This is a genomic window from Synechococcus sp. ATX 2A4 (assembly GCF_024346375.1).
Taxonomy (GTDB): Bacteria; Cyanobacteriota; Cyanobacteriia; order PCC-6307; family Cyanobiaceae; genus MW101C3.
Window position 1 is genome coordinate 1 of the sequence record NZ_JAGQCV010000009.1, and the last position, 57,447, is coordinate 57,447.

Here is a 57,447-nt window from a genome sequence, read left to right on the forward strand (position 1 = left end):
CAGCCGCAGGTTCGCTGCCACCATCCGCTCCTTTGCCCGGCGGCCGCTCGCCAGCTTGCGGCGCAGCACCGGCACCGGCAGCTCCAGCGACGCCGCCAGCACCTCCAACGTGGGCTTCACCCCACCGACGCGCATCTCCAGCTCCAGCTCCGTTTCCTCCAAGCGCATCAGCTCCTGCACCTGGCGGCCCAGCGTGATCTCCTGCTCATGGCTCAACAACGGCACTCGGCCGATGTCGCGCAGGTACGAGCGCACCAGATCGCCGTCCACAGGGGGCAGGGAACGGGGCAGAACGGCGGGCCTGGGGTCGGCGGCGGCCAGCGACTCGACGGGCCGGGACGGGGAGAGAGCGACAATCACGGCGTGGTGTTTTGACAGTGTGTAAAGCCTAACCTGAAGAAGTGTGAAGTCCCTCTCATCTGAGGCCCATCGGGGCGAAATTCCCCTACCTGTCGCGCCGGTGCTTCCGCCGGCCACAGCCGCCCGCTGCTCCCAGCCCTCTGCCTTCCCTGACGCCCCGCGCCCAGCTAGAGGGGCATCCCGAGCCAGTTGAGCAGCCAGGTGGCGGTTTGGAGGTAGATGAACACCCCTGCCACGTCGGTGGCGGTGGTGATGAAGGGGGCAGACATCAGGGCCGGATCCAGCTTGAGGCGATCGAAGAGCAGGGGCAGCGCGGCCCCTGCCGTCGCCGCCAGGGTGGTGATCGCCAGCAGGCTGATCCCCACCGAGAGGCCCACCAAGGGGCCTTCGCCGCGCCACCACGCCCAGGGCACCACGACCACCAGCATCAGGAGACCCAGCAGCGCGCCGGCCACCGCCTCCCGCACGATCGTGCGCCAGGGCCCAAGGGCCTGGATCCGCTGGGTGCTGAGGCCGCGGATCACCACGGTGGAACTTTGGGCACCGACGTTGCCCCCCGTACCGATCAGCAGCGGGATGAAGGCCGCCAATACCACCACCTGACTGAGCACCTCGCCATGGAGGGCAATCACCTCGGAGGTGAAACCGTTGGCCACCACCAGCACCGAGAGCCACACCACCCGGCGGCGGGCCACGGTGAACAGGTTGCTGCGGAAGTAGTCGTCCTCATCACCCGCCTGGACGGCGCCAGCCGCGTAGAGATCACGGGTGGCCTCCTGCTGGATCACGTCGATCACGTCGTCGACGGTGACGATCCCCACCAGCCGCTCCTCGCGATCCACCACCGGCACCGCCAGGAAGTCGTAGCGCTGGATCACGCGGGCCACCTCCTCCTGATCGGTGGCGGTGGTGACGTTCACCACCTCCCGGGTCATCACATCGCCGATGCGGTCCTCCGGGTCGGCCATCACCAGATCCCGCAGCGACAGGATGCCGGTGAGATGGCGCGAAGCGTCTGTCACATAGAGGCTGTAGACGGTTTCGGTGTCCCGGGCCCGCCGCCGCACGATGTCAAGCGCCTGAGCGGCGCTATGGAACTCCTTGAGGTCAATGAACTCAGTCGTCATCAACCGGCCGGCCGTTTCCGCCTCATAGCCCAGCAACTGGGCGGTGACCCGGCGCTCGGCTGGGCTCAGCTCCACCAGCAGGCGGCGCACCACCTTGGCGGGCAGTTCATCGAACAGCCGCACCCGGTCGTCCGGCGACATCTCCTCCACCAGCTCCAGCACCTCACCGGAGCGCAGCCGCTCCACCAGGCTCTGCTGCACATCGCCATCGAGGTATTCGTACACCTCGATCGCCTTGTCCTTGGGCAGCAGGCGGAAAGCCAGGGCCTGCAGCGTGCGCGGCAGGGTGCCGATCGCCTCGGCGCAGTCCACCGGCTGCACCGGCTCCAGCAGCAGTTTCACACCGCCGTAATTGCTGGCCTTGAGCAGGGCCTCCAGCTGGCGGGCCACCACCTCGGCCACCTGCAAGCCGCCGCCGAGCACGATCGTGGAGCCGCTGATGCTGCCCATTGCGCCACTGCCGTGTTCAGCGCCGCCGGACTGGCCCCTGCCGGCGGGATCCTGGCGGCCAGGGCGGGCACCGCCGCTGTCGAGCTCGCTCATCGGCCCCGAAGTGGCGGCCCCATGAGTGTATGGGGATGGTTCCTGCTGCGGCCTCCCCACTGCAGCGGTCCGCTTCTAGGGTCTGCCGGCAGCAACAACAACAACCATGAGCGTGAGCGTTTCCAATGTGGTGGTGCGCAGCGCCACAGGCGCGGAGACACCGCTGGCTGATTACGCCGGCACGGTGCTGCTGATCGTGAACGTGGCCAGCCGCTGTGGCTTCACCCGCCAGTACACGGGCCTGCAGAGCCTGCAGGACACCTACGGAGCACGCGGCTTCAAGGTGCTCGGCTTCCCCTGCAACGACTTCGGCGCGCAGGAGCCCGGCACCCTGCCGGAAATTCAGCAGTTCTGCTCCACCACCTACGGCGCCAGCTTCGAGCTGTTCGACAAGGTGCAGGCCAAGGGCCCCAAGAGCGCTCCCTATGACGTGCTCACCCAGGCCGAACCCGCCGGCGATGTGGAGTGGAACTTTGAGAAGTTCCTGGTGGGCAAGGACGGCACCGTACTGGCGCGCTTCAAGAGCGCCGTGGATCCCACCAGCGCGGAACTGACAGCAGCGATCGAAGCGGCCCTCGCCGCCTGATCCCACCACCGTGCCGCTGCTGGGCCTGGCCGAACTGGTGATCCTGGGCCTGCTGGCGGATGGTCTGTTCCGCCGGCTGGGGCTGCCGGGCCTGATCGGCATGCTGCTGGTGGGGGTGGCGCTCGGCAGCTCGGGGCTGGGCCTGCTTGACCCCAGGCTGCTCGCCCTCAGCGGCGACCTGCGCCAGATGGCGCTCATTGTGATCCTGCTGCGGGTGGGCTTCAGCCTTCCCTTGGCCACGCTGCGGCAGGTGGGTGGACGGGTGCTGCTGCTGGCGTTGATCCCGGCCAGCTGCGAGGGAGTGATGATCACGGTCGTGGCGCAGCCGCTGCTGGGGCTCAGCCTGCTGGAGGCCGCCCTGCTGGGGTCGGTGCTGGCGGCCGTCTCTCCGGCGGTGGTGGTGCCACTGATGTTGCGGCTGACCGAGGAACGCCGCGGCACCGCCAAGGGCATCCCGGCGATGGTGATGGCCGCCGCCTCCCTCGACGACATCGCCGTGATCGTGGTGAATGGGCTGCTGCTGGGCCTGCTGGTGCAGCGCCAGGGTGACGTTGCCGGGCAACTGGTGGGGCTGCCACTGGGGTTGCTGCTGGGAGCGGCCGCCGGCGCGGCGCTCGGCTGGGGTCTGATCCGCTGGTTCGAGCGGTTTCGTCCCAATACCAACCGCCAGGTGCTGATCGTGCTGGCCTTGGCCCTGCTGTTGCTGCGCCTGCAGGACCACATCAGTGGCATGGTGCCGTTCACCGGGTTGGTGGCGGCGATCGCCCTTGGGGTGGTGATCCTGGAGCTGCGCGAGGAGATCGCCCATCCAATCGCCGCCAAACTGGGATCGATCTGGGTGTTTGCCGAACTGGTGCTGTTCACCCTGGTGGGAGCCCAGCTCAATCTCGCCGTGGCCTGGAGCACTGGACTGGCGGGCCTGGCCGTGCTGGCGCTCGGGCTGATCGCCCGCTCGGCCGGCACACTGGCCTGCCTGGCCCGCAGCCCGCTCACGCCGGGCGAACGACTGTTCGTGGTCGCGGCTTACCTGCCCAAAGCCACCGTGCAGGCAGCGATCGGCGCCCTGCCGTTGATGGTGATGCGGGCCGCAGGTGGGCCCACTGCAGCCGGCGACGTGATCCTGGCGGTGGCGGTGCTCAGCATCGTGACCACCGCTCCCCTGGGGGCCTGGCTCAGCGCCTATCTGGCCGATCGGGTGCTGGAGCCTGCCGCCGCCTGATTGCCCAGGGGCAGCACCCGTTCAAGCGCCGTGGCGGCGCCGCCTTGCCAGCAGCCAGTGGCTGGCGGCAGACCCGGCAGCCACCGCCAGCAGACCAAGACCCAGGCTCAGGGCCAGCAGGCCCAGCCCCTCGGCCAGCTGCTGGCGTTCAGCCAGGCGCACCAGGTTCAGCATCCAGGTGCAGAAGGTGGTGAGCGCCCCACAGAAGCCGATGCCCAGGCAGAGCACCAGCGGCGTGCGCCAGGGGATCGGCCCCGCCAGCAGTCCCAGCAGCAGGCAGCCCAGCAGGTTCACCAGCAGGTCGGCCCGGGAGCTGCCTCCCAGCACGGGGCCGAGCCGCAGCTCCGCCTGCCAGCGCAGGAGGGCGCCAGGCACAGCCCCGGCGGCCACCAGCAGCAGCTCCCTGAGCTCGAAACGCAGCAGACGGCGCTCCTGGGCGGTGCCGTCAGGCACGGGCCACCGCCTGCCCCAGCAGCACGGCCAGAGCGCCCAGCACCACCGAAGCCGACAACAGCGCCAACGTTTCGCGCCGCCTGCCGGCCTGCCAGGCCACAAAGGCTTCGAGCATGAAGGTGGAGAAGGTGCTGAAGCTGCCGAGGAAACCGGTGGCGATCAGCAGCAGCAGCGGGCTGGCGGTAGCGCGGCAGGGATCGAGCGAAGCGACCAGCCCGAGCATGAAGCTGGCGGACACGTTGACCGCAAGGGTGGCCCAGTGGCGGCGGGCCAACAGGGGCTCGAAATGGTTGACCAGGCGCAGCCGCAACCAACTGCCGGGAACCGCACCAACGGCCACCAGCAGAGCCTCATTCACCCGACCAGCCAGCCACGCCGCGCCGATCCGGCGTCGGTCGCTGCCTCGACATGCAGCCAGCGCTCCCCATCCGGCTGCTGCCACACGCGCAGAAGCCGCAGGGGCGCTCCTGCGCTCAATGGCCGCAGGCAGGGGGCGCGGTGGTGGGGAGAGGTGCGCAGAACCCCATCGCAGGAACCCTCTGAGAGGAGCGGATCCCCGCTCTGACGGCGGCGCAACTCGGGGGTGCGCCAATCGGCGCCGCCGGCGGGCAAGGCGGCCGGCGCGATCAGAGCGAAGCCCAGCACCCAGATCCAACGCCAGGCCATCAGATGTCGAGCTGAGCGAAATCGAGCTCGGCGCTGTGGGTTTCGATGAATTCGCGGCGGGGTGCGACTTTGTCGCCCATCAAGATAGTGAAAATCCGATCTGCCTCGAGGGCATCTTCAATCTCCACCCGCTTCATCTTGCGGGTGGAGGGATCCATCGTGGTTTCCCACAGCTGCTTGGGCATCATTTCGCCCAGACCCTTGAAGCGCTGCAGGGTGTAATTGGCCTTTTCACCAAAGCCGTCGAGTGTTTTCCTGAGGTCTTTCTCGTCGTAGCAGTAGGTGTGGTTCTTGCCGCGCTCCACCTTGTACAGAGGCGGGCAGGCGATGTAGATATAGCCACCTTCAAGCAACATCTTCTGGTAGCGATAGAAGAAGGTCAGCAGCAGGGTGCGGATATGGGCGCCGTCCACATCCGCGTCGGTCATGATCACGATGCGGTGGTAGCGCAGGGTGGATTCGTTGAACTCTTCTCCCTTGATGCCCAGGCCCAGGCCAGTGATCAGCGCCTGGATCTCGGTGTTCTTGTAGATCTTGGCGTCGTCGGTTTTCTCGATGTTGAGAATTTTGCCGCGCAGGGGCAGGATCGCCTGGAAACGGCGGTCCCGTCCCTGCTTGGCGGAGCCGCCAGCGGAGTCGCCTTCCACGATGTAGATCTCTGATTCGGAAGGATCGCGGGAGCTGCAATCGGCCAGTTTGCCCGGCAGGGTGGAACTCTCCAGCACCGATTTGCGGCGCACCAGTTCGCGGGCACGGCGGGCCGCTTCGGCGGCATTGAAAGCCTGGATCGCCTTTTCCAGGATCAGATCGATCACCTGGGGGTGGAACTCAAGGAATTCGCTGAGCGATTCCCCCACCACGGTGTCCACGATGCCGCGCACCTCGGTGTTGCCGAGCTTGGTTTTGGTCTGGCCCTCGAATTCCGGCTCCGGCACCTTCACCGACAGCACCGCAGTGAGCCCCTCGCGGATGTTTTCGCCCGCCAGGTTGGAATCACCGTCTTTGCGCTTGCCACGCTTTCTGGCGAAGGTGTTGAGCGTGCGGGTGAGGACTGTTTTCAGGCCCTCGATGTGCGTGCCGCCATCCACGGTGCGGATGTTGTTGGCGAAGCCAAGAATGCTGTCGGAGTAGGCATCCACGCACCACTGCAGGGCCGCCTCCACCTGGACACCATCCTTCTCCGCATTCACATAGATGATGTCGGGATGGAGCGGATCCTTGCCGTCGTTCATGTAGGCGACGTACTCGCGGATGCCGCCTTCGTAGTGATAGATCTCCTCATGGGCGCTGCCGTCAGCGCCGAGAGCCTCGCTGCGTTCATCGCGGAAAACGATCCGCACGCCGCCGTTGAGATAGGCCAGCTCCCGCAACCGGCCAGAGAGCGTGGTGTAGTCGAAGCGGATGCCGCCGGCGAAGATTTCGATGTCGGGCTTGAAGCGCAACGCGGTGCCGGTGCGGCCGCTGGGGTCAGCTTCCGAGCGCAAGGTTCCGATCGGGGCGCCGCGTTCGAAACGCTGGCGGTGCACCTGATCCTGGCGGTGCACCGTCACTTCCACCCACTCGCTGAGGGCGTTCACCACCGAAACGCCCACGCCATGCAGGCCGCCGGACACCTTGTAGCCGCCACTGCCGAACTTGCCGCCGGCGTGCAGCACCGTGAGCACGGTTTCCAGAGCCGACCGACCAGTGCGCGGGTGCACATCGGTGGGGATGCCACGGCCATTGTCAGTGACCTCCGCGGAGCCGTCCTCGCAGAGGCGCACCAGGATCTCGGAGCAGTGGCCGGCAAGGGCCTCGTCCACCGAGTTGTCCACCACCTCATACACAAGGTGATGCAGGCCCCGCGGCCCGGTGGTGCCGATGTACATGCCGGGGCGCTTGCGCACCGGCTCCAGGCCTTCGAGCACCTGAATCTGTTCGGCGCCGTAGGCGTGCTGAACTTTGGAGGAGTCGCTCATTCCGAAAGGCTCAGGAGGCGGGTTGCGGCGTGCGCCGGTAGCCGGGTGAAGCGGTGCAGCAGCGGCACAGGACGCTCAAAAGGCCAATCGTGGCATCGATCTTACCACTGCTGCTTCAGAGGGGCCCCCAGGGGGCGCTCAGCGCCCGTTTGCGGCGGGGATGCACCCCCAGTCGCATCCCCGCCCCGTCCGTCCCGCGGCTGGACCACCCGCCGGCCTCCCGGTCGCCGCACCGCGATGGCCCTCAGCGAGGCTCAAGCGAGATCGCCCGCTCTGCGTAGACGCCCCTCGGATGCCCGCTTCGCTTCCTCTTGTCCTCGTGCTGCTCGGCCCCACCGCCAGCGGCAAATCCGCCCTGGCCCTGGAGCTGGCCAGCCGCTTCGACCTCACAGTGCTGTCGGTGGATTCCCGACAGCTCTATACGGGCATGGACATCGGCACCGCCAAACCCAGCGCCGCCGAGCGGGCCCGCGTGCCCCACGGCCTGCTTGACCTGCGCTCGCCTGACCAGCCGCTCAACCTGCAGGAGTTCCGCCAGGCGGCCGAGGCCGCCATCGCCGCCGAACACCAGCGCCGCGGCGTGGCCTTTCTCGTGGGGGGCAGCGGGCTCTACCTGCAGGCCCTGACCCAGGGTCTGCAGCCGCCGGCGGTGCCCCCCCAACCGGCCTTGCGCGCCCAGCTGGCTGCACTGGGGCAATCCACCTGTCACCAGTTGCTGCATCAGGCCGATCCGCAGGCGGCAGGGCGCATCGATGGCGCCGACACGGTGCGCACCCAGCGGGCTCTGGAGGTGCTGTATGCCACCGGCCGGTCTCTGTCCAGCCAGCAGAGCCGGCAGCCACCTGGCTGGCGGGTGCTGGAACTGGGGCTTGACCCCGGCGACCTCAGGCAGCGGATCGCCAGCCGCACCCGTTCGCTCTACGCCGGTGGCCTGGTGGAGGAAACCCAGCAGTTGGCCCGGCGCTACGGCCGCGACCTGCCCCTGCTGCAGACGATCGGCTACGGCGAAGCGCTGCAACTGCTGGCAGGGGAGCTGAGCGAAGCGCAGGCGATCAGCCGCACCGACCAGCGCACACGGCAGTACGCCAAGCGCCAGCGCACCTGGTTCCGGCGGCGTCATGCCCCGTTGTGGCTGGATCCAGCCGCTGGCGGCGCTGATCTGCTACGGGGTGCCGTAGGGGCGGTCGAAGGGGTTCTAGGGTAAGGATGAGTCCCCGACGGCTGTTCCCCGTGCCGGCCTCCGCTACGCCCCTCGCTTCTTTGAATGCCTCCTCGTCCTCGGTTTGATCGTCGTGCTCCCGTGCGGGAGCTCCCCAACATCAACGAACGCATCAGTTACCCCCAGCTGCGGGTGGTCGATGCCGACGGCAGTCAGCTCGGCGTGATCACCAGAGAGGAAGCCCTCGAGGTCGCCAAGGACCGTGAGCTTGACCTCGTGCTTGTGAGCGAGAAGGCAGATCCGCCTGTGTGCCGGATCATGGACTACGGCAAGTTCAAGTTTGAACAGGAAAAAAAGGCCAAAGAAGCCAAGAAGAAGTCGCATCAAACCGAAGTCAAGGAGGTGAAGATGCGCTACAAGATTGATTCGCACGACTACCAAGTGCGCATCGGTCAGGCCATCCGCTTTCTCAAGGACGGCGACAAGGTGAAGTGCACGGTGATCTTCCGCGGCCGGGAGATTCAGCACACGGCACTGGCCGAGCAGTTGCTCTACCGGATGGCGAAAGACCTCGAAGAAAGCGCCGAGATCCAGCAGGACCCCAAGCGGGAGGGCCGCAACATGATCATGTTCCTCACGCCGCGCAAAACACCGCTCACCAAGGAAAAAGATGCCGCCGCTCTGGCGGCCAAGGCGGTGCGCACCATTCCCTCACCCCAGCGCCAGACCAGCGCCGCCGCTGCCGCCGAAAGCGCTGAGGGCTGAGGACCAGCGGCAGGGTCGACGGCCGGCGCCGCCACAGCCGCTGCTGGCCGTAGGTACGCGCCCGCTCAGAGCGTGGTGGCGAACAGCTCCAGCATTCCCTGCCAGCCAGCGGCGGCAGCTTCGGGGTCATGGTCGGGCCTGGCCTCGCACATGAACCCATGGCCCGCCTCCAGCTCGATCAGCCGGTGGCGCGCGCCCTCCGGATCGGCCTGGCGCAACGCGGCCCCGATTGCCGCCTGCTCGGCCGCCGGCATCAGCGGATCGCGCCGCCCGCAGAAACACCAGCGCCTTCCGGTGACTTCTGGTAACACGTCCAGCGTGGGGGGACCGCCCCCGGGTCTGCCGCTGGCGACCCCAGCCCCGTAAAAGTCTGCGGTGGCAGCGATCTGGGGCAAGCTGGCCGCCAGCAGAGAGGCGTGTCCGCCGAAACAGAAGCCCACGCAGCCCAGCAGTCCGGCGCCGGTGCGTTGCTGCAACCAGCGGCAGGCCCCGTCCAGATCGGCCAGCAGCTCGGCGCTGCTGGTGCGGTCCTTGTGGCGGCGTCCTTCGGCCAGATCATCGGCGCCGTAGCCCAGCTCCAGCGCCGGTGCCGTGCGGGCGAACAACGGCACGGCCAGCGCCGCATACCCCTCCAGAGCTAGCCGGTCTGCGACCGAACGCACCCAGGCGTTGATGCCGAAAACCTCTGGCAGCACAAGGATGGCGCCTCGCCCAGGCGACGTAGGAGCGGCCCACCAGCAGCGCAACGGCACGGAAACCACACCGCTGCCATCCGCTTGCTCGCCTGCCTGCGCGCCGGTCGGCCGCCCCTCTGTGGCGCCGCCCGGAGCCGCCCGACCGGGGGCCGCAGGAAGGGTGATCCACTCGGCCACGGGCGCTGTCGCAGGGGTCGAGCAACAGGATGCCACTGCGGTGGCTGGACCAAGCGCAGGACAACCGGCACAGGCTCTTATGACAAACAGGGAATTGTCACCGGGGCCGAAGCTCCGTAGGGTGTCCCCAGACGTTGAGGTCCGGGCCGGCGTGCGATTTCACATCCAGCAGGAAAGCGACATCCCGGCGTCGACCCAGCTGTACAACCAGATCTGCTTCGCGATCGCGGCCCGTCACTACCCGCCGGGCCATCGCCTGCCGAGCACGCGGCAGCTGGCCATGCAGACCGGCCTGCACCGCAACACGATCAGCAAGGTCTACCGCCAGCTGGAGAACGACGGCGTCGTGGAGGCGATGGCGGGCTCCGGCATCTATGTGCGTGACCAGCAGAAGCCACGGGAGCTGAAGGCGCCACCTGGCCTGCGCAACCGCCTGCGGCCCGACATCGACCGCGAGGTGCGCCAGTGCGTCGATGGCCTGCTCAACGCCGGCTGCACGCTGCAACAGGCGCGGGAGCTGCTCACCCGCGAAATCGACTGGCGCCTGCGTTGCGGTGCCCGCGTGCTGGTGAGCACGCCGCGCGAAGACATCGGCGCCTCGCTGCTGATCGCCGAAGAACTGGTGCCCGTGCTGGAGGTGCCCGTTGAAGTGGTGCCAATGGAGGAGCTCGAGGCCGTGCTGGAGAGTTCGAGCAACGGCACGGTGGTCACCAGCCGTTACTTCCTCCAGCCCGTGGAGGAGCTGGCGCAGCGTTTCGGCGTGCGCGCCGTTGCCGTGGATCTCAACGACTTCCGCCACGAGCTCGATCTGCTCAAGGAGCTGCGCACCGGCAGTTGCGTGGGCCTGGTGAGCATCAGCCCTGGCATCCTGCGGGCCGCAGAGGTGATCCTGCACAGCATGCGCGGCAACGAGCTCCTGGTGATGACCGCCAATCCCGACGTGGGCAGCCGTCTGCTGGCCCTGCTGCGGGCCGCCAGCCACGTGCTCTGCGACCGGCCCAGCCTGCCCTTGGTGGAGCAGACCCTGCGCCAGAACCGCGCCCAGCTGATGCGGCTGCCGCAGGTGCACTGCGCCCAGAGCTACCTGGGGGCCTCCACCATCGATCTGCTGCGGAAGGAAATCGGCCTCAGCGGCCAGCGCGAGGGCTACGCCGACCCTGAAACCATGCAGGTGGGATGAGCAGCGCAACGCCCTCCTCACCCGGCTCGATCGGGCGGTTGCTGCGTGCGATCGGCGCCGATCTGCGCATGATCAAGGAGCGCGACCCGGCCGCGCGCGGCACAGTGGAGATCCTGCTCTGCTATCCGGGCTTCCACGCCCTGGTGCTGCACCGCTTCAGCCACCGCCTGTGGCGGCTGGGCCTGCCGCTGCTGCCACGGCTGCTCTCCCAGGTGGGGCGCACCCTCACCGGCGTGGAGATCCACCCGGGCGCGCAGATCGGCCATGGGGTCTTCATCGACCACGGCATGGGCGTGGTGATCGGGGAAACGGCCGTGATCGGCCACCGTTGCCTGCTGTTTCAGGGGGTCACCCTCGGCGGCACGGGCAAGGAACACGGCAAGCGCCACCCCACGCTCGGCGAGAACGTGGTGGTGGGGGCAGGAGCGCAGGTGCTCGGCGCCATTGTGGTGGGATCGAATACCCGCATCGGCGCAGGCTCGGTGGTGCTCCGCGATGTGGCGCCCGACAGCACGGTGGTGGGCGTTCCCGGCCGGGTGGTGCATCAATCGGGCGTGCGAATCGATCCCCTCGCCCACTCGCAGCTGCCGGATGCGGAAGCCAGGGTGATTCGCAACCTGATGGAGCGCATCGACTCGCTCGAAGGTGAGGTGGGGCGCCTGCAGAACTGCCTGCGGGAAGTGGCCGCCGGCCGCCCCCTGCAGGACACTTGCAGCGGCAAGGCGCAGAACCTCAGGGACCGCGAGATCCTTGAGTTTCTGGGCGACGGCCCCGGGGATGGGCCTGCCGGCGGGCTATTGACGACGTCGGCAGAGGACTGAACGGCGGCCAGCGCCGACCGACCACTGGACCGCCGGCCATGCGCTGAGGAACCGAGATACGGCCCTGGGGTTCAGCCTGTGACCACTGTTTCAGCCGTTTCCATACGGGGTTGGAACATGAACATGGAATAGATCACGTTGCGGCGCATGGAGGTCATCATCTCCAGGAACATGTCGTAGCCCTCGTTCTTGTATTCGATCAGGGGGTCCTTCTGCCCGTAGCCGCGCAGGCCCACCGATTCACGCAGGGCATCCATGGCCTGCAGGTGCTCGCGCCAGAGGGTGTCGATCTGCTGGAGGATGAAGAAGCGCTCCGCCTCCCGCATCAGCCCCGGACGCACCTGCTCGATCTGGCTCTCCTTGAGGTCGTAGGCGTTGCGCAGCTGCTCCCGCAGGAACGCCTTGAGCTCTTCGGTGGAGAGGCCCTGAAGCTGCTCGGGCGTGAGATCGGCCAGCAGGTACACGAACTCCTGGACCTTGGCGACCAGCCGGCCCAGATCCCATTCCTCGGGCGGCAGATCAGGGTTCACATAGGCATCCACGATGTCGGACATGGTGCGTTCGCCATAGCCGATCACCTGCAGCTTGAGCTCCCGGCCTTCAAGCACGCGACGCCGTTCTGCATACACCGCTCGCCGCTGGTTATTCATCACTTCGTCGTACTCGAACACCTGCTTGCGGATGTCGTAGTAGTAGGTTTCCACCTTCTTCTGCGCCCCCTCAAGCGAGCGGGTGAGCATGCCCGATTCGATCGGCATGTCTTCTTCCACCCGGAAGGCATTCATCAATCCGGCCACACGTTCACCGCCGAAGATGCGCAGGAGGTTGTCTTCCAGCGAAAGGAAGAAGCGGGTGCTGCCGGGATCGCCTTGGCGCCCGGCCCGGCCCCGCAGCTGGTTATCAACCCGGCGCGATTCGTGCCGTTCGGTGCCGATCACGTGCAGACCACCGGCCTGCCGCACCCGCTCTTCCTCCTCCTTCACCACCACGTCGTATTCGGCGCGAACCCGAGCGATCAGGCTGCGCAGGGCCTGAATCTGGAGGTCATCGGTGGGGGCCTTCTCCGCCGCCTGGGCGATCCGGTCTTCCAGTTGCAGCACGGTGAGAGCCCGATCGCCCCAGGCTTTCACCAGCTCACGGGCCAACTCCACCAGCGATTGATCGGTGGCAGGGGTGAGCGCGCAGGGGTAAAGATCGCCGATGGCCCGCGCCTCGCTCGGCGCGGTGGCCGGCAGTGCGGCCCCAGGAGCAAAACCGGATCGGGAGGCCTCGCGGGGCAGAGGGATCGGGGGCTTGTGGCCCTCTTCCGGCCTCACCAACAGAGGCAGCAGCACCTCCCTGAGCTTCAGCCGTGCCATGTAATCGGTGTTGCCGCCCAGGATGATGTCCGTACCGCGGCCGGCCATGTTGGTGGCGATCGTGACGGCTCCGGCGCGGCCGGCCTGGGCCACGATCTCCGCCTCACGCTCCACGTTTTCGGGCTTGGCATTCAGCAGGTTGTGGGGAATGCCTTGCTCAGCCAGCAGGGAGGAAAGCAGCTCCGACTTCTCAACGCTGGTGGTGCCCACCAGGATGGGGCGGCCGGCGTGGTGGATGGTGGCGGCCTCAAGAGCCACCGCCCGCCATTTGGCAACTTCATTTTTGTACACCTGATCCACCAGATCGGTGCGCGAGCGCTGCCGGTTGGTGGGCACCACGGTCACTTCGAGTTTGTAGGTTTTCTCGAATTCCACTTCTTCGGTCTTGGCGGTGCCGGTCATGCCGGCCAGGCGCGGATAGAGCAGAAAGAAGTTCTGGTAGGTGATGCTGGCGAGGGTCTGCGTTTCCGGCTGAATCGGCAGATTTTCCTTGGCCTCAATCGCTTGGTGCTGCCCATCGCTCCAACGACGGCCGGGCATCACCCTGCCGGTGAACTCATCAACAATCACCGCGTCCTCGGCGCGCACGATATAATTCACATCTTTGATAAACAGCTCCTTGGCCTTGAGTGCATTGGTGATGTAGTGAGCCCAGGGATCGGCAGGGTCGAACAGATCCTCCACCCCCAGCAGCTGTTCTGCCTTGGCATATCCCTCGTCAGTGAGGGTCACGTTGCGTTGCTTCTCATCCACCTCATAATCCCCTTCGGGATCCACACCATCTTTCGAGCTGCCTTCAGCGCGAAGCAACTCATTGGCGATATCAGCGGCGCGGCGGTATTTCTCCTGCGGCCGCTCCACCTGTCCGGAGATGATCAAGGGCGTGCGCGCTTCATCCACCAGGATGGAATCGACCTCGTCGATCACGCAGTAATTGAATTCACGCTGCACCACTTCTTCAATATCATTCGCCATATTATCGCGAAGATAATCAAAGCCCAGCTCGCTATTGGTGGCGTAGGTGATGTCACAGCCATAGTTGCGGCGCCGCTCGCTCGGGGGCATGTCCTGCTGGATCAGCCCCACCGAAAGCCCCAGGAAGCGATGCACCTGGCCCATCCACTCGGCATCACGACGCGCCAGGTAGTCGTTCACCGTGACCACATGAACGCCCTTGCCGCTGAGCGCATTGAGGTAAGCGGGCAAGGTGGCCACAAGGGTTTTGCCTTCGCCCGTTTTCATTTCGGCAATCTGCCCCTCGTGCAGCACCATGCCGCCGATCAACTGCACATCAAAGTGCCGCATCCCCAGCACCCGCTTGCCCGCTTCGCGCACCACGGCAAAAGCTTCAGGCAGCAGCTCATCGAGAACCTGACGCTGCCGGGCCGGAGTTTCCGCCTTGGCCAGGCGCTCACGAAAATCGGCGGTCTTGCGCCGCAGGTCATCGTCGGCGAGGGGAGCCACCTCCTCCTCGTACAGATTGATGTCGGAAACAAGCGGTTGGTAGCGCTTCAGCTTCCGAGCATTGGGATCTCCCAGCAGGAGCTTGAGCATGGAAACGGCCACCTGATTGGAAGAACCCTATCACCGCCAACAGGCGGTCGTTGGCCAAGAAACGTGCCAGGGCAAGGGGTTTGGCCGATCAAAGAGCACGGGGGTAGGGTTGGGGCAAGGCCAGTCACGGCCCGCAGCAGGCCAGCGCCGATGGGCCTCCATCTCAAGGCTCTGCTGGTCCGCAGCACGGCAGCCAGCCCATCGCCAGCCCTTGAAACGGTCGTTCACCAAGCAGGCGCCCAGCCCATCTCCGGCAAGGCCACCCGCACCACTCCTTCCGGGCTGTGGTGCCCCATACCCATCCGGCCGCTCTCAGGGACAAGGGCCAGCATGAGCGCTCCGGTGCGGATCGAATGCCACCGGCCGGGCGCTCCCGGTCTGCGCCGGCTGCGGCTGGATCAGGTGAAGCAACTGCTCGACCAGCACAGCTTCTGGGCGCAGGGGCGCGAGCGGGCGGAGCTGAAGCGCATGCTGAGCGGCAGCCAGGCGGTGGTCACGGCCTGGCGGGCTCGCCAGCTGGTGGGCATCGGCCGGGCCACCAGCGATGGCGCTTATCGCGCGGTGCTCTGGGATGTGGTGGTGTCGAGCGACCACCAGGGCCAGGGGATCGGCAGAAGGATCGTGGAGACGCTGCTCTCCAGTCCAGCGCTGGCCGGTGTGGAGCGGGTGTATCTGATGACCACCAACAGCTCCGGCTTCTACCGGCAGCTGGGCTTCAACGCAGCTGACAGCCAGGAACTGCTGTTGTGGCAGCCGTTCTCGGGTTCTGAAAGCGGATGAAGAGATTCGAACTCTCGACCCTCTCCTTGGCAAGGAGATGCTCTACCACTGAGCTACATCCGCGCTTCGGCACCGGGCCGACTCGGACAGCATGGACCACAGGGCTGCCCTTGGTCAAACCGCAGCCGCCAGGGACACGGGTCGAGGGACGTGGAGACAGCACTCCGAAGCTGACGGGGCCGGTACCTACGGCTGGCACCCCTCCCAATGCTGCCCCCCCTTCCGGGCGACCACCACTGGCCTGGCCAAAACCGCACAGCCTAACTGTCGACCGCAGGAACAAGAACGTGTGATTGAGCGCTGATGAAACGGAGCAGCAATTCGCTGGGAACGAAGGTGGATGCCATACCACCAGGCCTGGGCACCGACCACTGACAAACGCCGTGCTGGGCACCGGAGCCATGGCACACAACGCTCATCTGGATCTGACCAACGCGAACAATCCCATGCAAACGGAATGCAGCAATGAGTCGGCCGGGTCTACACGGCAGGACTGGACGCATCCACAGGCGAGAAGGAAAGCGTGGATGCAGCCGTCACCACAACAAGCCGCCAATGGGTACCCCATCGATCGGTCACAGCTGCAAATGGAGAGAATCGGCGAACGGCACACCTGGAACACTGACCGCAGTTGCGAACGCAACGTTGGCATGAGAGCCGCAAAGACATCCGTACCGATACCTCAGAAGTTGCAAGTAGAGGCTTGGAGATACACCGCATCAATCCAATCTGGTCTTGCAAGGAAAGCGGCAAGCGAAATGCGGTCCATCACATCTTCATCAGGCCCCTGTCGAGTTCCCTTAGCCGGCCAGCCGGTGCCACCTTGAGTACTGAACACAGCGAGGCATCATCTCCGAAGCGACACAGATGAACCAAGAACAAGCACGACGAGAAACGGGTGCAGAATAGGAACTGGAGCCGAGACTGCATTAAACTAAATGCGATGACGATCCGTTTCCCACGCGCCCTATGGCAAAACCGCGAGCTTTGCTGGCGCCTCGCCGAGCGGGAAGTCCTCGGTCGCTACAGGGGATCCTTGCTTGGCCTGGCTTGGAGCTTCCTCACGCCGCTGGCCATGCTGGCAGTTTATACATTCGTCTTTTCCCAGGTTTTCAAGGCACGTTGGGGCACGTTGGAGAACCAAGGCCCACTGGGTTTTGCCGTGAATCTCTTCGCAGGATTGATTGTATTTAACCTGTTTGCCGAATGTGCCAATCGGGCGCCCACGCTGGTGCTAGCCAATCCCAGCTATGTGAAAAAGATCGTATTCCCACTCGAGATTCTTGCCGGAGTAAGCGTAGGCAGTGCCGGTTTCCACGCCCTCACCAGCCTGGTTGTACTGGCAATCTTTGAGTTGATCGCCTTTCGTGGCCTACCCTATACCTTCATTTGGCTACCACTTGTTTGGGTGCCACTCATCCTAGGATGTCTTGCATTCACCTGGGTGATTGCCGCCTTGGGAGTGTTCCTACGCGACATTGGCCAGCTTGTAGGCGTGATCGTAAGCATGCTGATGTTTCTCAGTCCGGTATTTTTTCCGGTATCGGCACTTCCCCTTCAGTGGCAACCGATCCTCACATTAAATCCACTGGCCCAAGTAATTGAACAAACTCGCATGGTGGTGATCGCGGGAGAGCATCCTCAGGCCAGCTATTTGATTGCAGGCACTCTCATTGCGGGCTTGGCTTGCGAATTGTCCTTTCGTCTGTTTCAAAAAACAAAACGAGCCTTTGCAGATGTCATGTAAGCGTCTCTCGAAAGCGTCTTTAGTTCTCCCAATGACTGCAGGCAAACAGACTGGAAGCCATTATCAGTACTGACCTATGCTTATCCAGCCGAACACTCTGATCTTCAAGACATTGCAAAGCTCCTCACGGTCTAGTGTCTCAAGCTCAGATCAACGGGAGCACGAGCAAACATACTCATCACGTCCTTGATCCACGTATGAGCGCACCACGCCAAGTCGAGCAGAACGATCCGAAGCCGCATGCGGGGCCAAAATCTCCGCCGGCATGATGGCTTCAACCGCTGCGGTAGAATCGGGAGACCACCAACATCCGCACTTGTGCAGATGGAGTTTTGATCACCGGCAACCCTCAGCTTGGTGAACTCCTTTCCACCAGTTTTTTGGTGCTCCCCACTTTTCAAGTCAGTCTTGAATCCCCAGTTCTCCACTCTCACCAAGTGATCGTCCCCAAGGAGGCGAACCCCATGCCTTTCATTGGTGTCGTCTTCCTTGGCCGGAGGAGATCACTTTTTATAGCGGACGCTTCTTCAAGCATTCGCACAAGCCGTCACGCAGAAAAGCACTTTACGGGTCGCTTGCTGACTCCAAATAGTCCTCTATCACACCACTCATATCAAATCAGCTGGCCTTGCCTCCGGCAGCCAGCACAGCCGTACCATCACTCAGCTGTCAAATGGGCAGACGGAATGGCCTTCAGCCATACCGATCAAGCCCATGGAGGAAGCATGCAGGTCGTGCAGGGGGAAGTGAAGTGATCCGCCACACTGACAGCGGCAAGATCAGTGGATCAACGGCCATCAGGGTGAACGAGCTCGGCAAGTGCTATCACATGTATGACGAGCCCATTGATCGGCTGAAACAAGCTGTCTTTCGAGGGCGGAGAACATACTATGGGGAATTCTGGGCGCTCAGAAATGTTTCATTTGAGATTCTCCAAGGCGAAGCCTTCGGGATCGTCGGGCGCAATGGAAGCGGCAAAAGCACGCTCCTCCAGTTGATCTGCGGAACGCTCACACCAACCGAAGGAGAGGTTGAAGTGAATGGAAGAGTTGCTGCCCTGCTCGAGCTTGGGAGCGGCTTCAATCCTGACTTCACCGGCCTGGAAAACATCTATCTGAATGCGTCCCTCTTCGGGCTTTCAAGAGATGATGTGAATGCACGCCTTGATGCAATTATCGGCTTCGCGGATATCGGTGAATTTCTAGGTCAACCCGTAAAGACTTACTCCAGTGGAATGGTAGTCAGGCTTGCTTTCAGCGTGCTGGCTCATGTGAATCCAAGCATCCTCATCGTGGATGAGGCTCTCTCCGTTGGAGATATCTTTTTTCAGCAGAAATGCTACAGGAAGATCAGGGAAGGCCTGGATTCAGGCCTCACGTTGCTTTTCGTAAGTCACGATGAAGCAACACTGAAATCCTTCTGTGGAAGTGGCTTGCTGTTACGCAAAGGGTGTTGTGATTATGTTGGAGAGATCGAAGAATGCACACGTCGTTATCTAAGTTCTGCTCGCTCAGGAGCTTCTGATCAGGAGATGGACGTCCTCCCATCACAGGCAGCACCGTCGCCGCGATTGGGCAGCACCCTCAAGCAAGCTTGCTCAATCACAGTCTCTGGTGCTAGGCGAACAAACCTAGACCTCGGCACTGGCAAGGTGACTATCACAGACTTCTGGTATGAGAGTGAAGATAGCGTCCAACGCTTGAGCTGCCTAGATGCCCAAGATCCGATCATTTTTCACGTAAAGATGAAGGCCAATACATCAATCCAGAATCCGTGCTTCGGGTATATGCTGAAAAACAGCAACGGTCTGTGCGTGTTTTCGATCGAAAGCGATTCCCTGCTTCACTCACTTGAAAGCTTGCCCCCACTTGAGGCGGAAACCCACTATCTGCTGAGGATGACGTTCCAACTACCTCCTCTGAAAAGCGGGGAGTACACCATTGACTTGGCGTTGGCCGATGGACTGGGAGTCAACCACCAGCAATGCCATTGGACGTACGATAGTCACTTGTTCTCTGTCGTTAATCCCAACCTCTCCAATGGGTGCGTCGGTTCGAATGCAACCATTTTTTCTCTAGCTTCCATCCCTGCATCCAGCCCCACGACTTCGTCATGACGCGGCAAGAATCCACCGACTGGCTCCATGGCTCCATCAATACGTATGGGGCTGGTGACCTGATCAGCGATTGCCTTGTTGCGTACGGGGAGTGGGCGCGAACAGAGGTTGAGTTCATCTGCAACCATCTTCTGCCCCCACAAGGAACCTTCATTGATGTGGGTGCCTTCATTGGCACCCACTCCATTCCATTCGCACTGCACGTAGGCAACGGTGGAAAGGGGATCGCCTTTGAACCCAATAGCCCCTCATTCTCCTTGCTAACTGCCAATCTTCAGAAGGCAGGATTGCAGAACGTGACGGCCTACAACATGGCGGCCAGCCATTCCTCAGGCATCGCGTTCAGTTTATTCTCTGATCCGGTAAACCTCGGACACACCGCTCTTCATCAAGTCATTAATACTTCAACGCCAGCAAATGGAGAGCAATCTTTTTGCCTAGGGCAGGCCATTGATGATCTCCATCTGGATCATGTCGATCTTATCAAGGTGGATGCAGAAGGCATGGAGAGAAGCGTTCTCAGTGGATGCTTGGGGTTAATCAAAAATTGCAAGCCCAACATTTTTCTGGAACTCAACAGCCTTGAAGAGCACGCTTTTGTCTTTGAATTGGCAAAGACGTTTAACTATGCAGTGCATGGAGTTCGTACGCTTGCTTTCAGCCCTTCAAATCACAAACACAACCTGATCAACGATCTATTGGGAGGTGGCGCAGAGCTAGGCATTGTCCTGTCGACCCAAAGTCTGCCACGGATCGGCAGTGCCCCTGAGGATGCTTTAATTGTTCAGCCCCTCAAGGATCTTGATGAGCTAGGCATCTTTCTTTTATCCAAGCCTCAATACAGATCCAAGCTACTGACAGGCGCGCTGCCAGAATTTCTCGGAACAACAGATTACTTGTCTACCTCATCCACTTTTCTTGAAACCCAAGCACTCACCGACCGCTCTCATCGGCTGGATGCAGAGAGGATTCAAGCCGTCGAAAGTGCCTCTCAGCTGACAGAGGAGCTGAATAGGACCCGAGAAAGTGCTGGTCTGCTGACGGAAGAACTGAGTAGGATCAGAGAAAATGCCTCTCTGCTAAAGGAGAAGCTGAGCAAAGCCCTTGAAGATGCTCGCCAGGCCCAGAATGAAATGAGGATGGCTCAATCAATTGAGAAGGACACGGCAAGGATGTTGGCTGAAGTGCGAGCAGAGCTTGAAGATCTGGCACACATCAGTGGCCAACAACTGCTAGAACTCAATGAGATCAGATCCAGCCGCTCATGGGCATTGACAAGTCCATATCGGAAGATCGCAACACTCATCCGAGGCTTGATCCGGTGACTGCAGCAAAGCTTGAGCATCACTGGAGCATTGATTCAATCAGACTGAATAGCAAGTCATTCTATGTCTGTGGGTGGTTTTACAGTCCACGTCAGCCATGCACTGATATCTCGCTGGAATTGATCTCTTCTACAGATCAATTGGTCGGCTCCTTTCAGCTCAGTTCCGGGAATCCTCGCCAAGACGTTGGATTGATTCACTCCCAGGATCAGCAGGCGCTCCATTCCGGCTTCACTGGACTCGGAGCATGGCCAGTTGTTCCATGCTCAACGGACAAGTTGCGCCTTCGCTGTGTGCTTGTTGACGGACGGGAGCTCTTGCTGACCATCCCCGAAGAGCGCTGGCGCGCCATAACCACCAGCCGCCCTCTGCTGGCCCAGATGAGAATTCGTCTGGCCCATTTCCGCCACTACAGCCTTAAAGCTGTTGGCCTGATCGCGCGCGGGCAGCTTGGTGTGTTGCACGAAAAGATTCAGCGGCAGTTGAGCGACCAACCATCAACGCAGATTCCGGATGCCGGTCGGCTGCTCCACCTAGCTCAACCGACAGGGAAGGAGAGGGTTCACTTGGTGGTGGACCATCGCCTGGGTGGTGGGGCAAATCAGTATCGCGAACGGCTCACTCGCCAGTATCTGGAACAGGGAGATACTGTTTTGGTCGTTGGATTTCAAGTGACTCAACTCAGCCTTGTTCTGACGGTTCGACGATTAGAAGTGACCCATCACTTTCTGGCTGCCTCCGAGAAGGAGCTGAGTTCTTCTCTGCAAAGAATTAAACTCATAGACATTATCTACAATACCGCAGTCTCCTTTGTTAATCCCGAAGAGGTGCCAAGACTTCTGACGACTTTGAAGCAAAAGAATGGTGGCAAGCTAACTCTGTTGCTTCATGATTATTTCATGATTTGCCCGTCTCATTTTCTGCTCGATAAATCAGGGGCCTACTGCGGAATCCCCGATGCCGATGCGTGTCGTCACTGTCTACCAGTGAATCCCCATGGATTCACAAGCCTCTTCAGCGGAGACATCCATCAATGGCGCTCTGCTTGGCAAGAGGTGATCAAAGAAGCAGACACAATTCTCGCCTTCTCCCAGGCTTCTGCGTCACTATTGCAGAAGGCATTCCCTGATTCCGTCGCCCCAGATGTCCTCCAAGTGCAACCCCATGAAGTCACGTATCTACGAGGCCAAACCATCAAGGTTGGCAGCATTGAACCACTTGTGATCGGGATCGTTGGGCAAATCGGCCTGCACAAGGGGGCAGAAGTGGTGCGCGATCTTGCGGCTGAGATACGGCGCCAACGCGGAACCGAGCGCATTGCTGTGATCGGCACGCTCGAAACCAATGCCGACAAGACCATTGTGAGTGAAACAGGCCCCTACCGCCACGACAACCTGGCCGAGGAGATTCGACGTTCTGGCGCCAATTTAATGTTTCTACCTTCTATCTGGCCTGAAACCTTCTCCTATGTGGCACAAGAGATGATGGAGCTTGGACTGCCTATCGTATGCTTTGACTTGGGTGCGCCTGCCGAGCGAATACGTACATACTCAAAAGGGTTCCTCCTTTCATCGCGACGTCCAGAGGAGCTACTGCAGGAACTGAGAATGTTCTCTCGACGTCACTACTCTTCCACTTCTCAATCATCATCCTAGATGTCATCTCAAGTTCACGTCTTCACCAGTGCCGCCCTCAACTATCTGCCCAAGGTGCGGATTCTGTTTGAGTCCCTGAGGAAGCATCACCCCGAGTGGAAGTTGTATCTCGTCTTGGCCGATACCCTTGATGTGGACATTGATTACAGCCAGGAACCTCTCGACTCCATCGTACCGATTGATCAGCTTGATATTCCCGAGTGGCGAGGCTGGTCCTTCTGTCATGGCATCACCGAGCTAGCCACGGCGATCAAGCCGTTCATGCTCAAGAAGCTGCTCAAGGAAGGTGAGCCGGGCGATCAGGTGTTGTACATGGATCCAGACACGGTTGCCTTCTCGCGGCTCGATGATCTTTCGCAAGCGCTTGAGGAAGCACCGATCATTCTCACCCCCCATCAGACATTTCCTGACGACACATTGGCCGCCATCATTGACAATGAAATCTGCAGCCTGAAACATGGCATTTATAACCTTGGCTTTCTGGGTGTGGCCGTAAGCCCGATCGGCCTCGCATTTGCGGAGTGGTGGTCTCAAAGGCTTTACTACTTCTGCCGTGATGACATCCCCAATGGCCTGTTCACAGATCAACGCTGGATTGATCTGGTTCCCGCTTTCTTCCCAGGTGTGGCCATCATCCGAAACGGACGGCACAACCTGGCCACATGGAACATCACAACCCGATGCCTGGAAAAAGCAGCTGACGGAACCTATCAGGTTGATGGCGAGCCATTGGGGTTCTATCACTTCACCGGCTTTGACAGCGGCGCCCATCGCGTGATGGCGGCGAAGAACTCGGGCAACAATCCATTCATGGCCGAACTGATCCAATGGTATAGCGAGCGGGTTCGTCATCTCGGCGACGACAAGTTCACAAAAAGGCCTTGGGCATTTGGTCGTTTCAGTGATGGGAGCCCCATCAACTCTGATCAGCGCCTGATCTATCGCCTAAGACGTGATCTTCAGAAGGCCTATCCCGATCCCTACATCGCTTCTGGATACAAGGCATGGTGGGATCAACGGGCCCTGAAAGACTTCCCGGGGCTGTTCGATGCTGAGAAGAGACAAGCCACTCTGCGGCAGCTTCAATCTGCCCTAACCCCCGGCTTCGTGCTCAACGATCCAGCGGCAGCCCTGCCCTCTTCAGTGGGCAATCTTCTGCGTGAGGCAATCAAAGACCCCCGCACCGGCATTGAACTTGGGCGTAAAGGGTGGCAGATTCTGCGTCAAGAAGGAATTGGCGGTCTGCGTCGCCGTTTCAGCTGAATGCATCATTCCAGGATTCACATCCAGCGGGTGCCCCACTTCCGGAAGTAGATCCAGGCGCTGTGAAAATTCACGAGCGTGAGGCGCTTGCTGCGGTGATTGCCTCGTCCCCAATGGTGAGTGACGGCTCCTTCTGGCAAGTGCACTGTGCGGCCAACGCGCGCCATTTTTCGAGTCAGATCAGCATCTTCAAGATAAAGAAAGAAGGTGTCGTCAAAGCCCTCAACGGCGATGAAGGCTGATGCTCTCATGAGCATGCAGCAACCGCTTAGATAGGGAACATCCAGCACCTGAGAGTAGTCATGGCCAGCCATTACATACCAGCAGTCGTAGCGGCGTAACCAGCTCGGCTTGAACCGTTCAGGGATGAATCTTCGGCTGAACAGGCCCAGCAGTGTGGGGTGCTGCTTGCACAGGCGCTGAGGGATTCCTTCGGGATCCAACAGTTGCGGCACCGCCAATGCCACATCGGGGTGAGCAACCAGCCAATTGAGCAGAGTCTCAAACGTCCCCTGCTCCCAGGCCAGATCGGTGTTGAGCGCCCCCAGGAATTCTGGCAGTTCCCCTTGCTCGGCCAGCGTGCGCACCACCTGATTGATGGCTCTGCCATACCCCGCATTGCTCTGGCTGGACACAAACAGGGTGGCGCCCTCACGCAGCACATCCACCGCTTCACCGGGCCTGTGGTCGTTAGCGATCACGGCGTAGCCGACATCATCCGCCAACCGGGCAAGGCAGGCCTGCAAACGCGAAACCTCCGCTTCACCGGGGTGATACGCGACAAAAATCAGAAGGCAGCGGAACGCGCTTGCGACTGTCATGAGGGTGATTTTCTCATCATCACTTCGCCGGCTTCGCCATCCTTATGGTCTTGATGGACGTGAGCGAAAAGCGTTGTACGAATCGTGGAGATCTGCTCAAAGCGCATCTTGAAAAAGCTCTTCTCCTGATCCGACTCCACCCCAGCTGGCACTGCCCCCGCTCCACTCCGCCAGAAGGGCAGCTGCAGCCAGCCCTCAGCCCGGAAACGGCAACACCCGCATCAAACTCCCCATCTCCAACGCCTGCAGCGCGTAGCTCCAGCCCAGGTTGCTCTTGATGCCGGCACGCTCCAGTGCCTGCTGGAGGGTATCGGTGGTGAGCACACCGAAGATCACCGGCACGCCCGTATCGCGGGCCACGGCCGCCACGCCCTTGCTCACTTCGGAGCAGACGTAATCAAAGTGGGGCGTGTCGCCGCGGATCACGGCCCCAAGGGTGATCACCACCTGGTAGCGGCCCGAGGCCGCCAGGCGCTGCGCCACCAGGGGAATCTCAAAGCTGCCGGGCACCCAGGCCACATCCAGCTGCTCGCTGGTGGGGGCAACGTCGATGCCGTGGCGCGAGAGGGCATCCAGACAGGCGCTGAGCAGCTTGCCTGTGACCAGATCATTGAACCGGCCCACAACGATGCCGATACGGAGGCCACTGACCTCGGTGAACCGTCCTTCGAAAACCGCCAAAGGGCCTCAGACCACGAAGTAACTCATGCCCCAGTTGAGCAGAACGAGGGCCACCCAGGCGGCGCCACCCAGCAGGATCAGGCGGTTGGAACGGCCGCTGTCTTCGGTGCTCGCGTAGAGCACCGGCACCGCCACGATCAGGGCGAACGACATCACCACCAGGGCCAGAACGGTGAGGGTGTTGAGGATCTGCATGGGACCTGCGGGGCCTGGGGATGGCAGTGCTTCGATCTTCCCACGTGGGATTTCCCTGATCCGCAGGCGGCCGCCGGATCCTTCACATCTTGTGGGGGAGCAGCTGGCCCGGGGCCCTTACCATCGCTGCAGCCAGGAGCCGCCCGTGGGCGCCGACGCCGATCGCCAGCTCCCGTTGGTGCCAGAGCAGGCGCTTCAGGGCAGCCTGTTCGCCGCCGCCGAGCCCGCTGACGCCCCTGGCGATAGCGAGAGCAGCAGCCCGGGCGATCCCGACCTGGAGGACGGCGCCCTGGCGGCAGCGGCCGCCGCCCGGCCCCGGGCCCACTCGCGCCGCAGCCTCCCCGCCAGCCCCGAGCCGGACGAGCCCCCCGCCAGCGCCAATGGCGAAACCGGTGGGCAGGACGCCGCCGCCGCAGACCAACCCCGCTGGCACCACCACAATCTGGTGGCGCCGGAAGCCCTGCCGCCGATGCTGCGGCACTACGCCGAGCTCAAGCGCGCCCACCCGGAGCGGGTGCTGCTCTACCGACTCGGCGACTTCTTCGAGTGCTTCTTCGAGGACGCCATCCAGCTGTCCCGCCTGCTGGAGCTCACGCTCACCGGCAAGGACGCCGGCAAGACGATCGGCCGGGTGCCGATGGCCGGCATCCCCCATCACGCCGCCGAGCGGTACTGCAGTGAGCTGGTGCGCCGCGGCCTCAGCGTCGCCCTCTGCGACCAGCTGGAGACCACCGCCGCCAAGGGGGCGTTGCTGAAGCGCGACATCACCCGCGTGCTGACCCCCGGCACGGTGCTGGAGGAGGGGATGCTGGCGGCCCGGCGCAACAACTGGCTCGCGGCGGTGGTGCTGGAGCAGGCCGACTGGGGGCTGGCGGTGGCCGATGTGAGCACCGGCGAGTTCCGCCTCACCCAGCGGCAGGGAAGTGATGCCCTGCACCAGGAGCTGCTGCAACTGGAGGCGGCCGAGCTGATCTGGCCCGATCCCGACGCCACCGCCTTCCCGGACGGCGCCGACCCGGACCACGCCTCCGCAGCAGCAGCCGGCAAGCCTGCCTGGTGCCCAGCGGCCCTGCACCTCACCCGGCTGGCGCGCACGCCGTTCAGCCTGCCGGAGGCGCGGCGCACACTGCTGCAGCGCTTTCGGCTTGCCACCACCGACGGGCTCGGGCTGGCGGAGGCGCCCCTGGCGCTGCGGGCGGCGGGCGGGTTGCTGCGCTACCTCGACGACAACCAGGCCGGTGCCCGGAGCACCGCCGCCGGCGTGGTGCCCCTCGATCCACCCACCCTCCGCTTCGCCGGCGATCAGCTGGTGCTCGATGCCCAGACGCGGCGCAACCTGGAGATCACTCGCACCCAGCGCGACGGCCAGTTCCACGGCTCCCTGCTATGGGCCCTCGATCGCACCATGACCGCCATGGGCGGCCGGGCCCTGCGCCGCTGGCTGGAGGCGCCGCTGATGGACCGCGCCGCCATCCACGCCCGTCAGGAGGGCGTGAGTGAGCTGGTGGAGCAGCGCGGGCTGCGGCTGGCCCTGCGCCGGCTGCTGCGGCCGATGGGCGATCTGGAGCGGCTGGCGGGCCGGGCCGGCGCGGGCACCGCCTCGGCCCGGGATCTGGTGGCCCTCGCCGATGGACTCGAGCGGCTGCCGCGGCTGGCGGCGCTGCTGGCGGCGGCGCGCAGCGAGCCCCTGGCGGCGCTGCGCGACTCCCCGGGCGAACTGGCGGCGCTGGTGGAACAGCTGCGCCACACCCTGCAGGACACCCCGCCGCTGAGCCTCACGGAAGGGGGGCTGATCCACGACGGCGTCGACGTGCGGCTCGATGGGCTGCGCAACCGTCTCGACGACCAGCAGGCCTGGCTGGTGGAACAGGAGCAGGCGGAGCGGCAACGCAGCGGCATCCCCTCGCTGCGGGTGCAGTTTCACCGCACCTTCGGCTACTTCCTCTCGGTGAGCCGGGCCCGGGCCACACGGGTGCCGGAGCACTGGATCCGGCGCCAGACCCTGGCCAACGAGGAGCGCTTCGTGACGCCTGAACTCAAGGCGCGCGAGGGGCGCATCCTGCAGCTCCAGGCCCGCGCCGCCCAGCGAGAGTACGAACTGTTCAGTGAGCTGCGCACCGCCGTTGGCGCGCTGGCCGCACCGATCCGCAGCGCCGCCCGGCGCGTGGCCCGCCTCGATGCGATCGCCTCGCTCGCCGAGGTGGCCGCCACCTGCGGCTACTGCCGCCCCGAGCTCACCGACGACCGCAGCCTCTGGATCGAGGCCGGTCGCCATCCCGTGGTGGAGCAACTGCTGGTGGAGGAACCCTTCACTGCCAACGGCATCCAGCTGGGTGAGGCGGGCCAGCCCGATCTGGTGGTGCTCACCGGCCCGAACGCCAGTGGCAAGAGCTGCTATCTGCGCCAGACGGGCCTGCTGCAGCTGATGGCCCAGATCGGCAGCTGGATTCCCGCCAGCCGCGCCCGGCTCGGCCTCTGCGACCGCATCTTCACCCGGGTCGGCGCGGTGGATGACCTCGCCACCGGCCAGTCCACCTTCATGGTGGAGATGGCCGAAACGGCCAACATCCTGCACCACGCCACCGATCGGTCCCTGGTGCTGCTCGATGAGATCGGGCGCGGCACCGCCACCTTCGATGGCCTCTCGATCGCCTGGGCGGTGGCGGAGCACCTGGCCGACGGCCTGCAGGCGCGGGCGGTGTTCGCCACCCACTACCACGAGCTCAACGAGCTGGCTGAGCTGCTGCCGAATGTGGCGAACTTTCAGGTGCTGGTGGAGGAAACCGGCGAACAGCTGGTGTTCCTGCATCAGGTGCGCCCTGGCGGCGCCAGCCGCAGCTACGGCATCGAGGCAGCCCGCCTGGCCGGGGTGCCGCAGCAGGTGGTGCGCCGCGCCCGCCAGGTGCTCGGACGGATCGAGGCCAACAGCCATGTGGTGGTGGGACTGCAGGTGGCGGCTTAGGGCCTCAGGCGCGATCCAGCCAGGCGCGCCGCAGCAGGGCGTTCACCGTCGCCGCCACCAGACCCGCCCCCCCTTTGCTGCCCTCCAGCCGAATCTGGGGCAGACCGCTGGCGGCCAGGTGGCGCTTGCTCTCGGCCACCCCCACAAAACCCACCGGCATGCCGATCACCAGGGCCGGCGGCACCACGCCCGCCGCCGGGTCGTTGCCGCCCACCAGCTCCAGCAGGCGTTCAAGTGCGGTGGGAGCACTGCCAATCAGCACCACTGCTCCCGGCAGCGCCGCCAGAGCCGGGGCCATGCCCGCAGCGGTGCGGGTGCTGCCTTCCGGGGCCAGTGCCGGCGCCCAGGCCAGCACGCTGTGCACCGGGTTGCCGAAGCTGCGGCGGGCCATCGGGGTCACCGCCGCAGCCGCCATCGCGGTGTCGGTGAGGATCGGCGCTCCGGCCGCCAGGGCCGCCAGGCCGGCGGCGCAGGCGCCCGGGCTGAAGTAGAGCTGCGGCGCGATGCTCAGATCGCCACTGCTGTGCACCAGGCGCTCAAGCACCTCCTGTTGCACGGGGTCAAGACCGGTGGGCCCCAACCAGCCCCGGATCCGTCGCACGCTTTCGGTGAAGATCGGATGGTCCACGGCCTGCCCCGATGCCGATCCATCTCTACTGGGGCGACGACGAGGCCAGCCGCCAGCGGGCGGTGGAGGAGCTGATCACCGCGTCGGTGGATCCGGTCTGGCAAAGCATCAACCTCAGCTGGCTCGATGGCAATGAGGCGGCCCAGGCCGGCCAATCCCTGATCGAGGCCCGCACCGGCCCGTTCGGTGGCGGTGACCGGGTGGTGGTGCTGCAGCGCAGCCCCTTCTGCCACACCTGCCCGGCGGAGCTGGCCACACAACTGGAGGCCAGCCTGGAGCTGATCCCCGCCACCAGCCACCTGGTGCTGGTGAGCGAGGGCAAACCGGATGCACGCCTGCGCACCACCAAAGCGCTCAAGGCGATCGCCAACGAGCGCAGCTTCGTGCTGCCGGCGGTGTGGGACGGTCAGGGCCAGCTGGAGCTGGTGCGGGCCACCGCCCGATCCCTGGGCCTGACGGCCACACCGGAGGCGATCGAAGCGCTGGCGGGTGCGGTCGGCAGCGACAGCGCCCGCCTGGCCAGTGAGCTGGAAAAGCTCGCCGTGTTCTGCGGTGAGCGCCCGATCGATGGCGCGGCGGTGGCGGCGCTGGTGGCGGGCCACAGCACCAGCAGCCTGGCGGTGGGGGAAGCGCTGCTGGGCGGGGACGCCGGCGAGGCCATCGCCCTGGTGGACGAGCTGGTGCGGGCGGGGGAACCGGCACTGCGGATCGTGGCCACTCTTGCCGGCCAGCTGCGGGGCTGGGTGTGGGTGAGCCTGCTGGACGCCCAGGGCGAACAGGACGTGGCCGTGATCGCCAAGGCGGCCGGCATCGGCAACCCCAAGCGCATCTACGTGCTGCGCAAGCAATTGCGCGGACGGTCGGCGGAGCGACTGCTGCGGTTGCTGGGGCAGCTGCTGGAGGTGGAGGCGGCGCTCAAACGGGGCACCGAAGCCGGCGACGCCTTCCGCGATGGTTTCCTGGCAGGCCCACTCCGATAATCAGGACCAATCCACTGTTCGCGCGCGCACCGGGATGGCCCTGCTGGTTCAGAAGTTCGGGGGCACCTCCGTCGGCAGCGTGGAGCGCCTGCAGGCCGTGGCGCGGCGTATCGCCGCCAGCCGCGAGGAGGGCCACGATCTGGTGATCGTGGTGTCGGCCATGGGCCACACCACCGACGAACTCACCGGCCTGGCCAGGGCGATCACCACCACCCCTCCCCAGCGGGAGATGGACATGCTGCTGGCCACCGGCGAGCAGGTGTCGATCGCCCTGCTGGCGATGGCACTGCAGGCGATCGGGGTGCCGGCCGTGTCGATGACCGGCGCCCAGGTGGGGATCGTCACCGAATCGTCCTACGGGCGCGCGCGGATCCTGGAGGTGCGCACCGACCGGATCGAGCGGCTGCTGGAGGAGGGCCAGGTGGTGGTGGTGGCCGGCTTCCAGGGCACCAGCAGCGGCAGCGCCGGCACGCCGGAAATCACCACCCTGGGCCGTGGCGGCTCCGACACTTCGGCCGTGGCCCTGGCGGCGGCCCTGGCGGCCTCGGTGTGCGAGATCTACACCGATGTGCCGGGGGTGCTCACCACCGACCCCCGCCAGGTGGCCGATGCCCAGCTGATGGAGCAGGTGAGCTGCGACGAGATGCTGGAGCTGGCCAGCCTCGGCGCCTCGGTGCTGCACCCACGGGCGGTGGAGATCGCCCGCAATTACGGCGTGCCGCTGGTGGTGCGCTCCAGCTGGAGCGAGGCCCCCGGCACCCGGCTCACCAGTGGACCGCCGCGCCCGATCGGCAGCGGTGGACTGGAGCTGGGCCGTCCTGTCGACGGCGCCGATCTCGAGGAGCACCAGGCGGTGCTGGCCCTCACCCGCGTACCCGACCGGCCCGGTGTGGCCGCCCTGTTGTTCGAGGCCCTCTCGGCCGCCGGCCTGAATGTGGACCTGATCGTGCAGTCGACCCACGACGGCACCACCAACGACATCGCCTTCACCCTGGCGGAGGATCAGCTGGAGGCCTCACTCACGGTGTGCCGCAACCTGCTCGGCGACCTCCAGGCCGATGACACGGCCCTGAGCAGCGAGCCGGGCCTGGCCAAGCTGAGCATCTCCGGGGCAGGGATCATGGGGCGGCCGGGCATTGCCGCGCGCCTGTTCGACACCCTGGCGCGCTACGGCATCAACCTGCGCATGATCGCCACCAGCGAGGTGAAGGTGAGTTGCCTGGTGGACGGCAGTCAGGGCCACCGCGCCCTGCGGGCCGCCGCCGAGGTGTTCGAGCTGCAGGAGCACCAGCTGCGCCACAACCCATTGCCCTGCAAGGTCAACGATCCTGCGGTGCGGGGCGTGGCGCTCGATCGGGATCAGGCCCAGGTGGCCGTGCGGCAGGTGCCCGATCGGCCCGGCACCGCCGCCGCCGTCTGCCGCAGCCTGGCGGATGCGGGCATCAGCCTCGACACGATCGTGCAATCGGAGCGCACCCGTGGAGAAGGGCCCAGCCGCAGCCGCGACATGAGCTTCACCCTGCGACGGGAGGATCTGGCGCGGGCCCGCCAGGCCTTGCAGCCGCTGCTGCTGCAATGGCCGGCGGCCAGCTTTGAGCAGGGCAGTGCGATCGCCCGGGTCAGCGCCGTGGGCGCAGGCATGCCTTGCACCCCCGGCACAGCGGGCCGCATGTTCCGGGCCCTGGCGGCCGCGGGCGTCAACATCGAGATGATCGCCACCAGCGAGATCCGCACCAGCTGCGTGGTGGCGGAAGGCGACGGGGTGAAAGCCCTGCAGGCGGTGCACGCCTGCTTCGCGCTGGGCGGCGAGGACAATCATCAGGCGGAAGGCAGCGAGGCCCCCACCAGCCACGACGCCGCCCTCCCCGCGGGCGCTTAAGTGCACTGGCTCTCCACCCGCCGTTGGCTGGCCCTGGCGGCGGCGCTCGATGCCGCCGGCCTGGTCGTGCTGGCCCTGCTGATCGGCCGGGCGCGCCAGGCGCCGAGCGACCCAAGTGCCGGCCTGCTGCTGGTGCTGGTGTTGCTCTACTGGACCTTCGGCTGGCTGTTCGGCTCCTACACCGTGCTGCGCCGCTCCGACCTGCGCCGCACACGCCTGGCCCTGCGGCTCGGAGTCACCAGCGCGGTGTCGCTCAGTGCCGCGGCCCTGCTGGGCTGGCTGGTGCGGGCAGGCCCGGCTGTCGCCGTGCTGCACCGCGGCAGCCTTATTCCCCTGTTCGCGCTCCTGGCCCTGTGGAGCGCCCTGGTGCGGCTGGCGATCCGGCACCGCTCCAGCCACCCCGGCAGCGACCACTGGCGGGTGCTGGCACTGCCGGAGGAAATGGCGGCGATCGAGCGGGAATGGGCGCGCCAGACGGGACGACCGGCGCTGGCCATCCACGACGCACGCACCCAGGAAGCTCCGATGGACGGCGACCCCCCGGACCGTGAACCGCTGCCGGGCCGGCTGGATGGCATCGCGCTCAGCCCGGGTGTACAGGTTGACCCCGCCCTGATGCGGCGGGCGGAGCAACTGGCCTGGCTGGGAGGGCCGCTCACCACCCTTGCCGAAATGGCCGAGCAGGAACTGCAGCGCATCCCGCCGCAGTGGGTGGGGCACCAGTGGCTGCTGTTTTCCGGGCGGATCGAAGGGCGTCAGCCCACTGTGGAGAGGCAGCTCAAACGCTTCGCCGACGTGGCCATCAGCCTGCTGCTGCTGCTGCTGGCCGCGCCGCTGCTGCTGCCGGCTGCGGCACTGATCCGCTGGAGCGATGGCGGGCCGGTGTTTTACCGCCAGCGCCGCTCCGGCCTGATGGGCGAAGCCATCGAGGTGATCAAGCTGCGCTCGATGGTGCGGCAGGCGGAGCTGGGCGGGGCAAGGTGGTCGGAACCGAACGATCAGCGCATCACCCCGGTGGGGGTGTGGCTGCGGCGCACCCGCCTCGATGAACTGCCCCAGCTGCTGAATGTGCTGCGCGGCGAGATGAGCCTGATCGGCCCACGGCCGGAGCGGCCGGAGCTGGAAGGGGAGTTGGAGCAGCGCATCCCCCACTACCGCCTGCGGCACTGGATCCGCCCAGGCCTGAGTGGTTGGGCGCAGGTGAACATGCCTTACAGCTCCAGCGTGGAGGATGCGGAGCTGAAACTCAGCTACGACCTCTACTACCTGCGCAACGGCAGCATCTGGCTGGATCTGCTGATCCTGGCAAAAACGATCAAGACGGTGCTGAAGGCCTCTGGGCGCTGAACAAAGGCCGCCCGCGTGCAACGGCGTCAGCTCTCAGCGGTGGCCCTGCGCGTTGGGGAGTGGCCCTGCGCGTTGCTTAATGGTGACCCACCAGCTTCTGGCGCAATTGCTTGATGCGATCGCGCAGGTTGGCAGCTTCTTCGAAGTCCAGATTCTTGGCCGCCATTTTCATCTTTTCCTCCAGCTGGGTGATCAGCTCCGGCAGCGCATCCAAGGGGGCTTCGTTGTGAACAGCCAGCTCCACAGCCTGTTCCAGCTGATCGTCGTTGAGGCGGCGGGACACCTCCAGGGAGGCCAGGATTGAGTTGCCGGCCCGCTTGCCGGCGGGGGAGGGTGTGATGCCGTGCTCTTGGTTGTAGGCATGCTGGATGGCACGCCGCCGCTCGGTTTCGGAGATGGCCTTCGCCATCGAATCCGTGAGGTTGTCGCCGTAGAGCAGCGCCACCCCACTCACGTGGCGAGCGGCGCGGCCAATCGTCTGAATCAAGGAACGCTCTGCCCGCAGGAAGCCTTCCTTGTCAGCATCGAGGATCGCCACCAGCGACACTTCAGGAAGATCGAGCCCTTCGCGCAGCAGATTCACGCCCACCAGAGCATCGAACACGCCATTGCGGAGATCCTGGATGATCTCGATGCGCTCGATCGAGTGGATTTCGGAGTGGAGATAGCGCACACGCACCCCATTCTCGGCCAGGTAATCGGTGAGATCCTCCGCCATGCGCTTGGTGAGGGTGGTGATTAGGCTGCGCTCCGAGCGTTCCGCCCGCACCCGGATTTCTGCCAACAGATCATCCACCTGCCCCTCGGTGGGGCGCACCTCCACGATCGGGTCAAGCACGCCGGTGGGGCGAATCACCTGCTGGGCAATGTGGCCTTCACTCTGCAGCATCTCCCATTGGCCAGGGGTGGCGGACACGAAGATGGTCTGGCGGGCTTTTTCCCAGAACTCCTCCGCCTTGAGCGGGCGGTTGTCGGCAGCGCTGGGCAGGCGGAAACCGTGGTCGATCAGCACCTGCTTGCGGGACTGATCACCGTTGTACATGGCATGCAGCTGGGAGCAGGTGACGTGGCTTTCATCCACCACCAGCAGCCAGTCGTCGGGAAAGTAATCGATCAGGCATTCGGGCGGGGTGCCGGCCTGACGGCCGGCGAGGTGACGGGCATAGTTCTCCACGCCGTTGCAATACCCCACTTCCTTGAGCATCTCCAGGTCGTAGGCGGTGCGTTGCTCAAGGCGCTGGGCCTCCAGTAATTTGCCCTGCCCATGCAGCACTTCAAGGCGGTCGCGCAGCTCCGTGCGGATCGCGTCGATTGCCACTTCAAGGCGATCTTTGGGGGTCACGAAGTGTTTGGCAGGATAGATATTCACCGTCTCCAGGCTCTGCAGGATCTCGCCGGTGGTGGGATCCACATAGCGGATCGCCTCCACCTCATCCCCGAACAGCTCAATGCGCACGAGCCGGTCTTCATAGGCAGGGCCGATCTCCAGCACATCGCCTTTCACCCGAAAACGGCCGCGGCCCGCTTCCACATCATTGCGGGAATACTGATTGTTCACCAGCTCCCGCAGCGAGCCCCGCAGATTGAGCGTGTCCCCGACCTGAAACTTCACCGCCGCCTTGAGGTATTCCGAAGGGATCCCGAGGCCGTAGATGCAGCTGATCGAGGCCACCACGATCACATCGCGCCGTTCAAATAGCGAACGGGTGGCGGAGTGGCGCAGCATGTCGATCTCTTCGTTGATCGAGGCCGTCTTAGCGATGTAAGTGTCGGAAACAGCAACGTAGGCTTCCGGCTGATAATAGTCGTAGTAGGAGATGAAATATTCGACGGCATTCTCTGGGAAGAATTCGCGCAGCTCGTTGCACAACTGCGCCGCCAATGTCTTGTTGTGGGCCAGCACCAGGGCAGGCCTGCCGGTGCGGGCGATCACGTTGGCGATCGAAAAGGTCTTGCCCGTTCCGGTGGCGCCCAGCAGGGTCTGAAAACGCTCCCCCGCCTCCACGCCACTGGTCAGGGTCTCGATGGCGGTCGGTTGATCGCCCTTGGGTTCGTAGGGGGCTGTGAGGTGATAACGGGCCATGCCCCTCGGATCTCAGGCCAGGCCTGCCGCAAGCATCTGATCCTAAGGAAGCCGCACGGGGCAGGGGCGGAAGGCCGCCCTTCGCCTCGCAGAGGTTCAGCCGAGTCCGACGCCAGCCAGCAGGCCAGCGCGGGTAAAGCTCACATTCAGACCGAGCAAGCCGAGAATCAAGGTGCTGAGGATGCTGTAGGCCAGGGCACCCAGGATGGCGCTCACTGCTCCTCCGCGCAGCCGGAAGCCTTCGATCAGCCACGCCGCCAGGGCGAAAAGAATGATCGTGATCAGCCAGTTGAACAGAAAGGTCACAGGCGCGATCAGTCCGCCCAGGCTGGTGACCGCCCAGGGGAGCGCGAGCAGAAGTTTGAGCGGCCACACCAACAGGGTGCCCAGTAGGCCGATCACCACCGCAGACAGGAGGGCCGTCCCGAAGTTGGCCATCTCGACCCCAAGGGGAAGCGCCGCCACGATCAGCAGGATGGCGGCACGGATGGGCCACTGCAGCAGCCAGACGAAGGCTCCCATGCGTCAAAGGTGCAGATCGGCTGAACCCTATCCAAATCGCCAGGAGGTAGCCATGCCGCAGAGCACAATCCTTCACGGCAAGCGGCCAGGCGAATCAAAGGTCGCCGCGACCACGGGCAGCCAAGGCGCCAGGGCGGCCGCAGAGATTGGCCGGCCGGGTGGTTCAGCGCCTCAGTGAACAGCTGCCGGAATGCCGCTGAGCGCCTCGCGCAGGCTGCGCACCACCGCCACCATCGCCAGGTCGTCGTGCAGGCGGTTGATGGCCGAGCCAACGCCCACGCCACTGGCACCGGCAGCGATCGCCAGCGGCAGGGTCACGGCCGACAGGCCGGAGGCGCACAGCACCGGCAGGGGAACGGCGCGGCTGATGGCGTGGGCCGCCGCCAGAGTGGGCGCCGCCTTTTCGATCAGGCCCAGGATGCCGGCGCTGTGGGGGAGGGCGCTGGTGCCGCCTTCGGTCTGGATGATGTCGGCGCCTTCGGCGGCCAGGGCCACCGCCAGCTGCTCCTGCTGATCGAGCGGCAGGATGTGCGGCACGGTGACGGACAGCACCACATCGGGCAGCAACTGCCGGGTGCGGCGGGTGAGGGCGATCACCTCATCGGCGCCGAAGCGGCGGCCCAGCGGGTAGAAGGCATCGAAATTGCCGATCTCCACCATCGCGGCGCCGGCAGCGACCACCGCAGGGAACAGGTCGGGATCGACAGCCGAGGCGCAGATCGGCAGACCGGAGGCCGCCGCCGCCAGCCGCACCAGCTCGGGGTCACAAGCCACGTCGATCAGGTCAGCCCCGCCGGCTCCCGCCGCCCGGCTCACCGCCGCCACCGAAGCAGCGTCACGGTTGGTGAGGCCCGCGATCACCTTCAGCAGCCGCCGCGAGGCCAGCGAAGCTTGCAGTGCAACGGGCAGACTGGCGAGGCGGGACATCGGCGGGGGCAGCGGATGACTGGCATTGTCACACCCACCGGGCAGGAGGAGCAGCCCGCCAGGCAGGGGAAACAGCTGCCGGCCCGCTCCCCATGGGGGCCCCTGCAGCTGCGCCTGCACCAGACCCTGCTGCTGCACCCCGAGCTGCTGCCACCGGGGGAGCGGTTGCTGCTGGCCGTTTCCGGCGGCCAGGATTCGATGGCGATGACCGGGCTGCTGCTCGACCTGAGCCGCCTGCACCACTGGCAGCTCCATCTGTGGCACGGCGACCACGGCTGGCGCCACGAAGCCGGCCGCCAGGCCAGGGAGCTTGCCGCCTGGGCCAGGCAGCAGCAACTGCCGCTGGAGCTGGACACTCCTGCCCAGGTGCTGGGCTCGGAAGCGGAAGCGCGGGAATGGCGGTATCGCTGCCTGCAGCACCTGGCGCAGCAGCTGGGTTGCCGCCGGGTGGCCACCGGCCACACCGCCAGCGACCGGGCCGAAACCATGCTTCTGCACCTGGCCCGCGGCACCCATCTGCGGGGGCTGGCAAGCCTGCGGCGCCTGCGACCCAGCAGCGGCAAGGTGCAGATCGCCCGGCCGCTACTGGGGCTGATGCGAGAGGACACCGCGCGGTTCTGCGCGGATCGCGGCCTGCCCGTGTGGCCCGATTCCAGCAACGCGGATCCGCGCTTCAGCCGCAACCGCATCCGCCACCAGGTGCTGCCGGTGCTGGAGGAGCTGCATCCCGGGGCCAGTCGGCGCATGAACGCCCTCGCCGAACGGCTGGAGCATGGCCAGGCGCTGCAGAGCGAGCTGTTGTCTCTTGGCGTCACTGCGCTCCGTGAGCTGAGCAGCCCCCGCACCCTCAGGCGTGCCGCCCTGGCCGAGCTGTCCGCGGCCGCTCAGACCGCCGTGCTGCGCCATTGGATCGAGCGGGAAACGGGCAACGGGCCACTGAACTCCCAGCTGGAGCGCCTGACGCAGCGGTTGCCGCTGGAGCACGGGCCTGGCAGCCTGGATCTTGCCGATGGTTGGCGGCTGGAGTGGGAGCGCGAAACGCTCACACTTGAGCGGTCTGCCAGTCGCACCGATCCGCCATCGGCTTCGACCCTCCACGCCGCCTCCCACTGATGCCAGAAGTTTTCGATCAGGCCAGCTTCGACCGCAGTTACGGCGTGGTGGAGCTGGCCTACAGCCAGGGGCGCTACGACGAAGCCCTCTCCGGCGCCGAAGCGCTGATGAAGATGGTGCAAGGCACGGGCAACCGTCCCCAGGTGCTCCGCCTCAAGCTGCTGCTCGGCCACATCAATTTCTATGGGCTGCAGCAGCCGGTGCGCGCAGGGCAGCTGTATCGCAACGTGCTCGACAACGCCCTCGACCCCACCTACCGCGACCTGGCGGCTCAGGGGGTGGAGCTCACCGAGAAGGCCCTGCAACGGACCAGCGCGCCCGAGCCCGGGAATGTTCCCGATCTGCTGACCAACAAGCCAACGATCGACGGGATGGCCGGCGGCAAGGCCGCCATGCCCTGGCTGAGCAATGGCGGCGGTGACAATGAGGCGGAGCTGCTCGACCTCGAAGGGAGCACGGACGCTTCACTGCCGTTCATGACCCCGGCATCCGCCTCTGACAGGGATGCGGCCAGCGGCAGCAGCGGTGGGGCGATTGAACCGGTGCTGCCGGTTCCGCCCCCGATCGAAACCGTGAACGTGCGGCTGGTGGAGGACGCCACACCCGCGTCCCGCTGGGCCGCTGATTCGGGGCTCACTTCACTGCCGCCATTGGAAATCAGCCCCGCAGAGGAAGCGGAGCTGATGAAGGGCCTGCTGCGGGTGGTGCTGGACTGACGCCCGGCACCACCCGCTGGGCGGGATCAGTCGGCCGCCGTGGAGCGGCGGCGACGCACCCGGTTCGCGGGCATTTCCGGCTCTTCGCGGCGCACCACCGCAGGCTCCTCATGGACGACGGCGGCCGCTGGTGCCGCAACCGCGAGTTGACGGACAGGCGTGGCGGCAGGTGCCGGTGCGGTGCGCACCGCACCGTCCCGTACCACCTCGCGGCTCTGGTGCCGCACGGTGCGGGGAGCCGGCCGGCTGTCGGGCTCGGCATCGGCGCGACCCTTGTAGGCCGGCGTGCCCCCGGGAGCCGGCTGGACCAGGCAGATGATCAGCGGCTCCACCTGCAGCTCGCGGCGCAGCCGGCGCTGCAGCCCCACTTCGATCTCGCGCTGCACGCCCACCCAATCCACTTCAGGGGCATTGCCGCCGCTGTTGCGGGAGAGCTGATTCCAGCGGTTCTCCAGCACCCAGGTGATTTCACGCTCGGCCCAGACCGAAAGCTTGCGGGCATCGGCGGTGGTGACCACGCCGCGCAGATTCACCCGCGGTGGAGCCGCCATCACGCCATCGGTGCTGATCACGGTGAGCAGCGTGATCACCCCGTCTTCGGCCAGCTGCTGGCGCTCCTTGAGCACCCTGGCGTCGACGATGCCGTTGCGGGAGGCATCGAGCAGCTCAATGCCGGCCTTGACGGGTTCACCCCTGTGGATGCGATCGGGGGTGAGTTCCACCACATCGCCGTTGTCGATGATCAGGATGTTGTCGGCGGGAACCCCCATCGACTGGGCCGTCTTGGAGTGGCACACGAGCATGCGGTGCTCGCCGTGCACGGGCACGAAGAACTTCGGCCGGGTGAGCGCCAGCATGAGCTTGTGATCTTCCTGGCAACCATGGCCGGACACGTGAATGCCCTCGCCTTTGCCGTACACGACCTTCGCCCCCATCATCATCAACCGGTCGATGGTGTTCACCACCGAGATGGTGTTGCCGGGGATCGGGCTGGCCGAGAAAATGATCGTGTCGGTGGATTTCACCTGCACCTGGGGGTGCTCGCCGCGGGAGATGCGGCTCAGGGCGGCGAGGGGTTCCCCTTGGCTGCCGGTCATCAGCAACAGGGTTTCGCGGTCGGGCAGATCACGGATCTGCTTGATCGGCACGAACAACTCATCGGGGCAGCGGATGTAGCCCAGTTCGCGCGCCTTGGCGATCACGTTGAGCATGGAGCGGCCCAGCAGGCCCACCTTGCGACCATGCTTCATGGCCAGTTCCAGAATCATCGACACCCGATGGACCGAGCTGGCGAAGGTGGTGACGATCACCCGGCCTTCGGCATTGGCGAAATGGCGATCAAGATTCGGGAACACGGCCCGTTCGGGAGGGGTGAAGCCAGGAATCTCGGCATTGGTGGAGTCGCTGAACAGGCAGAGCACGCCCTGCTCGCCGTAATGGGCCATGCGCTGGATGTCGAAGTATTCGCCATCCACAGGGGTGTGGTCGAACTTGAAGTCACCGGTGAACACCACCACGCCCACGGGGGTGGTGATCGCGAGGCTGAAGCTGTCCGCGATCGAGTGGGTGTTGCGGATGAACTCCACCTTGAAGTGCTGCCCCACCTTCACCACATCGCGGGGGCTCACGGTTTGGATAACGGTGCGATCGGTGACCGCTGCCTCCTCCATTTTCCCCTGCAGCATGGACATCGCCAGCCGCGGCCCGTAGATCACGGGGATGTTGAAATTCTTGAGGTGGTGAGGGATGCCACCGATGTGATCTTCGTGACCGTGGGTCACGATCATGCCGCGGATGCGCTTCTGGTTCTCGCGCAGGTAGCTGGTGTCGGGCAGCACCACGTTCACGCCGTGCATGCCATCGCTGGGGAAGGCCAGGCCGGCATCCACCAGCATCAGATCATCGCCATATTCGAACACGCAGGTGTTCTTGCCAATCTCGTGAAGGCCGCCGAGGGGAATCACGCGGAGACAGGGTTGTTTGCCGTTGGTGCTTGAGGTCATCAGGGGTGTCTCCGGATCAGATCCGGAACGAAAGGGAATGGAGCTGCGGAGCGGATGTTGTGGTCTGGTGCGGTGAAGCTGAAGCAGGAGTTCCGGGCGAGGCCATGCCGGAGGGGAGCCTTGGCGTCACGTGGGACGCAGGGCGGCCAAAGCAGTGGTCAATCGTTCACGCACATCGCTGTCGGCAGAAACAAGGGGAAGTCGGGGGGCGCCCACGGGCCAGCCTTCGAGCTGCAGGGCGGCCTTGACGGGAATCGGATTGGTGCAGGAAAACAGCGCCCGGCACAGCGGCATCATCTGCTCGTGCAGCGCCTGGGCAATGGCATGGTCGCCGGCATGGAAGGCGGTGATCATCTGTTGGATCAGGGGGCCCACCAGATGGCTGGCCACGCTCACAACGCCCACAGCCCCGAGCGCCAACATCGGCAGCGTCAAGGCGTCGTCGCCGCTGTAGATCGCCAGGGCGGAGCCACACCGGACCCGCAGCTGGGTGACTTCGTCGGTGCTGCCGCTCGCGGCCTTGTAGCTCACCACGTTGGGCAGATCCATCAGCCGCGCGGTGGTGTCCGGGGCCAGGCTGCAGGAAGTGCGGCCAGGGATGTTGTAAAGCATGATCGGCAGTTCCGGCACGGCGCTGGCGACGGCCCGGAAATGCGCTTCAAGCCCCTCCTGGGGCGGTTTGTTGTAGTAAGGCACCACCACCAGCGCGCCGTCGGCGCCGAGTGCGGCCGCCTGGGAGATCGCCTCCACGGCCTCGGCGGTGCAGTTGCTGCCGGTGCCGGCGAGCACCTTGGCGCCGGGTCCCACCGCCTCTTTCACGGCCTGGAAGAGTTGATGCTGTTCCTGCCAGCTGAGCGTGGGGGATTCCCCGGTGGTGCCGCAGACCACCAGGCCATCGGACCCATGGGCCACGAGATGCACGGCCAGCCGGGCGGCCAGATCGAGATCCAGGGCACCATCGGCCGCGAACGGCGTGACCATGGCGGTGAGCACCCGGCCGAAGGGCGCGGCAACCAGCGTCAACCGGCACCTCCTGCAAGGGATTGCACGCGGAAGGGCGTTGCCGCCGTGGCCTCGGCCAGGCCGCCGTGGGGTTGGCGTGCCGGGTCGAACAGCAGTTCGGCGATCTGGATGGCGTTCAGCGCGGCACCCTTGCGGATCTGATCGCCGCAGAGCCAGAGCTCCAGCGCATGGGGATCGCTGATGTCCTGGCGCAGCCGCCCGATCGCCACCGGATCCCTGCCGGTCACATCGGTGGGCATGGGGAAACGGTTGGCGTCGAAATCCTCGATCAACTCCACACCGGGTGCCGCCGCCAGCAGGGCGCGGGCTTCCTCGGGCGGAAAGGGCTCCTCGAATTCAATGTTCACCGCCTCGGAATGGGCCCTGAGCACGGGCACTCGCACGCAGGTGGCCGTCAGCCGCAGCTGCGGCAGCTGCATGATCTTGCGGGTTTCATTGACCATCTTCAGCTCCTCCTCGCAATAGCCGTTGCTCTGCAGCGGCGAGTTGTGCAGGAAGAGGTTGAAGGCGAGCGAATGGGGCAGCACCTCACTCACCGGTTGGCCGCCATCAAGCACGGTGCGGCTGAGCGTGCGCAGCTCCTCCATCGCCCTGGCACCCGCGCCACTGGCCGATTGATAGGTGCTCACCACAACACGGCGGATCGGTCGCCGGGCCTGCAGGGGAGCCAGGGCCAGGGTGAGCAGGATCGTGGTGCAGTTGGGATTGGCCACGATGCCCCTGTGGGCGAACGCCGCCGCCGGATTCACCTCGGGCACCACCAGCGGCACATCCGCATCAAGGCGGAACGCGCTGGAGTTGTCGATCACCACGGCGCCGGCCGCCACCGCCAGCGGCGCCCACTGCTTCGAGATCGAGCCGCCGGCGGAGGCCAGCACCAGATCCACCCCTTCGAAGGCATCCGGGGCGACCGGCCGCACGGTGAGCTCACGGCCCCGCCAGGTGAGGCTGCGGCCAGCGGAGCGGGGGGAGGCCAGCAGGCGCAGGTCGGCCACCGGGAAATGGCGCTCCTCCAGCAGCTCAAGCAACTCACAACCCACTGCACCGGTGGCGCCAAGCACGGCGACGGTGAGGGGCTGACGGCTCAGGAAGGAGGCGGATGGTGCGGTGGACAACGTGGCGGGGGAGAACGGAGCAGCAGACAAAAACAGGATCAGGCGAGGTGGAGCCGAAATGGCTCAGGAGGCAGCGGCTGGGAGCGAGCGCTTGGAAGAGAACGGGGTGGGCCGACAGACGCAGCGAATGAAACGGAGAGAAAAGAGAAGTGAAAGAAGACGGTGTGTTGTGAAAAACCTTTGCCGCCAGCGCGGCGATCCAACGAGGGTGAGAAACGGGCTGGGCGCGAGCTCGGCAGGAGAGCGCTTCCTGCCTGCGGCGAACCGGATGGGGATATGGGTCTGTTTGTCGTCCCGATCACCATACCCGGACCCCAACGCTTTGGCGAACAGAGATGGGCCTGCCTGCGGCGTCCATGGCCCGGTTGGCGGCGCCCTCTGCCTGATTGGCAGGGGGAGGGAGAGGTGGGTTTCTAGTATCGGGAGCTGCCCTGCCCCGCCGGTCCAGCCGGTTCGTCCATGAGCTCTGCTTTGAAGGTCAAGACCAGCCCCCGTCCCGGTAGCCGGTTGGCCCTGGAAGTGGAGATCCCCGGTGGCCGTTCCCAGGCCAGCTATGAAGCGGCGGTGAACAAGCTGAGCCGCAGCGTGCGCCTGCCGGGATTCCGGCCCGGCAAAGTGCCGCGGCCTGTGCTGCTGCAGCAGATCGGTCCGCTGCGGATCCGCGCCACTGCCCTTGAGGATCTGGTCGACAGCGTCTGGCGGGATGCGCTCGCCCAGGAAAAGATCGACGCCCTCAGCAGCCCCGAACTCAGCGAAGGCTTCGATGCGCTGCTGGAGCGCTTCAATCCCGGTGAGGCCCTGGTGGTCACCCTGGAGCTGGATGTGCAGCCCACCCCCAGCCTGAAGGCCACCTCCGGCCTGACGGCCGAAGCCGAAGCCGTCAGCTACGACCCGGCCCGCATCGATGAACTGATCGAACAATCCCGCCGCCAGCGGGCCACCCTGGTGCCGGTGGAAGGCCGGCCCGCCGCCACCGGCGATGTGGCGGTGGTGAGCTTCAGCGGCAGCTACATCGACACCGGTGAAGCGATCGTCGGGGGCACCGCCGAGGCACTGGAAGTGGAGCTCGACGATGGCCGCATGATCCCCGGATTCGTGGAAGGCATCCTCGGCATGGCCATCGGCGAGGAGCGGCAGATCAGCTGCCAGTTCCCCGACGACTACCCCCAGGAAGACGCGCGCGGACGGGCCGCCGGCTTCGCGATCACGCTCAGCGATCTCAAGACCCGCGAATTGCCCGCCCTCGACGACGCCTTCGCCCAGGAAGCCAGTGAGAAAGCCACCCTGGCCGAGATGCGGGCCGACCTGGAAGCCCGGCTGCGCGAAGACGCCGAACGGCGCGCCAGGAACGGCCGCCAGGAAGCGCTGCTCAGCGCCTTGGTGGAGCAGCTGGAGGTGGAACTTCCCGAAAGCCTGATCCAGCAGGAAGTGCGCAATTTGATCGAGCAGACGGCCAGCCAGATCGCCCAGCAGGGCATGGACGTGAAGAAGCTGTTCAGCCAGGAGCTGGTTCGCAGCCTGATGGACACGTCGCGCCCCGAGGCGGTGCAGCGCCTGAAGCGCACCTTCGCCCTCCAGGCCCTGGCCAAGGCCGAATCCATTGCGGTGGAGGCGGCCGTCGTCGACGCCAAGGTGAAGGAGGTGAGCAAGGGCTTCAGCGACACCAGCAAGATCGATCCCGAGCGGCTACGGCTGGCCGTGGCCGACGACCTGCTGCGCGAGAAACTGCTGGAGTGGCTGGAGGCAAACAGCACCGTCACCGAGAAGGCACCGGAACCGGCCGGCGAAGCCAACGAGGACGCCAGCGAAGCCACCACAGAGGCCGCCAGCGCAGGCCCAACGGCAGCAGCCAGCGCAGGCGACACTGCCGCCGCGACCGAACCTCCGGCCCCAGCGACCTGAAGCGCAGCGGCCATAGATTGATTCCATCTCCCCTCGCATCCCCACGGCCGCGTGATCGACGCCTTCCGTCCCCATCCGATCCAGAACCGCTGGCAGGGCCACCCAGCCATGGCCCTCAGCGGCGTGGGGCCCCAGGCGGCACCAGGGGTGCTCCCCACGGTGGTGGAGCAATCCGGCAGAGGCGAGCGGGCCTTCGACATCTACTCCCGCCTGCTGCGGGAGCGGATCATCTTCCTCGGCACCGGCATTGACGACGCCGTGGCCGACTCGCTGGTGGCCCAGCTGCTCTTCCTGGAGGCGGAAGATCCCGACAAGGACATCCAGATCTACGTGAACTCTCCCGGTGGCTCGGTCACAGCCGGGCTGGCCATCTACGACACCATGCAGCAGGTGGCCCCCGACGTGGTCACCATCTGTTATGGCCTGGCGGCAAGCATGGGAGCCTTCCTGCTCTCCGGCGGCACAAAAGGCAAGCGGATGGCCCTGCCAAGCGCCCGGATCATGATTCACCAGCCGCTGGGCGGCGCCCAGGGCCAGGCGGTTGACATCGAAATCCAAGCGAAGGAGATCCTTTTCCTCAAGGACACCCTGAACGGATTGATGGCCGAACACACCGGCCAGCCCCTGGCAAAGATTGCCGAAGACACCGACCGCGACTACTTTTTGTCTCCAGACGAAGCCGTGACCTACGGGCTCATCGATCGTGTCGTCACCGACACCACGCCGCTCTGAGCCGTACCAGCGCGGCCTCCTTCGTCTGACCCCGCCATTACGGGCCCCTCTGGAGTTCCGGCCTCCAGCGTTCTTCCTCCGCTTCCGGATCCCACGCGATGGCCAAGTTCGACGCCCATCTGAAGTGCTCGTTCTGCGGGAAATCGCAGGAACAGGTGCGGAAGCTGATCGCCGGGCCAGGGGTCTACATCTGCGACGAATGCATCGACCTCTGCAACGAGATTCTCGATGAGGAGCTGGTGGACGCGCCGGGCAGCACCCGCACCCACCACGACAGCAGCAGAAAGCCTGCGCCCCGAAAGGGCGCCAAACCGGCCCCCACCCTGGCCACCGTCCCGAAGCCACGGGAAATCAAGGCCTACCTCGACCGGCAGGTGGTCGGACAGGACGAAGCCAAGAAAGTGTTGTCGGTGGCGGTCTACAACCACTACAAACGCCTGGCCTGGCAAGGGGATGGGCAAGGCGAAACCGACCATCTCGCCACCCGGCTGCACAAATCCAACATCCTGCTGATCGGCCCCACCGGCTCCGGCAAAACCCTCCTTGCCCAGACGCTCGCTGAGCAGCTCGACGTGCCCTTCGCGGTGGCCGACGCCACCACGCTCACCGAAGCCGGCTACGTGGGCGAAGACGTGGAGAACATCCTGCTGCGGCTGCTGCAGAAGGCCGACCTGGATGTGGAGCAGGCCCAGCGGGGCATCATCTACATCGACGAGATCGACAAGATCGCCCGCAAGAGCGAGAACCCCTCGATCACCCGGGATGTGTCGGGCGAAGGGGTGCAGCAGGCCCTGCTCAAGATGCTGGAGGGAACGGTGGCCAACGTGCCGCCGCAGGGCGGGCGCAAGCACCCCTACCAAGACTGCATCCAGATCGACACCAGCCAGATCCTGTTCATCTGCGGCGGTGCTTTCACTGGCCTTGAAGATGTGGTGCAGCGGCGGCTGGGTCGCAACTCGATCGGCTTTCTGCCCAGCGATGGCCGCGGCCGCAGCCGCACCCAGAAGGAGCAGCAGGCCGCCCACGTGCTGCGCCACCTGGAGCCCGACGACCTGGTGCGCTACGGCCTGATCCCGGAATTCATCGGCCGGCTGCCGGTGAGCGCCGTGCTCGAACCGCTCGACATCCACTCCCTCGAAGCCATCCTCACCGAGCCGCGCGACGCGCTGGTGAAGCAGTTCCAGACCCTGATGAGCATGGACAACGTGCGGCTGGAGTTCGAGGCCGGCGCCATCGAGGCGATCGCCCAGGAGGCCCACCGGCGACGCACCGGCGCCCGGGCGCTGCGGGGCATTGTGGAAGAGCTGATGCTCGATGTGATGTACGACATCCCCTCCAACGACGCGATCACCACCTTCACCATCACCCGTGAGCTGGTGGAGCAGCGCTCACGCGCCAAGATCCTTCCCTACCCCGGCCTGGTCGACAAACAGGAATCGGCTTGAGGCACAGCCGCCATGGCCACGGCTGACCACCTGCAGGTGCCGCGCCAGCACGGCCTGTTCGACCATCACGGCATCGATCTGGGCGACGGCACGGTGGCCCATTACCTGGAGGGTCGCCAGATCCTGCGCAGTCCCCTCGCCGACTTCTCCCGTGGCGAAGCGATCAGCGTGGTGCACTACCCGGAGGCGGAGGTGTCGCCGGCGGGGGTGACGCTGCGGCGCGCCATGGGGCGCCTGGGAGAGCAGCGCTACAACCTGGTGTTCAACAACTGCGAGCACTTCGCCAGCTGGTGCAAGACCGGCCGTCACCGCAGCTCCCAGGTGGAGGGGTGGTTGGGCACCGGCAGCCTCGGCGCCCTGGCCCTGGGCCAGTTCATCCCCGCCGCTCTACTGGTGGCCGTGCGGCTGTTGCTCCGCCAGGGCCTGGCCATTGATGGCACCCAGCTGGAGCGCGGCCGCGAGCTGGCCCGCCGCAGCCTGGAGCAGCTCGATGCCCTGCGACTGAAGCTGCAGCAGCGGCTGGAGCTGGAGCTGGAGCAGGCCGAAGCGCGCTGGAAAGGCGGCAGCAACGACCAGTTCGACCGGCTGCGTCTGCAGGCCCAGAACCTGGCCGATCAGCTGGAAGCGGTGGAGGAACTGGAAGGCCGGCTGGAGCGTCTGCTGGGCACCGGGAGCCCCCAGTAACCTCGCTGATCAGGCCGTCCGGGGACCCCGCCATGACCCAGGCCAGCGCCTATCAGCCGCTCCATCACAAGTACCGCCCCCAGCGCTTCGACCAGCTGGTGGGGCAGCAGGCGATCGTGGCCACGCTCAGCAACGCCCTGCGGCAGGGGCGAATCGCGCCCGCCTACCTGTTCAGCGGCCCGCGTGGCACCGGCAAGACCTCCAGCGCGCGGATCCTGGCCCGCTCGCTCAACTGCATCGCCGCCGACGGCCCCACCCCCGAACCCTGCGGCGTCTGCGAACTGTGCCGCTCGATCACGGCGGGCAATGCCCTCGATGTGATCGAAATCGATGCGGCCTCCAACACCGGCGTCGACAACATCCGGGAGCTGATCGAACGCTCGCGCTTCGCACCGGTGCAGGCCCGCTGGAAGGTCTACGTGATCGACGAGTGCCACATGCTCTCGACCGCCGCCTTCAATGCGCTGCTCAAGACCCTGGAGGAACCGCCACCGCGGGTGGTGTTCGTGCTGGCCACCACCGATCCGCAGCGGGTGCTGCCCACGATCCTGTCCCGTTGCCAGCGCTTCGATTTCCGCCGCATTCCGCTGGAGGCGATCGAAACCCACCTGGGTGAGATTGCCCGGCTCGAAGCGATCGGCATCACGCCCGAGGCCCTGCATGTGGTGGCCCAGCGGGCCCAGGGCGGCCTGCGGGATGCCGAAAGCCTGCTGGACCAGCTCAGCCTGCTGCCGGCCCCGGTGGAGGCCGGCGCCGTCTGGGAGCTGCTCGGGGCGGTGCCGGAGCAGGAGTTGCTCTCCCTGGCGGCGGCCCTCGCCGCGGCGGAGCCGCTGGCCGTGGTGGAAACCTGCCGTGAGCTGCTGGAGCGGGGCCGCGACCCGGGGGCGGTGCTGCAGGGGCTGGCCTCGGTGTTGCGCGACCTCACGGTGGCCGCGGCCGCGCCCGGGCGCCTGGAGTTGAGCAGCCTTTCCCCCCAGTTCCGGCCCCAGCTGCCGGAGCTGGCGGCCCGCATCTCCACCCCCCGGCTGCTGAGCTGGCAGGCCGGCCTCAAGGGCAGCGAACAACAGCTGCGTCAGAGCGTGCAGCCGCGGCTATGGCTGGAGGTGCTGCTGCTGGGCCTGCTGGCCGAACCGTCGGCGGGCAACGCCGGTGCTCCGCTCCCCGCCGCGCCCGGCGCCACCATCAGGAGAGCCGCCGCGCCGGTTTCTGTTGCGCCGGGAACTGCTGCGCCCGGCAGTGCCCCAGCTGTTCCCAGCGCCCCCCCCGCCAAGGCCCCAGGTCCCGCGGCCGCAGTGCCTGGCGTGCCGGTGCCCTCCAGCGCAGGGGGCGGCAGCAACCTCACTGAGCTGTGGCAGCAGATCCTGGCCAGCCTGGAGCTGCCCTCCACCCGCATGCTCCTTTCCCAGCAGGCGGCACTCGTGCGCCTCGACGGACAGCGGGCTGTGGTGCGGGTCAGCGGCAACTGGGTGGCGATGGTGCAGAGCCGTCTGCCGCTGTTGGAGAGGGCCCTGCAAAGTGCGCTGGGCTCCCCCCGGCAGCTCGTACTGGAGAGCGCCGACGCCGCAGGTCCAACGCCCGAGGCCGGGGTGGCTTCGGGATTACCAGCTGGGGCCGTGCCGGGGGGAGGGGTGGCCGCAGGACCGGCACCGAGACCGGAAGCCTCCCCACCGATGACGCTGCAACCGATCTCCCTGCCAGCTGCTGTGGCGTCTCCTGCGCCGGCCGCGACTCTGGCGCAGGAGACCGCCCCCGCTGGTTCAGGGCCTGGGACTCCTGTCAGCGCCATGGCTAGGGCTGGCGTGCCGCTGCCTGCAGCCGCGGCCCCTGGTGGTAGCGCACCAGCCCCTGCGGCTCCTGTCGCACCCGCACCTCCCGTGCCGCTCGACGACAAGGCGAGGCGCCTGGCGGACTTCTTCAACGGCGAGGTGGTTCCGTTCGACGGGCCGGTGCCAGGACAGCAGGATGGGGCGAACCCGCCCTAGGAGACCTGGGTGGTGAGGTCGGGCTCGCCGGTGAGATCGTCGGCCTCCTCATGGCTTTCGTCGCCGGTCGCCTCGCCCACGTGGAGCGTCTTGGCCCAGACGAGACGTTTCGGCAACAGGGCCATGCGCAGTGCCACCCAGGGAATCACCACGAACCAGTGGGCCAGGTAGGCGATGCCCAAGGCGGCGGTGAAGGGATGGATGCGTGGCAGCGGTGGGCCCTCGCTGCTGCGCCGGCAGCCCGCCACGATCGCCGCTCCGGAGAGGCCGAAGGCCACGATCGACAGCGGCCAGATCGACGGCAGCGTGCGGGTGGCCAGAGCCGTGATCAGATCGGCGATCGACACCACCGGCAGGGCGTACTGGAGCAGAAAGAACGCCGCCAGATCGAGCTTGCGGGAAGGGGCCAGCGGGCCGGACACCAGGCGGGGCCAGTAGTCAAAGAAGCGTTGCAGGCCCCCTTCGGCCCACCGCTGCCGCTGCCGCCAGAGGGCGGGCAGGGTGCGCACGGCCTCTTCCTCCACCGGCGGATCCCAGAGCACGCCGATGCTGCAGTCGCCCAGCAGCAGACGGAAGCTGAGATCGAGATCGTCGGTGACGGTGGCTTCGTTGAAGCCGCCACAGGCTTCCACCGCATCACGCCGCAGCAGTTGGCCATTGCCGCGCAGTTCGGCGACGCCACCGGAGGCCAGACGCCCCTGCTGAATCACAGTGTCGAGGGCCATCTCCATCGCCTGGGCCACGGTGAGCAGGTTGCGATCGGCTTCCACCACCGCCTTGCGGAGCTGAACAGCCGCCCAGCCACCCGCTTCGGCGTAGGGAATCAGCCGTTGCAGCAGCTCCCTGGGCATGCCGGCATCGGCGTCCAGCACCAGCATCCAGCGGCCGCGCAGCTGGGGCAGCACGGCATTGAGCGCCCCCGACTTGCCCCCACCGGCATCCCGCGGCCGGCGCAGCACCGTGAGCAGGGGGTGGCGGTTGCCGATCTCCTCCAACAGCGCTGCTGTGCGGTCTTCGCTGCCGTCGTCCACCACCCAGAGGTGCAGCTGGCCTTCGGGGTAGCGCAGCTGCGCCACCCGCTCCACCAGCCGCCTGATCACCGCCTCCTCGTCCCGCGCCGCCACCACCACATCAACGTCCGGCCAGGCCTCCATGGCCTCGGGAAGCGCCACTGCCGACTGGGGCTTCCAGAGTCGGAACAGCACGGTGCGGATCACATAGGCGCCCAGCAACAGGGTGAGGCTGATTGCCGGCAGCAGGTTGCGGGGCGGCTCCACCCAGTGGGGTGCCGCGCCGGCACAACCGCACAGCAACACGAACAGCGCCGCTTTGCCACGCCGAGGACGAGAGACGGTCTTCGCTGCGGTCAGGCCTGGCATAAATAGAGGCTCTCCGTGATGCCACGCCGCACGCGACAGGGTCCCGGTCGTGGCAGGGCTCGAACTGGGCCGAACTCTAAAGGCCCTGGCCGAGTGCCTCCAGCGGCTGGAGCTGCGTGCCTGGGTAGTAACGAATGAGCAGCTGGGGCAGGGTCCAGCCGCGACCGGCCAGATCGATCGCGCCCGCCTGGGAAAGCCCGGCGCCATGGCCGAAGCCGCCGCCGTTGAAGCGCCAGCGACCCGCCCCCTCCGCCTTGAGTTCAAACAATGTGCTGGGCAGCTGCCGGAAGGTGCGCCGGATGGCATCACGGCGCAGCACCTGGCGGCCTTCGCTCCCCTCGATGGCCAGCGCCAGGACGCGACCGCTTGGCCCCCGCTCCAGCACCCTGAGTTTCAAGGGGGTGCCCACCGGCAGTCGGGCCGTGGCGAGGGCCTGCTGCACCTGAGCGGTCGTCATCAGGCGCTGCCAGCGGAAGCGCGGGTGGTAGGCGCCATAGGCGGAACCACCGCCCGCCAGCAGCGCCGGCAGCGACGCCGCCGCCAGGGGCACCGCAAACCGCGCGTTGAAGGCGGGCGGACCATCCGGCGCCGCCTTCAGGTAGGGCAGCGGCGCGCCGCTCCACACCTCCTCAAAGCCGGCGGCCATTCCACCGTTGGTGGCGTGGTAGACGGCATGGATCGGGGCGCCCTGCCAGGTGAGCACCTGGCCCCGGGTGGCCTGAATCGCCGCGCGGACCGCCGCCCCTGCCTGCCGTGGGTCGGCGTAGACCTGGCACTGGGTGTCGGCGCAGAGGTGGTAGCCATCGGTGGTGTAGCGGTGCATGTTGCGCAGCGACCAGGTGCGGGCCAGCACCGCCTGAGCCGCGAGGGCGGCCGGCGGTGATCCGGCGCCGATCTCATGGGGTACCACCCCCAGCAGATAGCGCTCCAGCGGCACCTCCTCGATCAGGCTCCAGCCGCCATAGGCGTTGCTCGCCAGGCGGAACGGGCCCTGGAACACGCCGCCCTCCCAGCGCAGCCCGCCCGGCGCCGTGATCCGCAGGGGACCCTTCAATGCCGCGCCGGCAGCTCCCGGCTCCCCGGACGTCAGCACCAGCCGCTGGCTGAAGAGCTGCTCCACCTGACGCGCCTGCAGGCCGGCCGGAGCCTGCGTGGCGCCAGGAGCCCACACCTCCCACTCGGCGGGATGGGCGATCACCGGGCTCACGCCGAGCTCACGCCAGGCCGTGGCGGCCTGCTCCGCACTCTCGAAGCTGGCAAACGGGCCCAGCACGGTGCGGGCGAGCTGGAACGGCTCCGCCAGGGGCACCTCCCGCCAGCGCAGGCGAACGCTCGGCCCCGAGAGCCGCTGGCCATCGGCATCGGTGAGCACCAGCTCGCCCGCCGCCGCCTGCAGCACCAGCGGGGCGGCTTTGGCCACGGCGCCCGGAGCAGGACCCAGGCGTGGTCCGAGCGACACCCACAGCACGGGCTGGGCGGGTTGCAGCGGCGGCGGCGCGCTGGTGGGCCAGTGCAGGGGCAGCGGGGCGAGGACAGGGGGGAGGGCGGGGACGGCGCGGCAGCCGGGTGCCGCCAGCAAGGTGAGCGCCAGCCCGAGTGCCGCCGGCGCCAGGACAGGGCCGGGCTGCAGGGGAAGCGGGGCAGAAGGACGCAACAGCTGGCGGAGCATGGGCAAAGCGGACGGGGGGAGTTGGCAGCTGGCACTACCAAGTCGTAGTTTGGTTGTTTGTGAAGTCGCGCAGGACATGCCGAAGCTCAAGACCCGCAAAGCAGCCGCGAAGCGGTTCAAGCTGACCGGCAGCGGAAAATTCATGCGCCGGCATGCCTTCCACAACCACCTGCTCGATCACAAAAGCCCCAAGCGCAAGCGTTTTCTGGGCACGATGGCGGTGGTCGACGAACGCGACGCCGACAACGTCCGCCGCATGCTTCCTTACGCCGGCTGATCTCTCGCCAGGTCACCCACACCCCGTCCTTCAATTTCGCCCTGAGAACACACCATGGCCCGCGTCAAGAGGGGCAACGTCGCCCGTAAACGCCGTAACAAGATCCTCCGCCTGGCCCGTGGCTTCCAGGGCGGCAGCGGCAGCCTGTTCCGCACCGCCAACCAGCGGGTGATGAAGGCGCTTTGCAACGCCTACCGCGACCGTCGCCGCCGGAAGCGCGACTTCCGCCGTCTGTGGATCGCCCGCATCAATGCCGCCGCCCGCATCAACGGGCTGAGCTACAGCCGGCTGATCGGCGGCATGAAAAAAGCCGACATTCTGCTGAACCGCAAGATGCTGGCCCAGCTCGCCGTGGCTGATCCCGCCAGTTTCACCAGCGTGGTTTCGGCCGCTACGCGCTGATCACCACCGCATCGCGGGGAGGCCCGATGGACATTCTCCTGCCTCAGGCCTATCTGATCGGCCTGATCCTGTTGCTTGGCGGTGCAGCCGTGGTCATCGCCCTTCAGGTGATCCGGGTGCGCCGTGATGAATCGGCACTGGCCCGGCTCGAGGGGCAAGCCAAGGGGGGGGATGGCAAAGATCCCGCCGTCCTCTATGAACTCGGCTCGGTCCAGCTGCGTAAACGGCTCTACTCCCAGGCGGTGGACACTCTCCGGCTGGCCCAGAAGAAGAGTGGCGGTGAACCCCCCGAGGCCCAGGCACTGATTCAGAACGCCCTGGGGTTTTCCCTGGCCGCTCAGAGCAACTACGCCAGCGCCATCCGTCACTACAAGTCAGCCCTGCAGGCCAAACCCGATTACCCGGTGGCGCTCAACAACCTCGGCTACGCCTTCGAGCGCCAGGGCAAACCCGATGAAGCCCGGGACACCTACGCCAAGGCCCTGAGCCTCGACCCCACCAACAAAACCACCCTCAAGCGGCTGAAGCTGCTCGATCGCCGCTTTCCAGCCGACGTGAACACCCCGGCGACCAGCGGCCAGGGGATGGCCGCCAGCAGCAGCGATTCAGGGCCGGCAGCTGGAGCCAGCAACGCTGGCAGCAAATCAACTCCCAAACCCTCACCCACCAACACGCCGGCCTGAGGTCCGCGCGACAGGTCCCCGGCGAACTCGGATAAGGTCAGGAGCACGTGCTTGCTGTCACCACAGCCCGCGGATCGGCGCCCCCTGCCCAAGAGGCTGGCCAGCGGGACGGGCAGCCGGCAGGGCGGAGGCGCTCACGGGGTCGAGCACCAGCCGGCCACCAGGATTGGTGAGCCGTGGGGCATTCCAGCCCATCGGCGAGAAGCCCTGCAGACCAAGAAAATCACCGCCGGGTTCGAGGCCAAGGCTGAGGTTGTCGATCAGGGGAATGAGCTCCAGCTGATCCGATTTGGCATTGAGATTGCCCTGCACCGGCGAGCTGGCGCTGCCCACCGTGAGCGTGCCGCGCAGGTCGATCATCTGGCCCATGGCCGTCACCGTGTCAAGGCGCAGTTCCACAGGGGTGGGGGCGCCGCCACCGAAGGCCTGGTAGCTGCCACGCCACTGCCGCGGCAACTGGGTGGCCAGCAACGCCGCCCGGCCCACCGGATCGAAGGTTTCCACCGGGCCGATCTCGCTGAAGGAGGTGTCCAGCGGCGAGGCGGGCGGAAGGCTGAACGGCACGAAGCTGCCCACCGGCACCGGACTGGCAGCGAGCAGCAGGGAGAGAACCGGTGTCATGGAAGCAATCAGGCCTGCGCGAAGGTTAGGAGGCGTGCGCTGTAACTTCTCCCCATGGTGCAGATTCCGGGCTCGGATCCGTCAGGCCTCGCCGACGACACATTGGTGATCGGTGGCCGCCGCTTCCGCAGCCGCCTGATGACCGGCACGGGCAAGTACCCCTCACTTGCGGCGATGCAGGCCAGCCTGGCGGCCAGCCGCTGCGAGATCGTCACCGTGGCGGTGCGGCGGGTGCAATCCGCGGCGGCAGGCCACCAGGGCCTGATGGAGGCGATCGACTGGAGCACGATCTGGATGCTGCCCAACACCGCCGGCTGCGCCAGCGCCGATGAGGCCGTGCGGGTGGCGCGGCTGGGCCGGGAGCTGGCCAAGCTCGCCGGCCAGGAAGACAACACCTTCGTGAAGCTGGAAGTGATCCCCGACAGCCGCCATCTGCTGCCCGATCCCTTCGGCACCCTGGAGGCAGCCGAACGGCTCGTGAAGGAGGGTTTCACCGTGTTGCCTTATATCAATGCCGACCCTCTGCTCGCCCGCCGGCTTGAGGAGGCAGGCTGCGCCACGGTGATGCCGCTGGGCTCTCCGATCGGCTCCGGCCAGGGCATTCGCAACGCCGCCAACATCGCCTTGATCATTGAGTCGGCAGGGGTGCCGGTGGTGGTGGATGCGGGGCTGGGCGTGCCCAGCGAAGCGGCCCAGGCCATGGAGATGGGGGCTGACGCCCTGCTGATCAACAGCGCCATCGCCATGGCAGGCGATCCACCTGCCATGGCCTGGGCGATGGCACAGGCCACCGCAGCGGGCCGCTGCGCCTGGAAGGCCGGACGCCTGCCGCTGCGGCAGGACGCCCAGGCCAGCTCGCCGGGGTGGGGCAGGATCGGCGACGCCACGTCTCCGCGCCTGTGACGTTCTCTTTCGGCCCCAGTACCGGCCGGAAAGGGCATCGATAAGGTTCGCTTTCTCAATCGGGCCACCCCAGCATGTCGGTCATCAAGGAGGACGGGGGCAGGCTCAACGCCTTTGCCCGGGAACCGCGCATGCAAGTGGTCGAAGCCGGAGGAGAACGCAGCCGCAGCACCACGGTGCTGCTGATCGCTGGTGGACTGCTGGTGCTGACCATGGTGGGCGTGGCGGTCGGCATCAGCTGACGCCGTTTCCGCTCGGGCCAGGCCAGCACCGGGGTGTGCCGCGGCAGGGGCCTCCACCGTTTCCCCGCAAGGGGGGCGGAATGCCTGTAGTAGCTTGCCCCAAGAGAGCAATCGCTCGTTCAGCAGGAGTTCAGACGTGAAGGTTCTCGTTCTCGGCGGCGACGGCTTCTGCGGCTGGCCCTGCGCTGTGAACCTGGCCGACGCCGGTCACGACGTCGTGATCGTCGACAACCTGAGCCGCCGCAAAATCGACATCGACCTGGGGGTCGAATCGCTCACACCGATCGCCACGATCCACGACCGTCTGCGGGCCTGGGAGGAAACCGGTGGCCGGCCCATCCACTTCGTGGCGCTCGATATCGCCCAGGACTACGACCTGCTGCTGGGTCTGCTGCGCAGTGAGCGTCCCAGTGCCGTGGTGCACTTCGCCGAACAGCGGGCCGCCCCCTATTCGATGAAATCCAGCGCCACAAAGCGCTACACGGTCGACAACAATGTGAATGGAACGCACAATCTTCTTTGTGCAATTGTTGAAAGCGGCCTCGATATTCATATCGTTCACCTCGGAACCATGGGGGTGTACGGCTATGGATCCCACCGTGGCGCCACCATCCCCGAGGGCTATCTCACGGTGGAAGTTCCCCAGCCCGATGGCAGCCGCTTCCAGGAGAAGATCCTTCACCCCACCGATCCCGGCAGCGTCTACCACATGACGAAAACGCTGGATCAGCTGCTGTTCTTCTACTACAACAAGAACGACAGCATTCGCGTCACCGACCTGCACCAGGGCATCGTGTGGGGCACCAACACCGATCTCACCGACAGGGATCCGCGCCTGGTCAACCGCTTCGACTACGACGGCGATTACGGCACCGTGCTCAATCGCTTCCTGATGCAGGCGGCGATCGGCTACCCCCTCACGGTGCATGGCACCGGCGGCCAGACCCGCGCCTTCATCCATATTCGCGATTCGGTGAAATGTGTGGAGCTGGCGATCGACAACCCCCCGGCAGCAGGGGAAAAGGTGCGCATCTACAACCAGATGACCGAAAGCCACAAGGTCAAGGATCTGGCCGAAAAGGTGGCGGCCGTCACCGGGGCCAAGCTGAACCATCTCCCCAACCCCCGCAAGGAAGCCATCGAAAATGACCTGATCGTCGACAACCGTTGCCTGATCGAGCTGGGGCTCAAGCCCACCACCCTCGACGACGGCCTGCTGGGCGAGGTGGTGGATGTGGCACGCCGCTGGGCCGATCGCTGTGATCGCTCCCGCATCCCCTGCGTGTCCACCTGGACCCACAGCCAGGCGGTTGCGCTCCAGCCGGTGATTTGAACGGACCGTCCGCAGGCAAGCCGTCTCCGTGAAGATCGCACTGTTCACCGAAACCTTCCTTCCCAAGGTCGACGGCATCGTCACGCGGCTCACCAAGACGGTGACCCACCTGGTGCGTGCCGGTGACGAGGTGCTGCTGTTCTGCCCGGAAGGAGCCCCGGACACCTTCATGGGCGCCCGGGTGATCGGCGTGCCGGCCCTGCCCCTGCCGCTCTACCCAGAGCTGAAGCTGGCCTTGCCTCGCCCCCTGGTGGCCGAGGCCCTCGATGCCTTCAAACCCGACCTGGTGCACGTGGTGAACCCCGCCGTGCTCGGCCTGGGCGGGATCTGGCTGGCGCGCACCCGGGGGGTGCCCCTGGTGGCCAGCTACCACACGCACCTGCCCAAGTACCTCGAGCACTACGGCATGGGCATGTTCGAACCGCTGCTGTGGGAGCTGCTCAAGGCGGCCCACAACCAGGCGGCACTCAACCTCTGCACCTCCTCGGCGATGGTGGAGGAACTCAGCCAGCACGGCATCCAGCACACCGCCCTGTGGCAGCGGGGGGTCGACACCGATCTGTTCCGGCCTGAATGGCGCAATCCGGCCATGCGGCGCAAACTCGCCGGGGCTCACGGCGACAGCGACAGCCTGTTGCTCTACGTGGGCAGGCTCTCAGCAGAGAAGCAGATCGAGCGGATCCGGCCGGTG

At 65.7% G+C, this 57,447-nt stretch carries 51 protein-coding genes and 1 tRNA gene (1 of these 52 only partly in view); 30 read left to right on the top strand and 22 right to left on the bottom strand.

Annotation, left to right across the window (positions count from 1 at the left end):
• Nucleotides 1–321, bottom strand: a 321-nt coding sequence (locus KBY97_RS09685) for a sigma-70 factor domain-containing protein (protein WP_315857162.1), incomplete at its 3' end; no start/stop codon positions are given.
• A 206-nt stretch (nt 322–527) separates the two neighbouring features.
• Complete coding sequence (gene mgtE, locus KBY97_RS09690) at nt 528–1,937, bottom strand: magnesium transporter (RefSeq protein WP_255146818.1); 1,410 nt, start codon at nt 1,935–1,937, stop codon at nt 528–530.
• Nucleotides 1,938–2,136: 199 nt separating this feature from the next.
• Between mgtE and KBY97_RS09695 the strand changes: the two genes are divergently transcribed.
• Together KBY97_RS09695 and KBY97_RS09700 are read left to right on the top strand one after the other, a co-directional pair.
• Entirely contained in the window at nt 2,137–2,616 is a 480-nt protein-coding gene (locus KBY97_RS09695; RefSeq protein WP_261356424.1) for a glutathione peroxidase, read from the top strand.
• 10 nt (nt 2,617–2,626) lie between these two features.
• Nucleotides 2,627–3,835 (top strand): cation:proton antiporter, encoded by a 1,209-nt coding sequence (locus KBY97_RS09700; RefSeq protein ID WP_255146646.1) that lies wholly within the window; start codon nt 2,627–2,629, stop codon nt 3,833–3,835.
• 21 nt (nt 3,836–3,856) lie between these two features.
• On the opposite strand, the gene KBY97_RS09705 is transcribed toward KBY97_RS09700, so the two are convergent.
• From KBY97_RS09705 to gyrB, 4 genes are read right to left on the bottom strand one after another with little or no spacing between them, the layout of a single operon-like run.
• Nucleotides 3,857–4,288, bottom strand: coding sequence for a CrcB family protein (locus tag KBY97_RS09705; RefSeq protein ID WP_255146647.1), 432 nt, complete (start codon nt 4,286–4,288; stop codon nt 3,857–3,859).
• Nucleotides 4,281–4,646 (bottom strand): CrcB family protein, encoded by a 366-nt coding sequence (locus KBY97_RS09710; RefSeq protein WP_255146648.1) that lies wholly within the window; start codon nt 4,644–4,646, stop codon nt 4,281–4,283. Before KBY97_RS09710 ends, KBY97_RS09705 begins: the two co-directional genes overlap by 8 nt.
• Nucleotides 4,643–4,954, bottom strand: coding sequence for an SH3 domain-containing protein (locus KBY97_RS09715; protein ID WP_255146649.1), 312 nt, complete (start codon nt 4,952–4,954; stop codon nt 4,643–4,645). The genes KBY97_RS09710 and KBY97_RS09715 overlap by 4 nt, the downstream gene beginning before the upstream one ends.
• On the bottom strand, nt 4,954–6,912 hold the full coding sequence (gene gyrB / locus KBY97_RS09720; protein WP_255146650.1) for a DNA topoisomerase (ATP-hydrolyzing) subunit B: 1,959 nt from the start codon (nt 6,910–6,912) through the stop codon (nt 4,954–4,956). The genes KBY97_RS09715 and gyrB overlap by 1 nt, the downstream gene beginning before the upstream one ends.
• Nucleotides 6,913–7,204: 292 nt before the next feature.
• On the opposite strand from gyrB, the gene miaA reads away from it, so the two are divergent.
• Together miaA and infC are read left to right on the top strand one after the other, a co-directional pair.
• Entirely contained in the window at nt 7,205–8,116 is a 912-nt protein-coding gene (gene miaA, locus KBY97_RS09725) for a tRNA (adenosine(37)-N6)-dimethylallyltransferase MiaA (RefSeq protein ID WP_255146651.1), read from the top strand.
• A 60-nt stretch (nt 8,117–8,176) separates the two neighbouring features.
• Nucleotides 8,177–8,836, top strand: coding sequence for a translation initiation factor IF-3 (infC, locus tag KBY97_RS09730; protein WP_255146652.1), 660 nt, complete (start codon nt 8,177–8,179; stop codon nt 8,834–8,836).
• 65 nt (nt 8,837–8,901) lie between these two features.
• Here the strand turns inward: infC and KBY97_RS09735 are convergent, their stop codons facing one another.
• Nucleotides 8,902–9,708, bottom strand: a complete 807-nt coding sequence (locus KBY97_RS09735; protein ID WP_315857158.1) for a dienelactone hydrolase family protein — start codon at nt 9,706–9,708, stop codon at nt 8,902–8,904.
• A 151-nt stretch (nt 9,709–9,859) separates the two neighbouring features.
• Between KBY97_RS09735 and KBY97_RS09740 the strand changes: the two genes are divergently transcribed.
• The gene (locus tag KBY97_RS09740) at nt 9,860–10,888 is read left to right on the top strand and encodes a GntR family transcriptional regulator (protein ID WP_255146823.1); all 1,029 of its coding nucleotides are present in this window, start codon (nt 9,860–9,862) and stop codon (nt 10,886–10,888) included.
• Between the two features lie 38 nt (nt 10,889–10,926).
• On the top strand, nt 10,927–11,709 hold the full coding sequence (gene cysE / locus KBY97_RS09745; RefSeq protein WP_255146825.1) for a serine O-acetyltransferase: 783 nt from the start codon (nt 10,927–10,929) through the stop codon (nt 11,707–11,709).
• A gap of 71 nt (nt 11,710–11,780) precedes the next feature.
• Here cysE and secA read toward each other — a convergent pair whose 3' ends face one another.
• Nucleotides 11,781–14,621: a preprotein translocase subunit SecA gene (gene secA, locus KBY97_RS09750; protein ID WP_255146654.1), complete on the bottom strand. Its 2,841-nt coding sequence runs from the start codon at nt 14,619–14,621 to the stop codon at nt 11,781–11,783.
• 330 nt (nt 14,622–14,951) lie between these two features.
• Here secA and KBY97_RS09755 point away from each other — a divergent pair, with 330 nt between their 5' ends.
• Nucleotides 14,952–15,401 (top strand): GNAT family N-acetyltransferase, encoded by a 450-nt coding sequence (locus KBY97_RS09755; protein WP_255146655.1) that lies wholly within the window; start codon nt 14,952–14,954, stop codon nt 15,399–15,401.
• Here KBY97_RS09755 and KBY97_RS09760 read toward each other — a convergent pair.
• Nucleotides 15,393–15,464: transfer RNA gene (locus KBY97_RS09760), tRNA-Gly, on the bottom strand. The genes KBY97_RS09755 and KBY97_RS09760 overlap by 9 nt on opposite strands.
• Before the next feature lie 880 nt (nt 15,465–16,344).
• Here KBY97_RS09760 and KBY97_RS09765 point away from each other — a divergent pair.
• The 5 genes from KBY97_RS09765 to KBY97_RS09785 all read left to right on the top strand — a co-directional run bounded on the left by KBY97_RS09765 (nt 16,345) and on the right by KBY97_RS09785 (nt 23,507).
• On the top strand, nt 16,345–17,148 hold the full coding sequence (locus KBY97_RS09765; RefSeq protein ID WP_255146656.1) for an ABC transporter permease: 804 nt from the start codon (nt 16,345–16,347) through the stop codon (nt 17,146–17,148).
• 802 nt (nt 17,149–17,950) lie between these two features.
• Entirely contained in the window at nt 17,951–19,264 is a 1,314-nt protein-coding gene (locus KBY97_RS09770) for an ABC transporter ATP-binding protein (protein ID WP_255146658.1), read from the top strand.
• Nucleotides 19,261–20,589: an FkbM family methyltransferase gene (locus KBY97_RS09775; protein WP_255146660.1), complete on the top strand. Its 1,329-nt coding sequence runs from the start codon at nt 19,261–19,263 to the stop codon at nt 20,587–20,589. Before KBY97_RS09770 ends, KBY97_RS09775 begins: the two co-directional genes overlap by 4 nt.
• 317 nt (nt 20,590–20,906) lie before the next feature.
• A complete protein-coding gene (locus KBY97_RS09780) occupies nt 20,907–22,244 on the top strand; it encodes a glycosyltransferase (RefSeq protein ID WP_255146662.1) in 1,338 nt (445 codons plus the stop codon).
• Nucleotides 22,245–23,507 carry a glycosyl transferase gene (locus KBY97_RS09785; protein ID WP_255146664.1) on the top strand — a complete coding sequence of 421 codons (1,263 nt, stop codon included), beginning with the start codon at nt 22,245–22,247 and terminating at the stop codon, nt 23,505–23,507.
• Nucleotides 23,508–23,524: 17 nt separating this feature from the next.
• Here the strand turns inward: KBY97_RS09785 and KBY97_RS09790 are convergent, their stop codons facing one another.
• The 3 genes from KBY97_RS09790 to psbZ all read right to left on the bottom strand — a co-directional run bounded on the left by KBY97_RS09790 (nt 23,525) and on the right by psbZ (nt 25,204).
• The gene (locus tag KBY97_RS09790; protein WP_255146665.1) at nt 23,525–24,328 is read right to left on the bottom strand and encodes a glycosyltransferase family 2 protein; all 804 of its coding nucleotides are present in this window, start codon (nt 24,326–24,328) and stop codon (nt 23,525–23,527) included.
• A gap of 195 nt (nt 24,329–24,523) precedes the next feature.
• On the bottom strand, nt 24,524–25,009 hold the full coding sequence (ribH, locus tag KBY97_RS09795) for a 6,7-dimethyl-8-ribityllumazine synthase (protein ID WP_255146667.1): 486 nt from the start codon (nt 25,007–25,009) through the stop codon (nt 24,524–24,526).
• A gap of 6 nt (nt 25,010–25,015) precedes the next feature.
• Nucleotides 25,016–25,204 carry a photosystem II reaction center protein PsbZ gene (gene psbZ, locus KBY97_RS09800; RefSeq protein ID WP_255146669.1) on the bottom strand — a complete coding sequence of 63 codons (189 nt, stop codon included), beginning with the start codon at nt 25,202–25,204 and terminating at the stop codon, nt 25,016–25,018.
• Between the two features lie 145 nt (nt 25,205–25,349).
• Between psbZ and mutS the strand changes: the two genes are divergently transcribed.
• Entirely contained in the window at nt 25,350–28,166 is a 2,817-nt protein-coding gene (gene mutS, locus KBY97_RS09805) for a DNA mismatch repair protein MutS (protein ID WP_255146671.1), read from the top strand.
• Between the two features lie 4 nt (nt 28,167–28,170).
• On the opposite strand, the gene KBY97_RS09810 is transcribed toward mutS, so the two are convergent.
• Nucleotides 28,171–28,794: a precorrin-8X methylmutase gene (locus KBY97_RS09810; protein WP_255146673.1), complete on the bottom strand. Its 624-nt coding sequence runs from the start codon at nt 28,792–28,794 to the stop codon at nt 28,171–28,173.
• A gap of 11 nt (nt 28,795–28,805) precedes the next feature.
• Here KBY97_RS09810 and holA point away from each other — a divergent pair, with 11 nt between their 5' ends.
• From holA to KBY97_RS09825, 3 genes are read left to right on the top strand one after another with little or no spacing between them, the layout of a single operon-like run.
• On the top strand, nt 28,806–29,774 hold the full coding sequence (gene holA, locus KBY97_RS09815; protein WP_255146675.1) for a DNA polymerase III subunit delta: 969 nt from the start codon (nt 28,806–28,808) through the stop codon (nt 29,772–29,774).
• 34 nt (nt 29,775–29,808) lie between these two features.
• A complete protein-coding gene (locus tag KBY97_RS09820; RefSeq protein ID WP_255146677.1) occupies nt 29,809–31,653 on the top strand; it encodes an aspartate kinase in 1,845 nt (614 codons plus the stop codon).
• On the top strand, nt 31,654–33,000 hold the full coding sequence (locus KBY97_RS09825) for an exopolysaccharide biosynthesis polyprenyl glycosylphosphotransferase (protein WP_255146679.1): 1,347 nt from the start codon (nt 31,654–31,656) through the stop codon (nt 32,998–33,000).
• A gap of 76 nt (nt 33,001–33,076) precedes the next feature.
• Here the strand turns inward: KBY97_RS09825 and uvrB are convergent, their stop codons facing one another.
• The 3 genes from uvrB to KBY97_RS09840 form a co-directional block, all read right to left on the bottom strand.
• Nucleotides 33,077–35,083 (bottom strand): excinuclease ABC subunit UvrB, encoded by a 2,007-nt coding sequence (uvrB, locus tag KBY97_RS09830; RefSeq protein ID WP_255146681.1) that lies wholly within the window; start codon nt 35,081–35,083, stop codon nt 33,077–33,079.
• Between the two features lie 96 nt (nt 35,084–35,179).
• The gene (locus KBY97_RS09835) at nt 35,180–35,605 is read right to left on the bottom strand and encodes a phage holin family protein (protein ID WP_255146683.1); all 426 of its coding nucleotides are present in this window, start codon (nt 35,603–35,605) and stop codon (nt 35,180–35,182) included.
• A 171-nt stretch (nt 35,606–35,776) separates the two neighbouring features.
• Nucleotides 35,777–36,532 (bottom strand): DUF561 domain-containing protein, encoded by a 756-nt coding sequence (locus KBY97_RS09840; protein ID WP_255146684.1) that lies wholly within the window; start codon nt 36,530–36,532, stop codon nt 35,777–35,779.
• Nucleotides 36,533–36,547: 15 nt separating this feature from the next.
• On the opposite strand from KBY97_RS09840, the gene tilS reads away from it, so the two are divergent.
• Together tilS and KBY97_RS09850 are read left to right on the top strand one after the other, a co-directional pair.
• On the top strand, nt 36,548–37,645 hold the full coding sequence (gene tilS / locus KBY97_RS09845) for a tRNA lysidine(34) synthetase TilS (RefSeq protein ID WP_255146685.1): 1,098 nt from the start codon (nt 36,548–36,550) through the stop codon (nt 37,643–37,645).
• Nucleotides 37,645–38,361: a hypothetical protein gene (locus KBY97_RS09850; RefSeq protein ID WP_255146686.1), complete on the top strand. Its 717-nt coding sequence runs from the start codon at nt 37,645–37,647 to the stop codon at nt 38,359–38,361. Before tilS ends, KBY97_RS09850 begins: the two co-directional genes overlap by 1 nt.
• 26 nt (nt 38,362–38,387) lie before the next feature.
• Here KBY97_RS09850 and KBY97_RS09855 read toward each other — a convergent pair whose 3' ends face one another.
• From KBY97_RS09855 to KBY97_RS09865, 3 genes are all read right to left on the bottom strand, one after another.
• Entirely contained in the window at nt 38,388–40,364 is a 1,977-nt protein-coding gene (locus KBY97_RS09855; protein ID WP_255146687.1) for a ribonuclease J, read from the bottom strand.
• Nucleotides 40,365–40,490: 126 nt separating this feature from the next.
• Nucleotides 40,491–41,387, bottom strand: coding sequence for a 4-hydroxy-tetrahydrodipicolinate synthase (dapA, locus tag KBY97_RS09860; protein WP_255146688.1), 897 nt, complete (start codon nt 41,385–41,387; stop codon nt 40,491–40,493).
• Nucleotides 41,384–42,502, bottom strand: coding sequence for an aspartate-semialdehyde dehydrogenase (locus KBY97_RS09865; protein WP_255146689.1), 1,119 nt, complete (start codon nt 42,500–42,502; stop codon nt 41,384–41,386). The genes dapA and KBY97_RS09865 overlap by 4 nt, the downstream gene beginning before the upstream one ends.
• A 459-nt stretch (nt 42,503–42,961) precedes the next feature.
• On the opposite strand from KBY97_RS09865, the gene tig reads away from it, so the two are divergent.
• The 5 genes from tig to KBY97_RS09890 all read left to right on the top strand — a co-directional run bounded on the left by tig (nt 42,962) and on the right by KBY97_RS09890 (nt 49,247).
• Nucleotides 42,962–44,404: a trigger factor gene (gene tig / locus KBY97_RS09870; protein ID WP_255146690.1), complete on the top strand. Its 1,443-nt coding sequence runs from the start codon at nt 42,962–42,964 to the stop codon at nt 44,402–44,404.
• A 51-nt stretch (nt 44,405–44,455) separates the two neighbouring features.
• Nucleotides 44,456–45,136 carry an ATP-dependent Clp endopeptidase proteolytic subunit ClpP gene (clpP, locus tag KBY97_RS09875; RefSeq protein WP_255146692.1) on the top strand — a complete coding sequence of 227 codons (681 nt, stop codon included), beginning with the start codon at nt 44,456–44,458 and terminating at the stop codon, nt 45,134–45,136.
• Nucleotides 45,137–45,234: 98 nt separating this feature from the next.
• Entirely contained in the window at nt 45,235–46,581 is a 1,347-nt protein-coding gene (clpX, locus tag KBY97_RS09880) for an ATP-dependent protease ATP-binding subunit ClpX (protein ID WP_255146693.1), read from the top strand.
• Nucleotides 46,582–46,593: 12 nt separating this feature from the next.
• Nucleotides 46,594–47,265, top strand: a complete 672-nt coding sequence (locus KBY97_RS09885; RefSeq protein ID WP_255146694.1) for a lecithin retinol acyltransferase family protein — start codon at nt 46,594–46,596, stop codon at nt 47,263–47,265.
• A 32-nt stretch (nt 47,266–47,297) separates the two neighbouring features.
• Nucleotides 47,298–49,247: a DNA polymerase III subunit gamma/tau gene (locus KBY97_RS09890; RefSeq protein ID WP_255146695.1), complete on the top strand. Its 1,950-nt coding sequence runs from the start codon at nt 47,298–47,300 to the stop codon at nt 49,245–49,247.
• Here KBY97_RS09890 and KBY97_RS09895 read toward each other — a convergent pair.
• Nucleotides 49,244–50,617 (bottom strand): glycosyltransferase, encoded by a 1,374-nt coding sequence (locus KBY97_RS09895; RefSeq protein ID WP_399217639.1) that lies wholly within the window; start codon nt 50,615–50,617, stop codon nt 49,244–49,246. The two genes, KBY97_RS09890 and KBY97_RS09895, sit on opposite strands and share 4 nt — an antisense overlap.
• Nucleotides 50,618–50,702: 85 nt before the next feature.
• Nucleotides 50,703–52,295 (bottom strand): SpoIID/LytB domain-containing protein, encoded by a 1,593-nt coding sequence (locus KBY97_RS09900; RefSeq protein ID WP_255146698.1) that lies wholly within the window; start codon nt 52,293–52,295, stop codon nt 50,703–50,705.
• A gap of 76 nt (nt 52,296–52,371) precedes the next feature.
• Between KBY97_RS09900 and rpmI the strand changes: the two genes are divergently transcribed.
• Genes rpmI through KBY97_RS09915 form a run of 3 tightly spaced genes read left to right on the top strand, consistent with a single transcriptional unit; the run spans nt 52,372 to nt 53,657 of the window.
• Nucleotides 52,372–52,572 (top strand): 50S ribosomal protein L35, encoded by a 201-nt coding sequence (gene rpmI / locus KBY97_RS09905; protein WP_255146700.1) that lies wholly within the window; start codon nt 52,372–52,374, stop codon nt 52,570–52,572.
• Between the two features lie 54 nt (nt 52,573–52,626).
• The gene (gene rplT / locus KBY97_RS09910) at nt 52,627–52,974 is read left to right on the top strand and encodes a 50S ribosomal protein L20 (RefSeq protein WP_255146702.1); all 348 of its coding nucleotides are present in this window, start codon (nt 52,627–52,629) and stop codon (nt 52,972–52,974) included.
• Between the two features lie 26 nt (nt 52,975–53,000).
• Nucleotides 53,001–53,657, top strand: coding sequence for a tetratricopeptide repeat protein (locus KBY97_RS09915; protein WP_315857159.1), 657 nt, complete (start codon nt 53,001–53,003; stop codon nt 53,655–53,657).
• Between the two features lie 57 nt (nt 53,658–53,714).
• Here KBY97_RS09915 and KBY97_RS09920 read toward each other — a convergent pair whose 3' ends face one another.
• On the bottom strand, nt 53,715–54,278 hold the full coding sequence (locus KBY97_RS09920) for a hypothetical protein (protein WP_255146704.1): 564 nt from the start codon (nt 54,276–54,278) through the stop codon (nt 53,715–53,717).
• Between the two features lie 54 nt (nt 54,279–54,332).
• Between KBY97_RS09920 and KBY97_RS09925 the strand changes: the two genes are divergently transcribed.
• The 4 genes from KBY97_RS09925 to KBY97_RS09940 all read left to right on the top strand — a co-directional run.
• Nucleotides 54,333–55,181 (top strand): thiazole synthase, encoded by an 849-nt coding sequence (locus KBY97_RS09925; protein WP_255146706.1) that lies wholly within the window; start codon nt 54,333–54,335, stop codon nt 55,179–55,181.
• Between the two features lie 74 nt (nt 55,182–55,255).
• Nucleotides 55,256–55,423 carry a photosystem II assembly protein Psb34 gene (gene psb34, locus KBY97_RS09930; protein WP_255146707.1) on the top strand — a complete coding sequence of 56 codons (168 nt, stop codon included), beginning with the start codon at nt 55,256–55,258 and terminating at the stop codon, nt 55,421–55,423.
• 136 nt (nt 55,424–55,559) lie between these two features.
• Nucleotides 55,560–56,756, top strand: a complete 1,197-nt coding sequence (locus KBY97_RS09935) for an NAD-dependent epimerase/dehydratase family protein (protein WP_255146708.1) — start codon at nt 55,560–55,562, stop codon at nt 56,754–56,756.
• A 28-nt stretch (nt 56,757–56,784) separates the two neighbouring features.
• Nucleotides 56,785–57,447, top strand: partial view of a glycosyltransferase family 1 protein gene (locus KBY97_RS09940; protein WP_255146709.1) — the 5' portion only. It continues 471 nt past the right edge of the window; 663 of the gene's 1,134 nt are visible here — the first part of the coding sequence; its start codon is at nt 56,785–56,787; the stop codon falls past the right edge of the window.

Coding starts and splice junctions, on each gene's coding strand:
- mgtE (WP_255146818.1), bottom strand. CDS start 1,937: ATGGGCAGCATCAGCGGCTCCACGATCGTGCTCGGCGGCGGCTTGCAG.
- KBY97_RS09695 (WP_261356424.1), top strand. CDS start 2,137: ATGAGCGTGAGCGTTTCCAATGTGGTGGTGCGCAGCGCCACAGGCGCG.
- KBY97_RS09715 (WP_255146649.1), bottom strand. CDS start 4,954: ATGGCCTGGCGTTGGATCTGGGTGCTGGGCTTCGCTCTGATCGCGCCG.
- gyrB (WP_255146650.1), bottom strand. CDS start 6,912: ATGAGCGACTCCTCCAAAGTTCAGCACGCCTACGGCGCCGAACAGATT.
- miaA (WP_255146651.1), top strand. CDS start 7,205: ATGCCCGCTTCGCTTCCTCTTGTCCTCGTGCTGCTCGGCCCCACCGCC.
- infC (WP_255146652.1), top strand. CDS start 8,177: ATGCCTCCTCGTCCTCGGTTTGATCGTCGTGCTCCCGTGCGGGAGCTC.
- secA (WP_255146654.1), bottom strand. CDS start 14,621: ATGCTCAAGCTCCTGCTGGGAGATCCCAATGCTCGGAAGCTGAAGCGC.
- KBY97_RS09755 (WP_255146655.1), top strand. CDS start 14,952: ATGAGCGCTCCGGTGCGGATCGAATGCCACCGGCCGGGCGCTCCCGGT.
- KBY97_RS09765 (WP_255146656.1), top strand. CDS start 16,345: ATGACGATCCGTTTCCCACGCGCCCTATGGCAAAACCGCGAGCTTTGC.
- KBY97_RS09775 (WP_255146660.1), top strand. CDS start 19,261: ATGACGCGGCAAGAATCCACCGACTGGCTCCATGGCTCCATCAATACG.
- KBY97_RS09785 (WP_255146664.1), top strand. CDS start 22,245: ATGTCATCTCAAGTTCACGTCTTCACCAGTGCCGCCCTCAACTATCTG.
- KBY97_RS09790 (WP_255146665.1), bottom strand. CDS start 24,328: ATGACAGTCGCAAGCGCGTTCCGCTGCCTTCTGATTTTTGTCGCGTAT.
- psbZ (WP_255146669.1), bottom strand. CDS start 25,204: ATGCAGATCCTCAACACCCTCACCGTTCTGGCCCTGGTGGTGATGTCG.
- holA (WP_255146675.1), top strand. CDS start 28,806: ATGCCGATCCATCTCTACTGGGGCGACGACGAGGCCAGCCGCCAGCGG.
- KBY97_RS09820 (WP_255146677.1), top strand. CDS start 29,809: ATGGCCCTGCTGGTTCAGAAGTTCGGGGGCACCTCCGTCGGCAGCGTG.
- uvrB (WP_255146681.1), bottom strand. CDS start 35,083: ATGGCCCGTTATCACCTCACAGCCCCCTACGAACCCAAGGGCGATCAA.
- KBY97_RS09835 (WP_255146683.1), bottom strand. CDS start 35,605: ATGGGAGCCTTCGTCTGGCTGCTGCAGTGGCCCATCCGTGCCGCCATC.
- KBY97_RS09840 (WP_255146684.1), bottom strand. CDS start 36,532: ATGTCCCGCCTCGCCAGTCTGCCCGTTGCACTGCAAGCTTCGCTGGCC.
- tilS (WP_255146685.1), top strand. CDS start 36,548: ATGACTGGCATTGTCACACCCACCGGGCAGGAGGAGCAGCCCGCCAGG.
- KBY97_RS09850 (WP_255146686.1), top strand. CDS start 37,645: ATGCCAGAAGTTTTCGATCAGGCCAGCTTCGACCGCAGTTACGGCGTG.
- KBY97_RS09855 (WP_255146687.1), bottom strand. CDS start 40,364: ATGACCTCAAGCACCAACGGCAAACAACCCTGTCTCCGCGTGATTCCC.
- tig (WP_255146690.1), top strand. CDS start 42,962: ATGAGCTCTGCTTTGAAGGTCAAGACCAGCCCCCGTCCCGGTAGCCGG.
- clpX (WP_255146693.1), top strand. CDS start 45,235: ATGGCCAAGTTCGACGCCCATCTGAAGTGCTCGTTCTGCGGGAAATCG.
- KBY97_RS09885 (WP_255146694.1), top strand. CDS start 46,594: ATGGCCACGGCTGACCACCTGCAGGTGCCGCGCCAGCACGGCCTGTTC.
- KBY97_RS09890 (WP_255146695.1), top strand. CDS start 47,298: ATGACCCAGGCCAGCGCCTATCAGCCGCTCCATCACAAGTACCGCCCC.
- KBY97_RS09900 (WP_255146698.1), bottom strand. CDS start 52,295: ATGCTCCGCCAGCTGTTGCGTCCTTCTGCCCCGCTTCCCCTGCAGCCC.
- rpmI (WP_255146700.1), top strand. CDS start 52,372: ATGCCGAAGCTCAAGACCCGCAAAGCAGCCGCGAAGCGGTTCAAGCTG.
- rplT (WP_255146702.1), top strand. CDS start 52,627: ATGGCCCGCGTCAAGAGGGGCAACGTCGCCCGTAAACGCCGTAACAAG.
- KBY97_RS09915 (WP_315857159.1), top strand. CDS start 53,001: ATGGACATTCTCCTGCCTCAGGCCTATCTGATCGGCCTGATCCTGTTG.
- KBY97_RS09920 (WP_255146704.1), bottom strand. CDS start 54,278: ATGACACCGGTTCTCTCCCTGCTGCTCGCTGCCAGTCCGGTGCCGGTG.
- KBY97_RS09925 (WP_255146706.1), top strand. CDS start 54,333: ATGGTGCAGATTCCGGGCTCGGATCCGTCAGGCCTCGCCGACGACACA.
- psb34 (WP_255146707.1), top strand. CDS start 55,256: ATGTCGGTCATCAAGGAGGACGGGGGCAGGCTCAACGCCTTTGCCCGG.